The sequence below is a fragment of the Extensimonas soli genome, from assembly GCF_029211265.1.
Classification (GTDB): Bacteria; Pseudomonadota; Gammaproteobacteria; order Burkholderiales; family Burkholderiaceae_C; genus Extensimonas; species Extensimonas soli.
Genome location: NZ_JARGEL010000024.1, coordinates 1 through 56,013, shown reverse-complemented (window position 1 = coordinate 56,013; position 56,013 = coordinate 1). Strand labels below are relative to the sequence as shown.

The following is a 56,013-nucleotide window of genomic DNA, read 5'->3' as shown; positions in this document are numbered from 1 at the left end:
TTCGCTGGAACCAGAGGATATATTTTGAACGAAGGCGCGATCTATTTTTAGGTAATCGATGTCGAATTTTTGAAGGTACGCCAGCGAAGAATATCCAGTACCAAAGTCGTCCAGCGCGACCTGCATTCCCATGTCCCTGAGCAAAAGCAGTTGATTCAATATTTCATCTCTGCTTTCCATCAACAGGCCTTCGGTGATCTCCACCGCTACGGTTTTCCCCGGGAGTTTCAGGCGGGCCAGATGCTCTGCCCAATGTTGCCAGCCCTCGCGATTGAGGCGAAACTGGACGGGTGAAACATTTACGCTGACCTGAAAATCAGCATCATGAACGGCCCGCAATTGCGCCGCCAACATGATGGCCTGCTGAAATACCCAATCACCGATCTTGATGATCAAGGCGCTTGCTTCGGCAACCGGTATGAATTCGGCAGGACTGACAAACCCCAGGGTCGGATGTTGCCAGCGGACCAGGGCTTCGGCTTTTTGGATTTTGCCGGATGAAAGGTGCACGATGGGTTGGTAATGCACCGCCAATTGCTGGTTTTCCAGTGCGGAGCGCAGATCGGTGTCCAGTCGCATGCGGCGGGTGGCGCTCTCCTGCAGGGTGTGGCTGTAATAGTGGAAAGTATTGCCCCCGAGGCGTTTGGCTGCATTCAAGGCCAGATTTGTGCACTTGCGCATGGAGGACTCGTCGCGCCCGTCTTGTGGGTACAGTGCGATGCCGATGCTGGCAGAAAGATGGGCCGTCCCGCCCCCCAGCTGGTAGGGCTGTGCAAGTTCTGCCAGCAAGACATGGGCGGTGGCGTCAAGTTCGTCACGGGCGAGCCTCTGCGCAAGCAAAACGACAAATTCATCGCCGTCCAGATGGCTTACGGCTTCGGCCGTCGGCACGCTGGCAACGATGCGCCGTGCCGCCTCGCGCAGCAAGTCGTCACCATTCGCGGCTCCAAGGGTGTCGTTCACGCTCCTGAAGCGGTCGAGGTTGATCAGCAGCACCGCCAGCGGGCCGGCATCTTTCTGCGTTACCTGGTCGAGGAAGAGGGCAGAGAGTCTGTGGCGATTGGGCAGCCCCGTCAGCGCTTGGAGATTGGCTTGCTTCCAAATGACCTCCTGGGTCTCCTTTTGTTTTGTGATGTCGCTGAACAGCCCGACCCAGCCCTGGATTGCACCTTGCTGGTCGAAGATGGTGTTGATACTGAGTATGGCGACGAAAGGCTCGCCGTTTTTGCGCAGATTCCGGATTTCTCCGCGCCAGCCGCCCGTTTGCCCGACGCTGGCCCATAGCTGGTTGTAAAAGTCGTCGCCATGCAGTCCGGAATGGAAGATGCGCGGGGTCTGGCTGATCACCTCGGCCGGAGAGTAGCCGGTGATTGCGGTGAAGGCCGGGTTGACGCGGATGACGCGCCTGGCAGCGTCGGTGACCAGCATGGCTTCGCTGCTGACCTCGAAGACCATCGCCGCGACCTTCAATTCGTCGCGCGCCTGCATCAGGTCGTGCAGGGTCTGCGAAAGCACCAGACCGGTCAGCATACCAGTCACGATGGTGGTTTGCAGGTTGATCAGGTGGCTGTTCTGAATATCGCTGCCAAACTGACCGACGCCGAGCGCCGCGCCCAGCAGCCCCTGGATGACCAACATAAAGACCAGCAGCAGGGCGCCGTGGCGACCATAACGTAGCGCGGCCCAAAAAATGAAGAACATCATCCAGTAGGGACGGGCGATGTGACCAAATGTCTGCGAGAACCAGCCGAGGAAAATGATTTGCCCCGCCAGAAAGGCCAGGCCGAAGAGCGCCAGTGTCTCCAGGGCACGTTTGCGCGTGGAGAACCACCCCCGCGGCAGGGTGCGCCAGATGAGCAGCAGCGGCGTCAACAGCAGGATGCCGAGCAGGTTGGTAAAAACAAAGCGAAAAATGCCGGTCATGAGCCGGTCGGGCGGGATGGCGCCGACCAGTTCTAGCAGGCTGACCGTGACGGGAGCTACCAGCGACAGGGCGATGCAGAGCGCCAGGCCGAGTCGTGCGTAATCGCGCAGGTGCGTCGGCGCGAAGGTGCGGGGCGTGTTCGTGCCGGCTTGCAAGCGACCGAGTATCCAGAGAGTGAGTAGCGGTAGCAGCGTGTTCCCGAAAGTGAACACCAGGCTTGACGCCAGAGGCACGCCGGACAGCAAATTGCCGACCAGGGCGCCGACGGCGATTGCTGGCCAGAAACGCGCACCGCACGCCAGCAAGGCCGCCAGCCCCAGACCGCTGGGCAGCCAGACGGCGGAAATGATCAGGTCGGCCGTGCCAAATCGGAGCAGGGCGATTGCCAGCAGGCCATACGCCAGACCGATGATGAGCATGCGCGGAACATCGGCCCCTTGATAAATCAAGGGCTGCAGCAGCGCACGATCAGGGGATTGCATCATGTTTCGTGAATTTTGTGGCTGTCGTGACTATGCCGTAAATTTTTGACACATGTTAAGTTTTTGCGCTGCGGACTGGGCGTGCCTGTGCGGCGGGTCTGGTTTCGTGGCTTTGCATTCAGTTTTCGTGCCGCCTACACCGGCCACACCACCCCATGGTCGTTGAGGATCGCGTCGAGTGGCTGGTCGTGCGGCTCGGGCTCGAAGTCGTCGATGAAGCCCGGCGCAAAGCCCAGCCCCACGGTGGTGGGGCGCGGCTGCAGCGCGGCCAGCGTGCGGTCGTAAAAGCCGCCGCCGTAGCCCAGGCGGTAGCCGCCCGGCCCGTAGCCCACGGTGGGCACGAGCAGCAGCGTGGGCACTATCAGTTCGGTGTCCTTGGGTTTGGGGATGCCGTAGGCGTCTTCTTCGAGGGGGCAGCCGGGGTACCAGGCGTGAAAGGTCAGTGTTTTGTGCGTCTTGTCGATCACGGGCAGGCCGATGCGCCGGCGCACGGGCTGGCTTTGCAGCTCGCCGTCTTCCTTCCAGCGGTGCAGCGCGGGCAGCGGGTCGAACTCGCCCTTGATGGGCCAGTACGCGCCGATCACGGTGTCGGGGCGGCCGAGCAGCCAGATGCGCAGCACCTGCTGCAAGGCACGCACGCGCTCCGCGCGGTCGGGCAGGTTCAGGCGCTGCGCTACCAGGGCGCGCCGCAGGGCTGTTTTGTCCATCGGATAATCCTTTGCCATGCAATGGTCGAAGATTTTGACATCGCTCGCCGCCGTGCTGGCCGTGAGCGCACCACTGGCGTTTGCGCAGCCACAGATGCCCAACCCCGGCGACGACGCCATCCTCGAGATGCAGCAGGCCTTTCGCAAAGGCGACAAGCAAAAACTGCAGCAGCTTTTGCCCGCGGTGCGCGGCCACGCGCTCGAACCCTGGGCCGCGTATTGGGCGCTGCGCGCACGCCTCGACGAAGCCAGCGCGCAGGAGGTGCAGGATTTTTTACAGCGCTACGCCGGCACCTACCAGGAAGACCGCCTGCGCAACGACTGGCTGCTGCTTTTGGGGCAGCGGCGCGAATGGGCGCAGTTTGCGGCACTTCTGCCCGGCTACCGCATGGGCGACGACCATGAGGTGCGCTGCTATGCGCTGCTGATCGACGAGGTCGAGGGCCGCGCCGACGCGCGCGCCGCCGACGAGCTGCGCCGCCACTGGTACGCGCTGCGCGAGGCCGACGACGGCTGCACGCAGGCCGCGAGCCGTTTTTACGCCGACGGCAAGATCAGCGCGCTCGACGTCTGGCGCAAGGCGCGCCTGGCCGTGGAAGCGAACAAGCCGCGTGCGGCGCGCAATGCCGTGGAAATCGTCGCGCCCGAAGCCCTGCCCGAGGCGCGCAGCATGTTCGAGTCACCGAGCAAATACCTGCTTTCATTTGCCACCACGCGCGGCAGGCTGCGCCAGGAGCTCGTGACGCTCGCGCTGATCCGCCTTGCCGCCAGCGACGTGGATAACGCCGCGCGCCTGCTCGACGCGAAGTGGGCCGGCCAGCTCTCGCCCGAGGAGCGCAACTGGGCTTGGGGCGCGATAGGCAAGCAGGCGGCGCTGCGCCTGGCGCCCGAGGCGCTCGACTACTTTGCCAACGTCACGCGCGAGCGTGACCTGAGCGACGACATGCTGGCCTGGAAGGCGCGCGCCGCTTTGCGCGCCGGCCAGTGGAAATCCGTGCGCCAGGCCATAGATGCGATGAGCGAGGACGCGCGCCGCGACAGTACCTGGGTGTATTGGAGGGCGCGCGCCCTGCTTGCGGGGCGCCACGTGAGCGACGCCGAGCGCACCCAGGCGCGCCAGCTGTTCGAGAGCATCGCCGGGCCGCAGGGCTTTTACGAGCAGCTCGCGCTCGAGGAGCTGGGCCAGCGCGTCAGCGTGCCGCCTGCGCCAGCGCCGCTCACTGCGGAAGAAAAAGCCGCCGCGCGCGCCAATGCGGCCTTGCAGCGCAGCCTGTACGCGATCGCGCTTGGCCTGCGCGGCGAAGGCGTGCGCGAGTGGAATTACGCGACCAATTTGCACACGAGCGGCGGCATGGGCGAGCGCGAACTGCTCGCGGCGGCCGACTTTGCCTGCGAGCGCCACGTGTGGGACCGCTGCATCAACACCAGCGAGCGCACGCGCAGCGTGATGGATTACCGCCAGCGCTTTCCCATGCCGCTGCAGTCGCTCGTGGTGGCGCGCAGCCAGGCCATAGGGCTCGATCCGGCCTACGTCTATGGCTTGATTCGGCAGGAGAGCCGTTTCGTCCTCGATGCGCGTTCGGGCGTGGGCGCTGCGGGCTTGATGCAGATCATGCCCGCGACGGCGCGCTGGACGGCGCGCAAGATCGGCCTGACCGGCTTCACGCCCGACCAACTGGCCGACCGCGACACCAACGTCACGCTGGGCACGGCCTACCTCAAGCTCGCGCTCGACGGTTTCGAGGGCTCCATGCCGCTTGCCGCCGCCGCCTACAACGCCGGCCCGGGCCGCCCGCGCAACTGGCGCAACGGCCCGCTGCTCGAAGGCGCCATCTGGGCCGAAAACGTGCCGTTTACCGAAACGCGCGACTACGTGAAAAAGGTGCTTGCGAACACCACCAATTACGCGGCAGTGCTCACGGGTCAGCCGCAGTCGCTCAAGGCCCGCCTCGGCCAGGTGGGGCCGCGCAGCGATGCGCAAGCCCCGGCAAATACCGACCTGCCTTGAGGCGCAGGGTGGGTACGGGCATAGCGCTCCTTGCGCGCCTGCACCGGGGTTCAGGCGTTGAGCAGCACCGTTCCTTCGCGCCGCGCCGCGCCCGAGCGCACGAGCTCGTCGGCCAGGCTCTCGAGCCAGGCGTGGCGGCTTTGGTCGGCGAAGTAGCTCTCGTGCAGCATGCAAAAGTACGGCGTGCCCTCGCCCCAGGCGCAGACGTAGGCTAGCGTGGTCTGCTGCCATTCGAGCAGCTTGTATTTGAGCAAGACCTTGGCCGCATAGAGCGCGTGCTTGCGCGGGTCTTTCATGAAGCCCTCGAGGCGTCGGCGCGCCACGTCGAGCGCGCGTGCCACGTCGCTGAACATGGGCCCGTGGCCCGGCAGCACCAGGCGCGGCTGCAGTGATTCGATCACGTCGAAGGTGGCGCCGACCTCGGCAAACGCGCTTTCGCCCTCCAGCTCGGGGAACACCACGCCAAAGCCGTTTGCCCAGAGTGCGTCGGCCGAAATCAAAAGGCGCTCCTGCGGCTCGAACAGCAGCACGGCGTGCGGATCATGGCCCGGCGCGGCATGCACCTGCCAGAGCCGGTCGCCGAGCGGGATTTCGCTGCCCGGCTGCAATACGCCGTCGATCAGAAAGCGCGGGCATTCCTGCCCTGTGGGCGTGTAGCTCAGCGCATACGGGTCCCAGTCGCGCACGTGGGCCGCGAGGCCGGGCGGGATCGCCGTCTGCGCCTCGGGCCAGGCGCTTTGCAGGGCCGCGTTGCCGCCGCAGTGGTCGCTGTGCAAATGCGTGTTGAGGATGCGCTCGAGTGGCCGCCCGGCCAGCGCGGCGCGCACCAGCTCCACCGTCTGCGCGCCGTGGCTGTGGTAGCCGGTATCGACGATGGCGGTGCCGTGGCGGCCCTGGAAAACGATGCTGTTGGCCGAAAGCCAGCCGCGCTCGAACAAGGCCATGTCTGGCGGGAGTGTGGGCGGTGCAGATGCCATGGTGGTGAAATTTCGAGTGCAGTAGAAGGGCGGTGCAGGGGCGGTGCAGGGGCGGTGCAGGGGCGGGGTGAAGGCACGAGCTCTGCGCAGGTTCGCTGAGCGAACGATTGTTTGGTATGGTTGTCCAATTTTGCCAATTTTCCGCCGAGTGCGTGCAGCCTGCTTTGGAGGCAAAGACGTGAACGGCAATGACCCAAAGGAGTGGGCATGAATGCACGCTGGCAGCGCGCGGTGGTTTTCGGTTCCTGGCTCGCGCTCATCGCCTGGCTGGCCTGGCAGTGGCCGCGCTCGCCTGCCCATGCGCTTGCGGGCTGGGCCCTGGCCTGGGGGGTGTACGGGCTCGTGCAGGCATTGCCTTTCGTTTTCATGTGGCGCGTGAACCGGCGCGAATCCGTGCCGCGCCCACGCTGGGCGCAACTGCTGCACGCCTGGGCGGCGGAAGCGCTGCATGCCTGCGTGGTGTTCGGCTGGCGCCAGCCCTTTTGCGAACATGCCGAACCCGACTGGCTGCCCGAACCGCCACCGCAGGGACAGGCCGCGCGCCGCGGCGTGGTGCTGTTGCATGGTTTTTTGTGCAACCGCGGCTTCTGGCTGCCCTGGATGCGCGTGCTGCGTGCACGTGGCCATGCCTATGCGGCGCTGACGCTGGAGCCCGCGTTCGGTTCCATCGACGACTACGCGCCGGCCATAGACGCTGCGGTGCGCCGCGTGGCGGCGGCCACGGGCATGCCGCCCGTCATCATCGGCCACAGCATGGGCGGCCTTGCGGCGCGCGCGTGGCTGCGGGCCTATGGCAGCGACGGAGGTGAGCAAGCGGACGCTGCAAACGCAGAAACGGCAGAGCGCCGTGTGCACCGCATCATCACACTGGGCGCGCCGCACGGTGGCACCTGGAGTGCCCGCTTCACACGCGCACACAACGGGGCACAGATGCGCATCGGCAGTGATTGGCTTGCGGCATTGCGGCAGCATGAGCCCGCACGCCGCGCTGCGCTTTTTACCTGCTGGTATTCCAACTGCGACAGCGTCGTGTTTCCGGCCGGCTCGGCCACGCTGTCCGGCGCCGACAACCGCCTGGTGCCGGGTGTGGCGCATTTGCAGATGGCCTTTCATGCGCCGCTGGTGCAAGCCTGCCTTGAGGAACTCGAGGAGCCTGCCACGTGACGACAGGACGCGCAGGGGGCGGCTAAGGGCTATTACTTACCCCCAAGAGGAAGGGCATCTTCTACAGTTGGTGCAATACCACAAATTTGTTGCAGCGCAGCAAACGCGGACGGATAATGCCGGGCATTAGGGTAAACCCTAGGATTGGAACCATGATAGCTACCAAAGACTCGCACCAAACCACGGCGGGCGCCGGTGAAAACGGCGCGCATGCAGCCCAAAGCGCAGCGCCTCGGCAGGGCGCTCATCGCCTGCCCGTGATGGTGCCCATTCGCGCGCTAGGCCCTTCGCACCGCGAGCGTATCCGCATGCACCTGCTGCAACTCGAAGCGCGTGACCGTTACCTGCGCTTCGGCTACGCCGCGACCGACGAGCAGATCGGGCGCTACGTCGATTCGATCAACTTCGACCGCGACGAAGTGTTCGGCATCTTCAACCGGCGCCTGGAACTCATCGCCATGGCGCACCTGGCGTTCAGCGAGCACCCCGAATACAAGCACTGCGCCGAGTTTGGCGTGTCCGTGCTCAAGCAGGCGCGCGGCAAGGGCCTGGGGGCGCGCCTGTTCGAGCGCGCCGTGATGCACGCGCGCAACGAAGGCGTGAACATGATGTTCATTCACGCCCTCACCGAGAACGTGCCCATGCTCAAGATCGCGCGCAAGGCCGGGGCCGTGGTGCGCTACGAAGGCTCGGAATCCGAAGCCTTTTTGCAGATGCCGCCGGGCAGCTTCGACACGCGCATGGCTGAGCTGGTGGAGCAGCAGTACGCCGAGCTCGACTACCAGTTCAAGCGGCAGGCCAAGCATTTTTGGGACTTGCTCGGCGGTTTGCAGGAAATCCGCCAGGGCGTGCGTGAGGCGCGCCACAAGTCGGCGCAGTAGGGCGGAGCGCTCCTCGTCTTGGTAGGGTGCGCCGCAACGGGGGCGGGATGTGGCGCAGCGTCACGCTGATCCGCTATCCTCGGGGGTCGTACCACTACCGCATGTCCTGCACGCCCAGACAGTGTCCGACCCACACCCTACGCGCCCGCCCGAGAAGGAAGACAAGCGCAGCTTCCTGCAAAAAGTCGTCGAGTTCATCCACCCCGGCCCGGACTCGACGCAGGAGCTCATCGAAGTCCTGGCCGAAGCCGAGGACAACGATCTCATCAAGGCTGACGCGCGCGTGATGCTAGAGCGCATCATCGGCCTGACCGACATGACGGCGGGGGACGCCATGGTGGCGGCGCCGCGCATGGACGTGATCGATATCGACATGCCCTACGACGCACTGCTCGACCTGGTCATCCAGACCGGGCATTCGCGTTTTCCGGTGTACCAGGGCGAGCGTGAAAACATCATCGGCACGCTGATGGCCAAGGACTTGCTCAAGCTGCAGCGCACCCCGGGCCTGAGCATTCGCGCGCTGCTGCGGCCGGCGGTGTTCGTGCCCGAAAGCAAGGCGCTCGACGACCTGCTGCGCGAGTTTCGCGGCAACCGCAACCACATGGCCGTGGTGATCGACGAGTTCGGCCGCGTCGCGGGCCTCATCACCATCGAGGACGTGCTCGAGCAGATCGTTGGCGAGATCGAGGACGAGTTCGACATCCCTGAAGAAGAGGGCGACATCTTCGCCCTGGCCGATGGCACCTACCGCGTGAGCGGCGACACGCCCGTGGAGCGCATTTGTGAGGTGTTCGACGTGCCACTGCAAGGCGATGAGGCCGAAGAGCAGTTTGACACCATTGGCGGACTGGTCGTGCACGAGATGGGCCACGTGCCCAAGCGCGGCGAGGAGTTGCAGCTCGCGGGCCTGCACTTCACGGTGCTGCACACCAAGGGGGGCGCGGTGCGCTGGTTCAAGGTCGCGCGCAGCGCCGGCCCTGTTGGCTGATGGGCGCGGTTTTGTCTTGGCGCGGTGCGCTGGCGCCGCTGTTCACCGCCGCCTTGGCCGGCGTCGCGCAGGCCGGGGCGCTTGCCTGGCCCGGCAGCGGCGCGCCGCAATGGTGGCTGCAGATCGTGTCGCTGGCGGTGTTTGCGCGCCTGTTGTGCCAGCCTGTCTCGTGGCGGCGCGCCGCGCTATTGGGCTGGGTTTTTGCGACGGCCTGGCTCGCGGCGACTTCCTGGTGGCTGTTCATCTCCATGCACACCTATGCCGGCCTGGCGGCGCCGCTGGCCGTGGCGGCCGTGCTGGGGCTGGCGCTGTTTCTCGGTGGCTACTACGCCGCGGTTTCAGGGCTCTTTCGCGCGTTTGCGCCCGTCCATCAAGCGTGGGAAGCTCTCTTTTTTGCTGCATGTTGGCTGCTTGCGGAGCTCGCGCGCGGCACCTGGTGGACGGGTTTTCCGTGGGGCGCGGGCGGCTACGCGCATGTCGAGGGGCCGCTGGCCGCGCTCGCGCGCTGGGTCGGTGTCTATGGCATTGGCGCGGTGGCGGCGGCGCTCGCAATGGGGTTGGCGCAGCTGCGCGTGCAGGACTTGCGCCGCACGCGCACCTGGCTGATCGTGGCCGTGCTGGCGCTGCTGCTGGTCGTGGCGCATGGGCAGCGCGCCTGTGCTTTGGACGAGCTGGACGGCGTGCCCGGCTGTGCCCGATCGGTGGCGGGTAAGAGGGATGGGGCAGAGGCGGCCGGGCGCGTGAGCCTGGCCTTGCTGCAAGGCAATATCCCCCAAGACGAAAAATTCCAACCTGGCACGGGCGTGCCGCTGGCGCTGCGCTGGTATGGCGATGCCTTGCGCAGCGCGCAGGCGTCGCTGGTGGTGGCGCCCGAAACGGCGATCCCGCTGCTGCCGCAGCAGCTCATCCCCGGCTACCTCGAGGGCATTGCGGCGCATTTCACGCAAGGCGCGCAGGCGGGCCTGCTCGGCATCCCGCTGGGCGATGTCGACATCGGCTACACCAATTCGGCGCTGGGTTTCGCGCCGGGGCAGGCCGCGCCGTACCGCTACGACAAGCACCACCTCGTGCCTTTTGGCGAGTTCATCCCGCCGTTTTTTCGCTGGTTCACCGAGATGATGAACATCCCGCTGGGCGACTTCAGCCGCGGCGCTGTGCGCCAGCCATCGTTCGCCTGGGCCGGGCAGCGCTTTGCGCCCAACATCTGCTATGAGGATTTGTTCGGCGAGGAGCTCGCCGCGCGCTTTGCCGACGCGGCGCAGGCGCCCACGGTGTTCGTCAACCTCAGCAACATCGCGTGGTTTGGCGACACGCTGGCCATAGACCAGCACTTGCAGATCAGCCGCATGCGCGCGCTCGAGTTCGAGCGCCCCATGGTGCGCGCGACGAACACCGGCGCCACGGCCATCATCGACTACCGCGGCGTGGTCACGCAGCAGCTGCCGCGCCTCACGCGCGGCGTGCTGTACGGCACCGTGCAGGGCCGCGGCATGAACGCCGCGCAGGGTGGCGACCAGCGCACGCCCTACGCGCGCTGGGCCGCGCGCTGGGGGCTGGCGCCGCTGTGGCTCGTGGCTGCGGGGGTGGTTTTCTTGACCTGGTTGCGGTGGTGGCGGCAGCAGCAGCGTGCCTTGACCGGATAATCGCGGTTTTTATGCGCAGCCTGCGCGCTGTATGTACCGTCGGGGCGTCACTTTTTTGCCCCATCTTGGAGCACGTTTGACCATGGCAGATTCTTTTTCCTACGAGCAACTCATCGCCTCGGCAGAAGGCAGGTTGTTCGGTCCCGACAGCGGCCGCCTGCCGCTGCCGCCCATGCTGATGTTCGACCGCATCACGCACATCGACGACGCTGGCGGTGCGCATGGGCTGGGAAAAATCCGTGCCGAGCTCGACGTGCGCCCCGACCTGTGGTTTTTTGCCTGCCACTTCCAGGGTGATCCGGTGATGCCGGGCTGCCTGGGGCTGGACGCCATGTGGCAGCTGATCGGGTTTTACCTGACCTGGCTGCGTCTGCCGGGCCGCGGGCGCGCGCTCGGTGCGGGCGAGGTCAAGTTCACCGGCGAGGTAGGCCCCGGGGCCAAGCTCGTGAGTTACGCCATCGACATCAAGCGCGTGATCAAGCGCAAACTGGTCATGGCCATAGGCGACGCGCGCATGTGCGTCGATGGCCAGGAAATCTACGTCGCCAACGACCTGCGCGTGGGGCTGTTTCAGAAAGACAAGGGGCTCGGCGGCACGGCGCAGGGCAGTCCGACCTAAGGAGGAATCGCATGAGCAGCAAGCAACGCGTAGTCATCACCGGCACCGGCATCGTTTCCTGCATAGGCAACGACAGCGCCAGCGTCACGGCGGCGCTGCGCGCGGGGCGTTCGGGCATCCGCGCCATGCCCGAATTTGCCGAAATGGGCCTGCGCAGCCAGGTCGCGGGCGTGCCGCAGATCGACCTTGACGCGCATATCGATCGCAAGCAGCGGCGCTTCATGGGTGACGCCGCAGCCTATGCACATATCGCGCTGGCGCAGGCGATCGCGCAGGCGGGCCTCACGCCGGCCGAGGTGTCGCACCCGCGCACAGGGCTCATCATGGGCTCGGGCGGTGGCTCTCCGGCGCACCAGGTCGAGGCCGCCGACATCCTGCGCAGCAAGGGCATACGGCGCGTGGGGCCCTACCAGGTCACGCGCTGCATGAGTTCCACCGTGTCGGCGTGCCTGTCCACGAACTTCGGCATCAAGGGCGTCAACTACTCCATCACCTCGGCCTGCAGCACTTCGGCGCATTGCATAGGCGTGGCCGCGCAGCAGATCGCCTTCGGCCTGCAGGATGTGATGTTCGCGGGCGGCGGGGAGGAGCTCAGCTGGGGCATGGGCATGCTGTTCGATGCCATGGGTGCCATGTCCAGCGCCTTCAACGCCACGCCGGAAAAGGCCTCGCGCCCCTACGACCTGCACCGCGACGGCTTCGTTCTTGCGGGCGGCGGCGGTGCCGTGGTGCTCGAAAGCCTCGCACACGCGCAGGCGCGCGGCGCCACCATCCTCGGCGAGGTGGTGGGCTTTGGCGCCACCTCGGACGGGGTGGACATGGTCGCTCCCTCGGGCGACGGCGCCGTGGCCTGCATGCGCCAGGCGATCGCGGGTCTGGCCGAGCCGATCGACTACATCAACACCCATGGCACCTCCACGCCCGTGGGCGACGTGCCCGAACTGCGCGCGATCCGCACCGTGTTCGGCGACGCGATCCCGCCGTTTTCCTCGACCAAGTCGCTCACGGGCCACTCGCTGGGCGCGACCGGCGTGCAGGAGGCCATTTACTGCCTCTTGATGCTGCAGCAGGGCTTTATCGCGGGTTCGATCAACGTCGAGACGCCCGACCCCGCGGCCGAGGGCATGCCACTCGTGCGCGCGACGCGCGACGCGCCGATCCGCACCGCCTTGTCCAACAGCTTCGGCTTCGGCGGCACCAACGCCTGCCTGGTGCTGCGCCGTTGGGATGGCGCTTGAGGGCGCGCGGGGGTTCGCGCGCCGCCATCTCTTTTTCCAATCACTGCCGCGCGGCACCCAGGTCGCGCGCTCCACGCCATGCTCACCTTTCAGCAAATCATCCTCACACTGCAGCAATACTGGGCTGCCCAGGGCTGCGCGCTCTTGCAGCCTTACGACATGGAAGTCGGCGCTGGTACTTCGCATACAGCTACTTTTTTAAGAGCAATCGGCCCTGAACCCTGGAAGGCCGCCTACGTGCAGCCCAGCCGTCGCCCCAAGGACGGCCGCTATGGTGAAAACCCCAACCGCCTGCAGCACTACTACCAGTACCAGGTCGTGCTCAAGCCCGCGCCGAGCAACATCCTCGAGCTTTATCTGGGCTCGCTCGAGGCGCTGGGGTTCGAGCTGAAGAAAAACGATATCCGCTTCGTCGAGGACGATTGGGAAAACCCCACGCTGGGGGCCTGGGGCCTGGGCTGGGAGGTGTGGCTCAACGGCATGGAGGTGACGCAGTTCACCTACTTCCAGCAGGTCGGCGGCCTGGACTGCCGCCCGATCACGGGCGAAATCACCTACGGTCTGGAGCGCCTGGCGATGTACCTGCAAGGCGTGGACAACGTGTACGACCTGCAGTGGACCGAGGGGCTGAGCTATGGCGACGTGTACCTGCAAAACGAAAAAGAGCAGTCCGCCTACAACTTCGAGCACAGCGACGCGGCCTTTTTGTTCACGGCCTTCGACGCGCACGAAAAGCAGGCCAAATACCTGATGGAGCAGCAGCTTGCGCTGCCCGCCTACGAGCAGGTGCTCAAGGCTGCGCACACCTTCAACCTGCTGGACGCGCGCGGCGCGATCAGCGTGACCGAGCGCGCGGCCTACATAGGCCGCATCCGCAACCTCGCGCGCGCCGTGGCGCAAAGCTACTACGACAGCCGCGAGCGCCTGGGCTTTCCGATGGCGCCGCGCGAATGGGTGGCACAGCTCGCGCCCAAGGCGGCCTGAGCGGTGCGCGATGAGGTGCGCGATGGGGCGTTCGGCCTCTACAATGTAGATACGAGTATCTACGTTTGCGCCGTGAAAGGAGCCGACCATGGGAGCGAATGACCTGCCCACCGAGGGCCTGGACTTGACCGTGAGCCGCTGGGGCAACAGCCTCGCGGTGCGCCTGCCCGCGGCGCTCGCGCGCGAGCTCGGCGTGCGCGAGGGCGACACGCTGCACCTGCAGCCGCCTGAAGCCACGCCGGGCGGTGCCTGGCAGTTGTCGGCACGGCGCCAGCGCTCCAAGCTCAGCAAAGAGGAGTGGATTGCGCGCGCGCGGGCGCACCTGGCCAGCATGCCTTTGACCGAGTCGGTGATCGAGGAAGTGCGCGCCAATGAGCGCTATTGACAGCGCCTTGAGCACCTGCCGACGCAAGCCCCTCAATCCTCCATGCCCCTCACGACCCTACACCACCCGCAGCGCCGCTGGGACGCCACTTACATCGACACCAGCGTATGGTGCGCCTACTGCTTTCATGAAAGCGAAGGCGCAGCCGTGATCGATTGGATGGCGCAGGCCGACATGTCGCACCTGGGCACGGCATGGTGGGCCGAGACCGAATTTGCCAGCGCCCTGAGCATCCAGGTGCGCAAAAAGGCGCTCACGGGCCCGCGCCTGCAACTGGCACGCGAGCGCTTCGTCGAAGCCATGGACATGGTGCACCGCCTGAACGTGATCGAAGCCGATTTCCTGCAAGCCGCCGATTGGGTGGCCGATGCAGCGAGCGGCCTGCGCGGCGGTGACGCGCTGCACCTTGCGGTGGCGCAGCGCCACGGCTGCAAGGCCGTGGCCACACTGGACGCCGCGATGCGGGCGAGCGCGCAGCGGCTCGGGTTTCGAATCGATTTTTTGTCATAGGAATGGAATGAACTCCAACGCCAATCTGCTGGTGGAATTGTTCGTCGAAGAACTGCCGCCCAAAGCGCTGAAGAAACTGGGCGAGTCTTTTGCCGGCGTGCTTGCCGAGCAACTGCGCGCGCAAGGGCTGGCCGCGGCCGACGCCAAGGTCACGGCCTACGCCTCGCCGCGCCGCCTGGGCGCGCATATCACCGACGTGGCCGCCAAGGCCGCCGACCAGGCCGTGCGCCAAAAGCTCATGCCCGTGGCCGTGGGGCTGGACGCGCAAGGCCAGCCCACGCCGGCGCTGCGCAAAAAGCTGCAGGCGTTGGGGGTAGATGTGGGCAGCGATGCGGCGCTCGCGGCGGTGCTTGCGCGCTTGCAGCGCGCACCCGACGGCAAGGCCGAGGCGCTGTTTCTCGACAGCGTGGCGCCGGGCGTGCCGCTCGCCGCGGGCTTGCAAAAAGCCCTGCACGAAGCCATCGCCAGGCTGCCCATCCCCAAGGTGATGAGCTACCAGCTCGAAGCCGGTTGCGCCGATTGTGAGTTGCCCGGCTGGAGCACGGTGCACTTCGTGCGTCCCGCGCATGGCCTGGTGGCGCTGCACGGCGCGCAGGTGGTGCCGGTGCATGCGCTAGGCCTGCGCGCGGGGTGCCACACGCACGGCCACCGCTTCGAGGCGCAGGCCGAGCCGATCGAGCTGCCGCACGCCGACGCCTACGCCGAGGCGCTGCGCACGCAAGGCGCGGTGGTCGCGCACTTCGGCGAACGCCGCGCGCTCATCGAGTCACAGCTCAATCAGGCTGCAGCCAAGGCGGGGCCATCGCTTTCAGCTATCAAAGATGATGCGCTGCTGGACGAGGTCACGGCCCTGGTCGAGCGCCCGAACGTGCTCGTGTGCCAGTTCGAGCCTGAATTCCTCGAGGTGCCGCAGGAATGCCTGATCCTGACCATGCAGGCGAACCAGAAATACTTTCCGCTGCTCGACGCGGCCGGCAAGCTCACGAACCGCTTTCTCGTGGTCAGCAACATCAGCCCGCAGGATGCGAGCGCTGTGACGGGCGGCAACGAGCGCGTGGTGCGCCCGCGTCTCGCGGACGCCAAGTTTTTCTTCGACCAAGACCGCAAAAAGTCGCTCGCGAGCCGCGTGCCGCAGCTGGCCAAGGTGGTCTATCACAACAAGCTCGGCACGCAGCTCGAGCGCGTGCAGCGCGTGCGCGCGATCGCGCAGGCCATTGCGGCTCAACTGGGTGACAAGGTACTGGTCGAGCAGGCCGACCAGGCCGCCGAGCTCGCCAAGGCCGACCTGCTCACCGACATGGTGGGCGAATTCCCCGAGCTGCAAGGCACCATGGGGCGCTATTACGCGCTGCACGACGGCCTGCCCACAGCCGTGGCCGACGCCATCGAAGACCATTACAAACCGCGTTTTGCCGGCGACAGCCTGCCGCGCGGCCCGGTGGGCGTGGTGGTGGCGCTGGCCGACAAGCTCGAGACGCTCGTGGGCATGTTCGGCATCGGCAACCTGCCCACGGGCGAGCGCGACCCGTTCGCGCTGCGCCGCCACGCGCTCGGCGTGATCCGCATGCTGATCGACAAGGCGCTGCCGCTGGAGCTCGACGCGCTGCTCGCCGCAGCCGTGCCCGCGTTCGGCAGCCTGATCGAAGACCCGCGTGTGCCGCTTTCCGACTTCATCTACGAGCGCCTTGCGGGCCAGCTGCGCGAGCAGGGCTTTTCGGCGCGCGAGGTGGAGGCCGTGCTCGCGCTGCGCCCGCAGCGCCTGGCCGACGTGCCAAAGCGCCTGCAGGCCGTGCGCGCGTTTGCCACGCTGCCCGAGGCCGAGGCCCTGGCCGCGGCGAACAAGCGCATCGCCAACATCCTCAAAAAAGCCGGCGACGCCGAGCAGGTGGTCGATGCGCACGTGAGTGCGCTGCTGTTGCAGGAAGAGGCCGAACAAAACCTCTACGCCGCCATGCAAAGCATAGTCCCCCAGGCCGACGCGCAGTTCGACGCGGGGGACTACACCGCCTCGCTGCAAACCCTGGCGGGGCTGCGTGCGCCGGTCGATGCGTTCTTCGACGACGTGATGGTCAATGCCGAGCAACTCGACCTGCGCCTGAACCGCCTGGGGCTGCTCAAGAAGCTGCACCTCGCGATGAACCGCGTGGCCGATCTGTCGCGCCTGGCCGTGTGACGCCGGCGCGTGCGCCAGTGCAGGAGCCCATCGCATGAAGCTCGCCATCCTCGACCGCGACGGCACGCTGAATCTGCCGGGGGACGGTTACATCACCTCGCCCGACGAGTGGATCGCCCAGCCGGGCGCGCTCGAAGCCGTCGCGCGCCTCAACCACGCGGGCTGGCACGTGGTGCTGGCCTGCAACCAGCCTGGTCTGGGGCGCGGCCTGTTCGACGTGAAGGTGCTCAACGCCATCCACGCCAAGATGTACCGCCAGCTCGCCGCCGTGGGCGGGCGCATAGACGCGGTGTTTTTCTGCCCGCACGCGCCGCAGGAAACCTGCCGCTGCCGCCTGCCCCAGCCGGAGCTGCTGGCGCAGATCTGCGAGCGCTACGGCGTGGACGCCGCGCAGGTGCTGGTCGTGGGCAGCAGCATGGCATTGCTGCAGGCGGGGGCAGCGCTGGGGGTACGTCGGCTCCACCTGGTGCAGCAGTTGGCGCAGCAGGTGGGCGCCGCCAGCGCGGCAGCACAAGGCATGGGGGCGCTGGCAAACCCGGTCGATGGGGCGCCGGAGCCCCTGCCCGAGGTGCAAAAGCATGCCAGCCTGGGCGCCTTGGTCGAGCATTTGCTGCAGGCCGAAACTGCGGCTGAGGCGGTGCCGCTGCCCGCGCACCCCGCGCAGGCATAACCTACGGCGATATTCTTTTTATAGCTAAAAGCGCTTGCCCTTCAAGGGCTATACTGCAAAAACACTCTTACGAAACCGACCGCATGGCTCTGCTGCGTTCTCTCCTGCATCTGCTCTGGATGGGTGTCACCGTGGTGCCCTACACGCTGGCGATTTTGCTGTGCCGCGTGCTGGGTGCGCCCAAGACGGTGCTCTACCCCATCGCCCGCGCCTGGCTGGCGCTGTCCATCCGCGCCGCGCACTGGTTCATGGGCATACGCCCGCGCATCCAGGGCATGGAAAATCTGCCCACGGACCAGCGCCAGGGTGTCGTGCTGCTGTGCAAGCACCAGTCGGCGTACGAAACCTTTCTGATGCCGGCCATCATGCCCCGCCAGCTGGCCTACGTGTTCAAGAAAGAGCTGCTGCGCATCCCCTTCTTCGGCTGGTCCATCGGCAGCCTCGACATGATCCACATCGACCGCAACGATGGCATGCGCGCCTTTCAAAAGCTCGTGCAGCAAGGCCAGCGCCTGCTCGACCAGGGCACGTGGATCATCATGTTCCCCGAGGGTACGCGCATACCGCGCGGCCAAAAGGGCGACTACAAAAGCGGCGGCACGCGCCTGGCCATACGCACGGGCGTGCCCGTGGTGCCGATCGCCGTCACCTCGGCGCGCGTGTGGCCGCCCAAGGCCTTCGTCAAGCGCCCCGGCGTGGTCGATGTCTCCATCGGCAGGCCCATCCCGAGCCAGGGCCGGCGGCCCGACGAATTGATGCAAGAGGTCGAACACTGGATAGAGGCCGAAATGCGCCGCCTCGATCCTGACGCCTACCCGCCTCAGTCCCCCGAGCAGGCCGAGGCGGCGGCTGCCCATCCATGATTCCTCGGTTGCTGCAAGGTTTGCTGGCCGACTGGGGCGTGGTAGCGCCACCGAATGGGGCGCAAGATTCAGGGCAAAAGAAGCTGCTGGCGCAGCCGCAGCAAGCGCAAGATGCTCCTGAATACAGAGCGGAAACAGTGGTTTTCCGCCACCCGGCGGCGCAGCGCCAGCTCGTGCTTGGCGGCGTGTTGGTGGCGTACGCGCTGCAACGTGTGCGCCGGCGCAGCATAGGCTTCGTGGTCGATGCGGAGGGGCTCACGGTGCGCGCGCCCGCGGGCGTGGCGCTGGCGGAGATCGAGCACGCGCTGCATGGCAAGGCCGGCTGGATCGTGCGCAAGCTGCACGAGGTGCGCGTGCTGCAGCAGCGCCGCGAGGCCGGGCGCATCGCTTGGGTCCATGGCGCGCAACTGCCCTACCTGGGCGCGCCGTTGTTGTTGCGGCTCGGAGTTTCGCAGGGCGCGCGCGTGCGGCTGGTCGAGTGTGGCGACGAGCGCGCGCTGCAGCTTGCGCTGCCGCACGAGGCCGCGGCGCAGCAGGCGCGCGCGCAGGTGCAAGCCTGGTTCCAGCGCCAGGCGCGCAGCCACTTCACGGCGCGGCTCGAGCATTTTGCGCCGCAGCTCGAGGTGCGCTGGCAGCGGCTCAGCCTGTCGAGCGCACGCACACGCTGGGGCAGCGCCAGCGCCGACGGCTCCATTCGGCTGAACTGGCGCCTGTTGCACTACACGCCGGCGCTGATCGACTACGTGGTGGTGCACGAACTCGCCCACCTGCGCGAGATGAACCACAGCCCGCGTTTTTGGCGCATCGTCGAAGGCGTGTTGCCCGATTACGCCATGCGCCGTCAGCAATTGCGCGCGCAGCCTGCGCCGCTGTGGGACTGATCCGCACTTCGCCACACTGCGCCCTGATCGCTCGAATGACGCCATGACCGCCTCCGCCACTCCGATTCCAGCGACAAATACGCAACCTGCTGACCCTGGCAGTGCGCCTGTGCCACCATCGCTCGCCCATCTCCCCGTGGCCTTGTTCACCACCGTGATGGGCGTGGCAGGGCTCGCGCTCGCCTGGGCCAAGGCCAGCGCCCTTGCGGGCGCGCCCGCGCTGCCGGGTCTGTGCCTGCGCGGGGTGGCGACGGCGCTGTATGTTTTTCTTTTCGTGCTGTATGCCCTCAAGGCGCTGCGCTACCCCGCGCAGGTGGCGGCCGAGCGCGCGCATCCGGTGCAGGTCAACTTCTTTCCGGCGATCTCCACCGGCATGGTGCTGCTGTCCATCGCCTGGCTGCCCACGCTGCCGGGCCTGGCGCATGTGCTGTGGAGCGTGGGCGCCGCGGCGCACCTGGTACTGACCTTGCTGGCCGTGGGCAGCTGGATTTTTCACCCGCACTACAGCATCCAGCACGCGAGCCCGGCCTGGTTCATCCCGGCCGTGGGCAACATCCTCATGCCCATCGTTGGCATGCAGTGGGCGCCGCCCGACATCAGCTGGTTCTTTTTCAGCATCGGGCTGGTGTTCTGGCTGGTGCTCATGACCATCGTGTTTTACCGCCTGTTCTTCCATGAACCACTGCCGCCGCCCATGCGGCCCACGCTGGCGATCTTGCTCGCGCCGCCCTCGGCGGGGTTTGTCGCCTACATGGCCCTGACAGGGCAGGTCGATGGTTTGGCGCGCGTGCTGTATTCGATGGCGCTGTTCGTCTTTTTGCTGCTCGCAAGCCATGTGCGGCAGTTCGCGCGCCTGCCTTTTTCCACGGCGGCGTGGGGCTACTCGTTTCCGCTCGCGGCTTTCACCATGGCCAGCTTAGAGATGGCGCATCGCAGCGCCTCTGCCTGGTACGCCGTGCTGGCATGGGCTTTGCTGGCACTGCTCAGCGTGGTCGTGTCATGGCTGGCCTGGCTGACGCTGCGCGCCGCAGTGCGCGGGCAGTTTGCCCGACCTCAATGAGCCTGCGCTGGGAACTGTTACAAACTCGCGGGGGACGTCAGTGTTTCCCGCAGCGCGAACTGCAACATAAATTGGTTAGAGTGGCTGCTGAGCCAGCAACTACACACTCAGGAGAATGGAAATGAGTCAGAAAGTCGCATACGTCACCGGCGGCATGGGGGGCATTGGCACCGCCATTTGCCAGCGTTTGCACAGCGAAGGTTTCAAGGTCATCGCGGGCTGCGGCCCCACGCGCGACCATGCCAAATGGCTGGCCGAGCAGCAGGCGCTGGGCTTTACCTTTCATGCGTCCGTGGGCAATGTGAGCAATTGGGATTCCACGGTAGAGGCTTTCGCCCAGACGAAGGCCGAACACGGCAGCATAGACGTGCTCGTGAACAACGCCGGCATCACGCGCGACCGCATGTTCCTCAAGATGACGCGCGAGGACTGGGACGCGGTGATCGAAACCAACCTCAACAGCCTGTTCAACGTGACCAAGCAGGTCGTGGGCGACATGGTGGAAAAAGGCTGGGGCCGCATCATCAACATCAGCAGCGTGAACGGTGAAAAGGGTCAGGCCGGGCAGACCAACTATTCGGCGGCCAAGGCCGGCATGCACGGCTTCACGATGGCGCTGGCGCAGGAGCTGGCCGCCAAGGGCGTGACGGTGAACACCGTGAGCCCGGGCTACATAGGCACCGACATGGTCAAGGCCATCCGCCCCGAGGTGCTCGAAAAAATCGTCGCCACAGTGCCGCTCAAGCGCCTGGGCGAGCCGAGCGAGATTGCCTCCATCGTCGCCTGGCTCGCGTCCGAAGATGGCAGCTATTCGACCGGGGCGGATTTTTCTGTCAACGGCGGCTTGCACATGGGCTGAGAGGCTGAGAGTATTTCGTCCATGGCCGCCTTGCACACCAAAACACCCTCGCTCGTCGTTGCAAATGCTCGCCATAGCCCGAGCTATGGCTGCGCTTTGCGCCTCGATCGGAGGCGTTTTGATGTGCCTTTCGGCCGCGGCCGAAAAACGCTCAGCCTCTGAGCTCGCGCCGCCGTCCTGCCCAACAAAAAACCCCGCGAAAGCGGGGTTTTTTGTGGCCGAGTGAGAGAAAAAGCTGCGAAAACCGGCAGCAGGCAGGCGGTGGCTCAGCAGCCGAACGCCGGCGCACGCTTGCGATCGCGCTCGTCTTCGGGCCAGAGGGTCAGAGGTGCGGTGGTTTGCATGTCAGAAAACTCCTGTGATGTCCTGAAAAACGCCGCAGGTTTGCGTTGCGTTGACAGGGGCAGGAATTTTTTTCGGCCCGCGCCTGGGCCGTGGTCTTCCACGCCCGGCAGGCCTTCAGCCTGTAGCAGCCGTTTCGGCCGCGGCGGCCAGCGCCTCCAGCGCCGCGCCGAGTTCGAGCCAGCGGTCTTCGAGCGCGGCGACTTCATCGCTGCATTCCTTGAGGCGGCGGCCGCAGCTTGCGATGTCGGAGGGCGCGAGCGGCTGCGTGAGGCGTTCCTCGAGCGCGCTTTTCTCGGAGGCGAGTGCGGCCAGGCGCGCATCGATCTGCGCGATCTCGCGCTGGATCGGGCGGGTCTTTTCGGCCAGCTGCTGGCGTGCCTGGGCGCTTTGCCGGCGCGCTTCGCGCTGCGAGAGGGCGGGCGGCACATTCTCAGGAACAAAACCGCCATTTGTGCTTGATGTGCCTGCGTGAGCAGCTACGTTTTCAGTAGATTTTGCCGCGCCGGCTGGTGCGGCCTGCGTGCGCGCCAGCTCGCGCAGGCGGCGGCTTTCTTCAAGCAGGTAGCGCTGGTAGTCGTCGAGGTCGCCGTCGAACGGGCCGACCGCGCCGCGGCCCACGAGCCAGAACTCGTCGCACACGGAGCGCAGCAGCGCGCGGTCGTGGCTCACCAGCATCACCGTGCCGTCGAAGCCGTTGAGCGCGACCGACAGCGCCTCGCGCGTGACCAGGTCGAGGTGGTTGGTCGGCTCGTCGAGCAGCAGCAGGTTGGGGCGCTGCCAGACGATCATGGCCAGCACCAGGCGGGCTTTTTCGCCGCCGCTCATGCTGCCCACGGCCTGCTGCACCATGTCGCCCGAGAAGTTGAAGCTGCCCAGGTAGTTGCGCAGGTCCTGCTCGCGGCTGGGTGCGGGGTTCGTCGGGCCCATTTCGCGCGCCAGGCGCACCATGTGTTCGAGCGGGTTCTCGCCGGGGCGCAGCAGGTCGAGCTCCTGCTGCGCAAAGTAGCCTATGCGCAGGCCTTTGCCCTCGGTGACGCGCCCGGCCAGCGGCGGCATCTGGCGTGCGATGGTTTTCACCAGCGTCGATTTGCCCTGACCGTTCGCGCCCAGAATGCCTATGCGCTGGCCCGCAAGCACCGAGCGGTTCACGTGCTGCAAGATGGTGGTCACCTGCCCGTCTGCGCTGCGGTAGCCGAAGGCCGCATCGCTGAGCGTGAGCATGGGGTTGGGCAGGTTCGGCGGCTCTTTGAATTCGAAGTTGAACTCGGCCTCGGCGAGCACCGGGGCGATTTTTTCCATGCGCTCGAGCGCCTTGACGCGGCTTTGCGCCTGCCGCGCCTTGGTGGCCTTGGCCTTGAAGCGATCGATGAACTTTTGCAGGTGCGCGATTTTGTCCTGCTGGCGCGCATACGCGGACTGCTGCAGCGCGAGCTGCTGCGCGCGCAGTTCCTCGAAGCGGCTGTAGTTGCCGCCGTAGCGCGTGAGCCGGGCCTGCTCCAGGTGCAGCGTGACGGTGGTCACGGCGTCGAGAAACTCGCGGTCGTGGCTGATCACGATCAGCGTGCCGGCGTAGCGCTGCAGCCAGGCTTCGAGCCAGACCAGCGCGTCCAGGTCCAGGTGGTTGGTGGGCTCGTCGAGCAGCAGCAGGTCGCTCGGGCACATCAGTGCGCGCGCCAGCTGCAGGCGCATGCGCCAGCCGCCCGAAAAGCTGCGCACGGGGCGTTCGAGCTCGGCCAGCTGAAAGCCGAGTCCGAGAATCAGCGTCTGTGCACGCGCCACGGCGTCGTGCGCGCCGGCGTCGGCCAGGTCGCTGTGCGCCTGCGCGATGGCCATGCCGTTGCCGGCCTGTTCGGCCTGCTGCAGCGTCTGGTGCAGCTCGGCCAGGCGCGTGTCGCCCTGCAGCACGAATGCGGTGGCCGGTTCGTCGGTTTCGGGCATTTCCTGCGCGACCTGGGCGAGGCGCCAGCCAGGCGGGAAGAAGCATTCGCCGCTGTCTTCGTGCAAGTCGCCGCTGAGCAGCGCAAACAGCGAGGACTTGCCCGCGCCGTTGCGCCCTACGAGGCCCACGCGCTCGCCGGGATGGATGGTGGCGCTCGCGTGGTCGAGCACGAGCTTGCTGCCGCGGCGCAGGCAGATGTCTTTGAGAGTGATCATGCGATGACAGGGGGCGCGAGCAGCGCGTCGCGCGTGAGCAGCAGCACCTGGTCTGCGCCGGCGCTGGTGTCCAACCAGATCGGCTGCAGCTGCGGGAAGGCGGCCTCGAAGTGCGCGCGTTCGTTGCCGATTTCGAGCACGAGTACGCCGTGGCGGCGCAGGTGCGCGGGGGCATCGGCGAGCAGGCGGCGGATGAAATCCATGCCGTCGGTGCCGCCCGCGAGCGCGAGCGCGGGCTCGGCACGGTATTCGGGCGGCAGCTGCGCCATGCTCGCGGCGTTGACGTAGGGCGGGTTGCACAGGATCAAGTCCCACGGGCCGGGCAGTTCGGCGAGCCCGTCCGAGCGCTGGAGCCGGATGCGCTCCTGCAGGCCGTGCTTGGCGACGTTGATGCGCGCGACTTCGAGCGCCTCGGGCGAAATGTCGGCGGCGGTTACGGCGACATCGGGCCAGACCAGCGCCGCGAGCACGGCGAGGCTGCCGTTGCCCGTGCACAAGTCGAGCACCTGGCGCGTGTCGGCACTGAGGAACACATCGAGGCTGCCATCGACCAGCAGCTCGGCAATGAAGCTGCGCGGCACGATCGCGCGCTCGTCGACGTAAAAAGGCACGCCCATGAGCCAGGCCTCGTGCGTGAGGTAGGCGGCGGGCTTGCGCGTGCGTATGCGTGCATCGAAAAGCGTAGCTACTTGCGCAAGCTCGGCGGGCGTAATGGGGCGATTTTCCATGCCATTTTCGGTGCCATCTTCAGCCCCATCGCCGGTGATGGGCGTGTCCAGCGGCAGGCCCAGGCGCCAGAGGATCAGCCAGGCGGCTTCGTCGCGTGCGTTGGTCGTGCCGTGGCCAAAGGCCACGCCCGCGGCCTCGAGCAGGCGCGTGCCGGCGTCGAGCAAGGCGCCCAAGGTTTCGCCCTGCAAGGCGGGCAGGGCAGCGGGGGTGGGGTGGTCGTGCCCGGTGGCGCTCATGCCTGGACTGCCAGGGCCTGCGCGGCGGCCTGGGCTTCGAGCGCTTCGAGCGTGCGGCGGTAGATGTTCTTGAGCGGCTCGATGTCCGCGAGGCACACATGCTCGTCGATCTTGTGAATCGAGGCGTTGGGCGGGCCGAGTTCGATCACCTGCGGGCAGATTTGCGCGATGAAGCGCCCGTCGCTCGTGCCGCCGGTGGTCGAGAGCTCGGTCTCGATACCGGTTTCGGCGCGTATGGCCTGCTGCACGGCGCGCACGAGTTCGCCCACGGGTGTGAGGAAGGGCTGGCCGCCGAGTGTCCAGCGCAGGTCGTATTCGAGCCCGTGGCGGTCGAGCACGGCGTGCACGCGCCGCTGCAGCGCTTCGGCCGTGGACTCGGTGGAAAAGCGGAAGTTGAAATCGACCTCCAGGCGGCCCGGGATGACGTTGGTCGCGCCGGTGCCCGCGTGGATGTTGCTGATCTGCCAGCTCGTGGGCGGGAAAAAGGCGTTGCCCTCGTCCCAGGTGGTGGCGGCGAGCTCGGCGAGGGCGGGCAGCGCCTGGTGGATGGGGTTGCGTGCGAGCTGCGGGTAGGCCACGTGGCCCTGGATGCCGCGCACCGTGAGCTTGCCGCTGAGCGTGCCGCGGCGGCCGTTCTTGATCATGTCGCCGCTGCGCTGCACCGAGGTGGGCTCGCCGACGATGCACCCGTCGAGGCGCTCGCCGCGTGCGCGCAGGCGCTCGACCACGACCTTGGTGCCATCGGCCGAAGGGCCTTCCTCGTCGCTCGTGAGCAAAAAGGCGATGGCCAGGTGCGGCGCGGGCGTGGCGGCGAGGAACTCTTCGACCGCGACGACGAAGGCGGCGATCGAGGTTTTCATGTCGCTCGCGCCGCGCCCGTAGAGCTTGCCGCCGCGCTGCGTGGGCAGGAAGGGATTGCTGCTCCAGTGCTCGAGCGGGCCTGTGGGCACGACGTCGGTATGGCCTGCAAAAACTATGGTTTTGGAAGCTGCTAGCGCAGAGCCATCAAGCGCTACAGGCCTTTTTGCCCATAAATTGCTGACGCGGAACTCGGGCGGGCCGCTGTCCATGCGTTCGCAGACGAAGTCCAGCGGCGCGAGGCGCTGCGCGAGCAATTCGAGGCAGCCCGCGTCTTCGGGCGTGACGGAGGGCCGGGCGATGAGCTGCTCGGCCAGTTGCAGGGTGCGGGACATAAAAAAGAAGAAGCGGGTGCTCAGTCGGGGTGCACGTCGAGCACGATTTCGGTGAACGATGGGGTGTCGTCGGGGGTTTCCTGCACTTCCTTCTGCGCCTTGGCGGATTTTTCCGCGAGCGCGAAATCGTTTTGCAGGCGCCACATGAGGTTGGTGGGCGAGTCGGCGTTGGCCAAGCCTTCGTCGCGCGCGATGCGCCCTTCCTGGATGAGCCGCGCCAGGTCTTCCTCGAAGGTTTGCGAACCCTCGGCCATGGACGACTCCATGGCTTCGCGTATGCCCGAGAAGTTTCCCTGCTCGACCAGTTCGGCCACGAGTTTGGTGTTGAGCATGACCTCGGCCGCGGGCAGGCGCGTGCCTTGCACGGTACGTACCAGGCGCTGCGAGACGATGGCACGCAGTGCCGAGGAGAGGTCGCCGAGCATGGTCGGGCGCACTTCGACGGGGTAGAAGCTCAGGATGCGGTTGAGCGCGTGGTAGCTGTTGTTGCCGTGCAGCGTGGCCAGGCACAGGTGGCCCGACTGCGCGTAGGCAATGGCGGCGGACATGGTTTCACGGTCGCGGATTTCGCCGATCAGGATCACGTCGGGCGCCTGGCGCAGCGCGTTTCTGAGCGCGATTTGCAGCGACTGCGTGTCCGTGCCTACCTCGCGCTGGTTGACGATGGATTTTTTATTCTTGAACTGGTATTCGATCGGGTCTTCCACCGTGAGGATGTGGCCCGAGAGCTCGCTGTTGCGCTTGTCGAGCATGGCCGCGAGCGTGGTGCTCTTGCCTGACCCCGTGGCGCCGACCACCAGCACGAGGCCACGCTTTTGCAAGACCAGATCGCCCAGCACCGGGGGCAGGTGCAGCGCTGCGAGTTCGGGAATTTGCTGCGTGATGAAGCGAATCACAACCGCGCAGGTACCGCGCTGGTGCATCGCGCTGATGCGAAAGCGCCCCACACCGACCAGTGGCACGCCCATGTTGAGCTCGCCGGTTTCGTCGAGCTCTTCCATGCGCTCGGGCGGCACGATCTCGGCCAGCAGGTCGCGTGGTGCGTTGGGCGGCAACATCTGGTTGTTGATCGGCACGCACTCGCCATGGATGCGGATCAGTGCCGGCGCGCCGGCCGAAAGGTACACGTCCGAGGCCTGCTTTTCGCTCATCAGACGCAAAATTCGCTCCATCATGCCCATGGGAGGCTCCTTTCGTGGTGGTTCGCGCAAATCGCAGTGGCTGCAGTGTCGGCTTCAGGCGCGCAGCAGGTCGTTGAGGCTGGTCTTGGCGCGCGTCTGCGCATCGACGCGCTTGACGATGATGGCCGCGTAGAGGCTGTATTTGCCGCCATCCTTGGGCAGGCTGCCGCTGATCACGACCGAGCCTGCGGGCACGCGGCCGTAGCTCACTTCGCCCGTGGCGCGGTCGTAGATCGGCGTGCTCTGGCCGATATAGACGCCCATGGAGATGACGGAGTTTTCTTCGACGACCACGCCCTCGACGATCTCCGAGCGCGCGCCGATGAAGCAGTTGTCCTCGATGATGGTCGGGTTCGCCTGCAGCGGCTCGAGCACGCCGCCCAGGCCCACGCCGCCCGAAAGGTGCACGTTCTTGCCGACCTGCGCGCACGAGCCCACGGTGGCCCAGGTATCGACCATGGTGCCCTCATCGACGTAGGCGCCGATGTTTACGTAAGACGGCATCAGGATCGCGCCCTTGGCGATGAAGCTGCCGCGCCGCGCCACGGCGGGCGGCACCACGCGCACGCCCAGGGCCTGCAGTTCGGCGGCCGAAGCGCCGGCGAATTTGGTGGGCACCTTGTCGTAGAAAGCCAGGTCGCCCGCGCGCATGAGGGCGTTGTCCTTGAGGCGGAAGGACAGCAGCACCGCCTTTTTGATCCACTGGTGCACCGTCCACTGGCCCACGGCCGTGCGCGTGGCCACGCGCAGGCGGCCCGCGTCGAGCTCGGCGATCACGTGCTCGACCGCCTCTTGCACCTCATTGTGGGCACTCGTCGGCGAGAGATTGGCGCGGTTTTCCCACGCGGCGTCTATGGTGGCTTGCAGTTGTTGGGTCATGAAAATCAGGCGGAAGGCTCAGGTGGAATGGGATTGGATGAATTGCACGATGCGCTGGGCGGCCTCCAGGCATTCGCTGGTCTCGGCCACGAGGGCCATGCGCACGCGCTGCGCGCCGGGGTTGCTGCCGGCCACTTCGCGCGCCAGGTAGCTGCCGGGCAGCACCGTCACATTGTATTGAGCCAGCAGTTCACGCGCGAAGGCCGTGTCGCTGAGCCCGAGCGCCGCGGGCACGCCGGCCCACAGGTAAAAGCCCGCGTCGGGCAGGCGCACGTCCATCACCTGCGCGAGCAGCGGCGTCACCTCGGCAAACTTTTGCCGGTACAGCGCGCGGTTTTCTGCCACGTGCTGTTCGTCGCGCCAGGCGGCGATGCTCGCGGCCTGCACGGCCGGCCCCATGGCGCCGCCGTGGTAGGTGCGGTAGAGCAAAAAGGCGCGGATCAGCTCGGCGTCGCCTGCGACGAAACCGCTGCGCAGGCCCGGCACGTTGCTGCGCTTGGACAGGCTCGTGAAGGCCATGAGGTTTTTGAAGCTGCTGCGCCCCAGGCGCGCCGCGGCCTGCAGGCCGCCCAGCGGTGGTTCGCCCTGGAAGTAAATTTCGCTATAGCACTCGTCCGAGGCGATCACGAAGCCGTGGCGCTCGCTCAGGGCAAAGAGCTTTTCCCATTCCGCGAGCGGCATCACGGCGCCCGTGGGGTTGCCAGGCGAGCATACATAGACGAGTTGCGTGCGCCGCCATACGCTCTCGGGCACGCTGTCCCAATCGACGGCAAAGTTGCGCTCGGGCAGGCTGGGCGCGTAATGCGGCGTCGCACCCGCGAGCAGGGCTGCGCCTTCGTAGATTTGGTAAAACGGATTCGGGCAGACCACGATGGGCGCGTCTTCGGGCGCGCCTTTGCTCTTGGAGGCGTTTATCACCGTCTGCGCAAACGCAAACAGCGCCTCGCGCGAGCCGTTCACGGGCAGCACCTGCGTGGCCGGGTCGAGCTGCAGGCCGTAGCGGCGCGCGAGCCAGTCGGTGAACGCAGCGCGCAGGCGCGGCTCGCCGGCCGTGGCGGGGTAGCTCGCCAGGCCGTCCGTGTGTGCGCACAAGGCGTCTTTGATGAACTGCGGGGTGGCGTGGCGCGGCTCGCCTATGCCCAGGCTGATCGGGCGGTGGTTGGGCGCGGGCGTGACATCCGCAAAGAGTTGCTTGAGCCGCTCGAACGGGTAGGGCTGCAGGCGCGAGAGCAGGGGATTCATGGGCGCGGATTATCGCGCGCTGCATGCAGCCTGCTCACGCCGCTCTCTCTGTTCTTTCGCCAGCCCTTCAGGCAGCCGTGTGCGTGAGGATCGCCTGCTCGGCTGCGGCCAGCGCCTGTGCGCGGGCCTCGTCGCCCATGGCCACGCCTTCGGCGCGCACGATGCGGACGTCGGTGATGCCAAAAAAAACCAGCACGGTCTGCAGGTAGCTCTCCTGGTGGTCCATGGCGCGGCCCATGTCGCTGGTCGAATACACGCCGCCACGGCTCGAGGCGATGAGCACCGTTTTGCCTTTGGCCAGCCCTTCGGGGCCGTTGGCTGTGTAGTGGAAGGTGTAGCCCGGCTGCGCGAGGCGGTCTATCCAGGCCTTGAGCTGGCTGGGGATGCCGAAGTTGTACATGGGTGCGCCGAGCACGATGACGTCAGCCGCGAGAAACTGGCGCAGCAGGCGCTCGGTCAGGGCGTTCTCGCGCTTTTGCGCTTCGCTCAGGCCCTCGCTCTGGCCCATGCGCAGCGACATCGCGTCCATGGTGAAGTCGCCCGGCGCTTGCGCCACCAGGTCCAGGTATTCGACCTCGGTGCCAGGGTGACTGGCCTTCCGGGCCGCGACGATTTTTGCGCTGAGCTGGCGCGAGACCGAGGCGGCGCCGGTGACGGCGGAATCTACGTGAAGCAATCGCATGGTGTTCTCCTGAAGTGAAAAAGCAAAAATGGCTTGTGGATATTGTGGGATTCGCTCTAGAAATCGACAAGACGGCAAAAATGCACGGTATCGTTCCATTTTTGGAATGATGGACGCGATCCATGCGACAACTGCCAGACCTCAACGACATGCGCTACTTTGCCGAGGTGGTGGAGCGCGGCAGCTTTGCCGCGGCCGCGCGGGCGCTCGGCATGCCCACGTCCAGCCTGTCCCGCCGTGTGGCCGCGCTCGAGGCGCAACTGGGCCTGCGCCTGCTGCAGCGCAGCACGCGGCGGCTCGCACTCACCGAGGTGGGCGCGGCCTACCTGCGCCATTGCCAGGACTTGCGCGCCGCGGCGCAGGCGGCGGCGGACACCGTGGCCCAGGTGCAGACCACGCCGCGCGGCACCGTGCGTGTGAGCTGCCCGGTGACGCTCGCGCAGACCATGCTGGGCGAGCTCATGCCCGATTTTCTGGCGCGCTACCCCGAGGTGCGCGTGGAAATGCAGGTCAGCAACCGCGTGGTCAACCTGATTGAAGAGGGCTTCGACGTGGCGCTGCGTGTGCGCCCCACGCTCGACGACAGCGGCAGCATGGTGGTCAAGCGGCTCGACGACGCGCGCCAGATCCTCCTCGCGAGCCCGGCGCTGCTCGCGCGCCAGGGCACGCCCGAGACGCTCGAAGCGCTCGCGCAGCTCGACAGCATCGCCATGTCGGCCGTCGATGGGCGCTGCACGCTGCGCTTGATAGGCCCGGGCGGGCGCGAACACAGCCTGCACTATGCGCCGCGCTATGTGGTCGATGACCTGCTCACGCTCAAGCTCGCCGCGCTCGCGGGTGTGGGCATGTGCTGGCTGCCCGACTATCTGTGCGCCGACGAAGTGCGTGCCGGCCGTCTCGTGCGCCTGCTGCCAGACTGGGCGCCGCCGCCGGGCATCGTGCACGCCGTCTTTCCCTCACGCCGCGGCTTGCTGCCCGCGGTGCGCTGTTTTCTGGACTTCCTCGGCGAGACTTTGCCAGGGCGCAGTCGGCCGGCATGAGCGGTGGCGCAAGGTCGAGCCGTGCGGGCCACACAAAAAAAGCCCGGCACGGGGCCGGGCTGTAAAGGATCCCTGAAACGGGGTTTCGAGAGGATCCAAGGAGACAACTGTTGGAGCCTGCTTGAAATCGGGGCGGTGTGCGCGGATTCAAGAGGCTGAGTATCTATCGTAGTCCAGGCTTTGCTCAACGCTTGCGCGGAGCAGCCGATTTGGCGGCGTCGGCGGCTGTCTCAGCCACGGCGCTGATGTTGGCTTGGGCCATGTCAGTGGCTTGCTTGACGGCTTTTTGCATGGACTCGAAAGCGTTCGTGGCGGCAGAGACGGCGCTCTTCATCACGGCCACGGCGGTTTCGGAGCCGGCGGGGGCGTTCTTGGCGGTGCTGTCGATCAGGTTGGTGAAGGCCTTTTGCGCGTCGGCAGTCTGGGCTTCCAGCGCCTTGGTGAATTCCGCGCTCGTGGCAGAGGCGATTTCGTACATCTGGCGGTTGTAGCCGGCGATTTTTTCGGCCAACGGCTGGAGCAGGCTGGCTTGCAGCGTCAACAGTTCCTGCGGGTCCTTGGCGCTCAGCAGCGACTGCAGCTGCGTGCTGGCATCCGTAAGAGCGGCGCGCGAAGTGGACAGGTTGAGTTCCACCATTTTTTCCACACCGTCGAAGGCCTTGTTGGCCAGACCGAAGAGGGTTTCCACGTTGGCTTTGTGGGTGGCCATGACTTGCTCAGGGGTCAGCGACATCTCATATCTCCTAAAAATCCGGTCTTCACGACCAGGGGTTACAGACATCTGCCCTGGTCTGACCTCGCGTCATGTTGCAGTGCAGCATGGGGCGAATTTTAGGGGCTCGGATCGGGATTGCAAGAAGTTTTTGTTGCAGTGCAGCAATTTTTTCCGAATTAGAGAGGTTTTTCAAAAAACCCATCCAATGGGCCGCGGGGGCCTTTTTGGCAGAATCTTCGCCCATGACCGAGCCCGCCACGCCTTCTTCTGCCGCACGGACGACGCCCGAGCCGCGCAGTGCCTACCATGTATTTCGCGCCATTGGCACGCGCTGGATGGACAACGACGTTTACGGGCACGTGAACAACGTCGTCTATTACAGCTGGTTCGATACCGCCGTGAACGCATACCTGATCGAGCAGGGAGTGCTCGACATCGAGCGCGGTACGACCATAGGCCTGGTGGTCGAGACGCAATGCAACTATTTTGCGCCGCTGGCCTTTCCACAGACCGTCGAGGCCGGGTTGCGCGTGGCGCGGCTGGGTGGATCGAGCGTGCGCTACGAGGTCGGCCTGTTTGCCCAAGGCGCGTTGCAGACGGCGGCGGCCGGGCATTTTGTGCACGTCTATGTGGACCGCACGACGCGCCGCCCCGTGCCCTTGCCTGGGCCTTTGCGTGCGGCGCTGCAGCCCTTGCTGCGCGTGTGATTGCTATATAAAAGTAGCATTCAGCGCTTGCTGCATAAGCGCAAAGGCATTTTTTAATATGAATTGATGCTGCCCCGATGGCAGCGCCGCCGACCGTGAACGAGGAGACAAGATGAACCAACGCCGTGGGTGGAGGTGGCCGGCCCGTGCCGTCTATGGCGCCGTTCTGGGAGGCGTTTTGGGCGTCGCGCCGGCCCTCGCATGGGCGGGCGAGCTCCAGGGGGCGAGCCTCTCGCCGCTGTGGGGCCTGCCGTTTGCGGGGATGCTGCTGTCGATCGCATTGCTGCCTTTGCTGGCACCACTGTTTTGGCACCACCACTATGGCAAGGTGGCGGCGGGCTGGGCGCTTGCGTTCCTGCTGCCCTGCGCGGCGGTGTTCGGCCCGAGGGCAGCGACGGCGGCTTTTGCGCATGCGCTGCTGGCCGAATATCTGCCGTTCGTGCTCCTGCTCACGGCCTTGTTTACGGTGGCGGGCGGGATTTATCTGCGTGGCAACCTGCACGGCAGCCCGGCGTTGAACACGGCGCTGCTTGGCACGGGCGCGCTGCTCGCGAGCTGCATGGGTACGACGGGCGCGTCCATGCTGCTGATCCGCCCCTTGATCCGCGCCAATGACAACCGGCGCCACGTCGCGCACGTGGTGGTGTTCTTCATCTTCATCGTCTCGAACGCGGGCGGTGCGCTCACGCCGCTTGGCGATCCGCCGCTGTTTCTGGGTTTTCTGCAGGGCGTGGATTTTTTCTGGACGCTGCGCCACATCTGGGACAAGGCGCTGTTTCTGGTCGGCGCGCTGCTGCTGATTTTTTATGCGCTCGACAGCTGGTTCTACCACCGCCGCGAGGAGCTGCAAGCCACGGACCCCACGCCCGACACGCATGCCTTGGCGCTGGAGGGCAAGGTCAACCTGGTGCTGCTTGCGGCCATCGTGGGGCTGGTGCTGCTTTCGGGCGTCTGGAAGTCGCCCGTGGTGTTCGAGCTCGCTGGCGTACCGCTCGGTCTGCCGGGCCTGGTGCGTGACGGGGGGCTGGTGCTGGTCACGCTGCTGTCGCTGCACACCACGCCCGCGCAGGTGCATGCGGACAACCAGTTCGGCTGGGCGCCCATGCAGGAGGTGGCCAAGCTGTTTGCGGGCATTTTCCTGACCATCGTGCCGGTGATTGCCATGCTCAAGGCGGGCACGCAGGGGCCGTTCGCGGCCATCGTAGGCGCCGTCACGCGCGCCGACGGCACGCCCGATCCGGCCATGTATTTCTGGGCCAGCGGGGCGCTGAGCTCGTTTCTCGACAACGCGCCGACCTACCTGGTGTTTTTCCACACCGCAGGCGGCGACGCGGCCACGCTCATGGGGCCGCTTGCGCCCACGCTCGCGGCGATTTCGGCCGGTGCGGTGTTCATGGGTGCCAATTCGTACATAGGCAACGCACCGAACCTGATGGTCAAGGCCATCGCCGAAGACCGTGGCGTGCGCATGCCGGGGTTTTTCGGCTACATGCTCTGGTCGGGCGGCGTCTTGCTGCCTTTGTTTTTGCTGATGACCTGGATCTGGTTCCTATGACTGCAATGCCAAAACCGCGCATCCTCGTGGCGCGCGCACTCTTTCCCGCAGTGCTCGAGCGCCTTGCGCAGCACTTCGAGGTCGAGGCGAACGTCCATGACGACATCTGGTCGCCCGCCGAATTCGCGGCGCACCTGCGCGACAAGGACGGCGTCCTCACCACGGGCAGCGAGCGCATCGACGCCGCGCTGCTCGCGGCCTGCCCGCGCCTGCGCATCGTCGCAAACATGGCCGTGGGCTACAACAACTTCGACCTCTCGGCCATGGATGCGGCGGGCGTGCAGGGCACGAACGCGCCCGGCGTGCTCACCGAGACCACGGCCGATTTCGGCTTTGCACTGTTGCTGGCGACAGCGCGGCGCGTGACCGAGGGCGAGCGCTACCTGCGCGCGGGACAGTGGCGGCGCTGGTCTTACGACCTGCTCGCGGGCGCCGAGGTGCACGGCAGCACGCTGGGCATCATCGGCATGGGGCGCATAGGCCAGGCCATTGCCCGGCGCGGCGCGCACGGCTTTGGCATGCGCGTGATTTACCACAACCGCTCGCATCTCGCGCCCGAGGTCGAGGCCGCATGCAAGGCGAATTACGTGGGCAAGGAGGAGCTTTTGCGCACGGCCGACCACGTGGTGCTGGTGCTGCCCTACTCGCCCGAGTCGCACCACACCATAGGCGCGCCCGAACTCGCGCTGATGAAGCCCACGGCGACGCTCGTGAACATCGCGCGCGGCGGCATCGTCGATGACGCGGCGCTCGCCGAGGCGCTGCGCACGCGGCGCATCGCTGCCGCAGGGCTGGACGTGTTCGAGGGCGAGCCGCAGGTGCACCCCGGCTTGCTCGAGGTGCCCAACGTGGTGCTGACGCCGCACATCGCCAGCGCCACGCTGCCCACGCGCCTGGCGATGGCGCAGCTCGCGGCGGACAATCTGATTGCGTTCTTTGCCGGGCGCGGGCCGCTCACGCCGGTGAACCAGCCGCGCCCGCGCAACGGTACCATTTTTTCAGTATGAAAAATGTCGCAAGCGCAGATGGAAACTGCGTAAGCAGCTACTCTTTCGGGAGCTCGTAAAAGTCGCGCACGAGTTCCCAGGCCTGCTGGGGATCGTCGCTGTAGTGAAAGAGCGCGAGGTCTTGGGCTGTCACCATGCCTTCTTCGACCAGCACGTCGAAGTCGATCAGGCGCTTCCAGTAGTCGCTGCCGAACAGGATGATGGGCAGGGGCTTGGCCTTTTTGGTTTGCACCAGGGTCAGCACTTCGAAGAGTTCGTCGAGCGTGCCAAAGCCGCCGGGGAAGGCGAGCAGGGCCTTGGCGCGCATCATGAAGTGCATTTTGCGCAGCGCGAAGTAGTGAAACTTGAAGCTCAGCGAGGGCGTGATGAATGGGTTTGGGTGCTGCTCGTGCGGCAGCGCAATGTTGAGCCCTACATTGAGCGCGCCGGTCTCGTGCGCGCCTCGGTTCGCGGCTTCCATGATGCCGGGGCCGCCGCCGGTGCAGATGTAGATGCGCTCAGACGGGCGCTGGCGCTCGCTGTATTGCGCCACGAGCGCGGCGAAGCGGCGCGCTGCGTCGTAGTAACGCGCGTTGTGCATGGCCCGCTGGGCGCGCGCGATGTGCGTCGCCTCACCGCCGGATTGCGCCTCGGCCAATTGCTGCGCCGCATCTTCAGGGCTGGGAAGGCGCGCGCTGCCGAAAACGACGATGGTGTTTTCTATGCCCTGCTCGCTTTGGCCGAGGTCGGGCTTGAGCAGCTCGAGCTGGAAGCGGATGCCGCGGGTCTCTCGGCGAAAGAGGAATTCGGGGTCGGCAAAAGCCAGACGGTTGGCGTCTGCGTGCAGCGGGTTGCCGTTGCGTGCCTGGGTATGCAATTCGGCCCAGGCATCGGCCAGGCGCCGTTCATTGAGTTGGGTGGTGGCGTCCATCGGAAGGGGGAAATCAGCGTCTTGTGGTTTTGACTTTGTGCGGCTGGGCGGCAGCGGCGGGCCTGCTGCTGCGTTTGGTGGTGGCAGCCTGTTTGCGCACGGGGCCGGAACTGCGCGTTGCACTGTGGCGAGCCGCGCTTTGCGCACGGGCGCCCGTCATGCGCACGGGCACGAACAGCACCACTTGCTGGCCGGCTCTGAAGGCGGCGTTCACCTTGGTGTCGTTCCACTGCGCCACCTGGGCGGCGCTCAGGCGGTAGCGCTGCGCCAGGCGCGCCACGGTGTCGCCCTTGCGTGCGCCCACGACGGTGCGGCGTGTAACGACCTCGGGGGCCAGCAGCAGCTGGCCGTTGTCGGCGATCTGTCCGGGCACGTCCTCGCGCCGCGTGGCGCTGCGTGGCACGAGCAGTGCCGCGCCCGCGCGGATGAGCATGCGCGGCGGGATGTTGTTGACGCTGCGCAGGTCGCTTTCGCTCATGCCCATGCGCTGGGCCGCCTCGGCCACGCTCATGGTCGCAGGCGCGGTCCAGACTGTCCAGCTTGCGTATTCGCCCTGGTCGTAGGCTTCGAGGTTGCGCTCGAACACGCGCGCGTTGTCCCAGGGCAGCAGGATGCGCGGCGTGCCGGCGGCGAAGATCGTGGGGCGGTGGAATGACGGATTGAGCGCGCGGAAGTCCTCCTCGCGGATGCCGGCGAGCTTGGCGACGAGCGCCACGTCGATGTCGTGCTTGATCTCCACGGTCTGGAAATAAGGGTGGTTTTCGATGGGCGCGAGCTCGGCGCGGAAGCTGTCGGGGCTGGCCACGATGTTTTTCACCGCGAGCAGCTTGGGCACGTACATGCGCGTTTCGGCGGGCAGGTTCAGGTCGGTGTATTTGATGCCCAGCCCCGCTTTCTGGTTGCGCGCGATGGCGCGGGCCACGTTGCCTTCGCCCCAGTTGTATGCGGCCAGCGCCAGGTGCCAGTCGCCGAACATGCCGTAGAGCTTTTGCAGGTAGTCGAGCGCGGCGCGCGTGGAGGCAAGCACGTCGCGCCGGTCGTCTCGGAAAGCGTTTTGCTTGAGGTCGAAGGTCGTGCCCGTGGCGGGCATGAACTGCCACATGCCGGCGGCCTTGGCGCGCGAGACGGCCTGCGGGTTGAAGGCGCTCTCCACGTAGGGCAGCAGCGCGAGTTCGGTGGGCATGCCGCGGCGTTCGAGCTCTTCGACGATGTAAAACAGGTACTTGCTCGAACGCAGCGTCATGCGCTGCAGGTAGTCGGGGCGGGCGCTGTACCACTGGATGCGGTCCTGCACCAGGTCGTCCTGCAGATCGGGCATGGCAAAGCCGCGGCGGATGCGATCCCACAGGTCGACGGGCGCCGTGAGTGAGGCCACGCCGCCACGTGCGGCCTCGGCGGAGGTGATGGGGCGCAGCGAGCCGCTCGGGAATTGCGCGGCGCTGCTGGACGCTGCAGTCGGGGTTGCGGCCGTGCCATCCCTGCCGGCTGCAGGATCGCCCGGGGTATTCGTCGTCGCACACCCTGCCAGCCACAGCAGGCTGGCGAGCAAGGCCCAGCGCAACCAGCTCATTGAAAGCCGTTTTTCCATGCGCGCAATGCGGCCAGCACGGCTACGGGGTCGGCAGGGTTCACGGCGGGGTCGTGGCGTTGCGCGGCGGCCGCCACGGCGGCTTCGCGGGTGCGCAAGAATGGGTTGATGGCGCGCTCGAGCGCGACGGTCGAGGGCAAGGTGGGCAGGCCCTGGGCGCGCAGGCCTTCACAGTGCTGCTGGTAGTCGCGCAGGGCCTGGTTGTCGGGCTCCACGGCGCGGGCGAATTTCAGGTTCGAGAGCGTGTATTCATGGGCGCAGCACACGCGCGTGGCGCCGGGCAGCGCTGCAAACTGGTCGAGCGAGGCGAGCATTTGCGCAGGCGTGCCCTCGAACAGCCGCCCGCAGCCGCCGGAAAACAAGGTGTCGCCGCAAAACAGCAGCGGCCCGCCCTCGACTTCGGGGGCGAAAAATGCAATATGCCCCGCCGTGTGGCCGGGTACGTCGAGCACCGCCAAGCGCAGGCCCAGCACCTCGACGGTGCCGCCTTGCTGTAGGCGCACGAGCGGCTCGGGGACGGTTTCGCGCGCGGGGCCATAGACCTGCGCCCCGGTGGCGTCGCGCAAGGCAGCCACACCGCCGACATGGTCGGGGTGGTGGTGCGTGACTAAAATCGCCCGCAATTGCAAGCCCAGGCGCTGCAGCGCATCGAAAACGGGCGTCGCGTCGCCCGGGTCCACGACCAGGGCATGGCCCGCAGCGTCGTGGAGCAGCCACAGATAGTTGTCGCTAAAAGCGGGTAGAGGAATCAGCTTCATGGTCCTGAGGATTATAAAAACCGCGGCGGTGCGAGTGCCCGGTGTGCGGCAAGGGGTTTTTCGGGCGGCACCCGCATGAATGCACCAGATTCCAGCGGCCTTGACTGGTTCGACAGCGCCGCCGGCCGCTACCTGCTGGCCTGGGAGCAGCAGCGCTTCGATGCTGCCGTGGCCGACGTGTTTGGCTACCACAGCTTGCAGCTGGGGCTGCCGCAGCTCGACGGGTTGCGCTGCAACCGCATGCCGCACCGCTGGCTGGCTCTGGGGCAGGAGGGCGTGGCTGCATTGGCTGCGCGGCCTCTGTCTGGCACGCCGCCGGCTTTGCTCGCCGATCCCACGGCCCTGCCTTTCTCGGCGCAAAGCCTGGACCTCGTGCTGCTGCCGCATACGCTGGAGCGCAGCGTGGACCCGCATGCGGCGCTGCGCGAGGTCGAGCGCGTGCTCGTGCCCGAGGGCCGCGTGATCATCAGCGGCCTGCACACGCTGAGCCTGTGGGGGCTGCGCCAGATGCGCTCGTGCTGGTGGGAGCGCATGGGCTGGGGCGGGCGCTTCGTGCCCGGCGTGGCGGAATTCATCGCCTACCGGCGCCTGCGCGACTGGCTGCGGCTGCTGAGTTTCGAGGTCGAATCGGCGCAATTCGGCTGCTACCGGCCGGCCGTGCGCGGCAGCCAGTGGCTCGAGCGCTTCGCCTGGATGGATGCACTTGGCGCGCGCGCCTGGCCCGTCTTGGGGGCCGTGTATTTCGTCGTGGCCGTGAAGCGGGTGCATGGCCTGCGCTTGCTCGAACCCACGTGGCGCGCCGCGCGCCAGCGGGCCGCGGCGTCCATGCCGGTGGCGCGGTTGCGCGGGGCGGACGCGGGGCCTGGTGGCGGCGAGGGAGCGCATGGGCCCCATGCCGCTCGTTTGGACAAGGAAAAGCATTGAACCACGTAGAGATTTATACCGATGGTGCCTGCAAGGGCAACCCGGGGCCGGGTGGCTGGGGCGTGTGGCTGCGTTCGGGCAGCCACGAAAAGGAGCTGTTCGGCGGAGAGCCCAATACCACCAACAACCGCATGGAACTGCGCGCCGTGATCGAGGCGCTGGCGGCGCTCAAGCGCCCGTGCGCCGTGACGCTGCACCTGGACAGCCAGTATGTGCGCAAGGGCATCACCGAATGGCTCGCCGGCTGGAAGGCCAAAGGCTGGCGCACCGCTGCAGGGCAGCCGGTGAAAAATGTGGACTTGTGGCAACAGCTCGACGCGCTCGTGCGCGAGCGCGGGCACCGCATCGAGTGGCGCTGGGTGCGCGGGCACTCGGGCCACCCGGGCAACGAGCGCGCCGATGCGCTCGCCAACCAGGGCGTGGCGCAGGTCCTGGAACGCCGCAGCGCCTGAAAGTGTCTTGGGACTATGGTGGGCGGTGGATGGCGCGGGGTTGCAGCATGCTCAGGCCCCCCAAGCCACCCCGGCGGCGGCGAGGACGGGTGTCGCCAGGCTGAGGAACACATTCCAGCGCATGGCAGGCAGCAGTGCGGCGGTGTCGTTGGCATGGCAGGCGGCATGGTGCATGGTTTTTGCCGCCAGGGGCAAAGTGAGCAGCCCCAGCAAGGCCGCAGGCGGCACATCGCGGGCCGCCACGGTGGCCAGCAAAGCACCGTAAGCCAGCAGATATTGCGCCGCCAGCACGGGCCAGGCCTGCTCCTTGCCCAGCACAATGGGCAGGGTGCGCCGGCCAGCGCGGCGGTCGGCCTCGACGTCGGGAAACTGGTTGAGCAGCAGCAAGGCGTTCGCCAGGCCGAAGGGCAGCAATGACGCAAGGCCCATGGTGGCGGCAGTCTGCGCCGTGAGGCCGCCGAGCAGCACGGCCGCTGTGCCCAGCGCCATCAAAGGGCCGAAACCCAGCCCCGGTGCGATCAGGCACAGCCAGGGGTGGCGCGTGATCCAGGGGGTGTAGGCGGCGGCCAGCACCAGCCCGGCCAGCCCCAGCGGCAGCAAAACGGGCAGGGCGGCGGCATGCCGCCAAAGAAAATACACCCCCGTGGCCGCGCTCAGTGCCAGAGCGGCCACGCCCATGCCCAGCGCCACGCTGGCCAGTGCAGGGCGCGCGGGTAGCACACCGCTGCCGCCGCTGAAGGGCGTGCGCTGCGTCTGTGCGTCCAGGCCCGAGCGGAAGTCTGCATATTCGTTGAGCGCATTCGTGCCCAGGTGCGCTGCCAGCGCGCCCAGGGTGGCGAGTGCCGCGTCGGCCCAGTTCAGCACCTGCCCATGCTGGTGCGCCAGCCAGCCGCTGCAGGCTACGGCCCAGGCCATGCAGGCGAAAGTGAGCAGTAAAAAAGGCGGGCGCGCTGGGCCCCACCAAGGAAGGTGGCTTGCGGCGCGCGCGGCTTGCGGCCCGGGCGGGCCTGGAGCGTGAAAAATGGGCATGCGTGCATTGTTCCATCCCCCCGTCTTGTGTCCGCTTGGCTTCTTTTTTGCTTTCGATAGCGCTTGCAAGAGCGGGCGCTGGCCGTTAGAATCCAAGGCTCACGACCGATCGGGCGGGTGCCATCCGCCCGTTTTTTTTGGTCGATCGCCAAGTCGGTCATTTGAGGCGGTACATCTCGAACGGTCGTTTTTGTGGAGCTCGAAGCCTCAGGGGCCCGCTTGCAAAGCAGGGTTTCAGGGGTTGTCGGGTTTTTTTGTTTTTCGGCACAGAGAACGGATTTTCGTGGCATTGCAGCAAGTCGTCGAACAAGTGGTGCGCGGGCTGGGTTACGACCTGGTGGAGGTCGAACGCTCCGCGGGGGGCTTGCTGCGCGTCACCATCGATATGCCCTGGCTGCCGCCGGATGCGGATGCGGATGCGGATGCGGATGCGGTGCAGCCGGCAGGGCACGCCGAAGCCGCCGGGCCGGTGGAGCGCTTCGTGACGGTGGAGGATTGCGAGAAGGTTACGCGCCAGTTGCAGTTCGCCCTCGAGGTCGAAGGGGTCGATTACAAGCGCCTCGAAGTGTCTTCGCCGGGCATAGACCGGCCGCTGCGCCACGAGCAGGATTTCATGCGCTTCACGGGGGCGGTGATAGACATCACCCTCAAGGCGCCCATAGGCGGTGCGGCTGCAGGGCAGGTGCACGCGCTGCGCAAGAAGTTTCGCGGCACGCTGGAGCGCGCGGCGTCGGGCGGCTGGCAAATTGTCTGGAGCGATGCGCCCGCGCCCAAGCCTGGGCAAAGGGTGAGCAAGAAGCGTGCGCCGGCACCCGTGCAGGTGCTGGGCTTCGCGCTCGACGAGTTGCGCGAGGCGCGGCTTGCGCCCATCGTGGACTTCAAGGGGCGCGCTGGCTGAGCGCTCGCAGGGTCCGCGCGGAGCGCGGGCACAAGGATTGGATTACAGGAGAGTTGTCGCATGAATCGCGAATTGTTGATGTTGATCGATGCCATTTCGCGCGAGAAAAACGTGGAGCGCGACGTGGTGCTGGCTGCCGTCGAGGCGGCGCTCGCGCAGGCCACGAAAAAGCTCTACAAGGGCGAGGTGGACATTCGCGTGGCGGTCGATCGTGACACCGGCGACTACGAGACTTTCCGCCGCTGGCTGGTCGTGCCCGACGAGGCCGGCTTGCAAAACCCCGACGCCGAAGAGCTGCTCATGGACGCGCGCGAGCGTGTGCCCGGCATCGAGGTGGGCGAATACATCGAAGAGTCCGTCGAATCGGTGCCGATCGGGCGCATAGGCGCGATGGCGGCCAAACAGGTGATCCTGCAGAAAATCCGCGATGCCGAGCGCGAGACGCTGCTCAGCGACTTCATGAGCCGCGGCGAAAAAATCTTCAGCGGCACCGTCAAGCGCCTGGACAAGGGCGACCTGATCATTGAAAGCGGCCGCGTGGAGGGGCGCCTCAAGCGCAGCGAGATGATCCCCAAGGAGAATCTGCGCATAGGCGACCGGGTGCGCGCGATCATTCTCGAAGTCGATCCGACGCTGCGCGGCGCGCCCATCATCCTCTCGCGCGCCGCACCCGAATTCATGATCGAGCTCTTTCGCCAGGAAGTGCCCGAAATCGAGCAGGGCCTGCTCGAAATCAAGAGCTGCGCGCGTGACGCCGGCAGCCGCGCGAAGATCGCCGTGCTGAGCCATGACAAGCGCATCGACCCGATAGGCACCTGCGTGGGCGTACGTGGCTCGCGCGTCACTGCGGTGACCAACGAACTCGCGGGCGAGCGCGTGGACATCGTGCTGTGGTCGGAAGACCCGGCGCAGTTCGTCATTGGCGCGCTCGCGCCGGCGAACGTGCAGTCCATCGTGGTCGATGAGGAAAAGCACGCGATGGACGTGGTGGTCGATGAGGAAAACCTCGCCATCGCGATTGGTCGCGGCGGCCAGAACGTGCGCCTGGCCTCCGAGCTCACGGGCTGGAAGATCAACATCATGGACGCTGCCGAATCGGCGCAAAAGCAGGCCGAAGAAACCGCCACGCTGCGCAAGCTGTTCATCGAAAAGCTCGACGTCGATGAGGAAATCGCCGACATCCTGGTGGCCGAGGGCTTTTCCAGTCTGGAAGAAGTGGCCTACGTGCCGCTGCAGGAAATGCTGGCGATCGAGTCCCTGGACGAAGACACGGTCAATGAGTTGCGCGCGCGTGCCAAGGACGCGCTGCTGACGATGGAGATCGCGCGCGAAGAAGGCGTGGAGGAGTCGTCGCAGGACTTGCGCGACCTCGACGGCCTCACGCCCGAGCTGATCGCCAAGCTGGCAGAGCACGGTGTGCACACGCGCGACGACCTGGGCGACCTGGCCGTCGATGAACTCACGGCCATCACCGGCCAGTCCGAGGATGAGGCCAAGGCCTTGATTATGAAAGCACGCGAACATTGGTTTGCGGGCCAGCAATGAGGGTCAGGGAGGCACGAAGCATTTATGTCCAGTAACACCGTTGCAGAGTTCGCGAACGAACTCAAAAAATCCCCAGCCATCCTGCTCGACCAGTTGCGTGCCGCAGGCGTGGCCAAGACCAGTGCATCCGACCAGCTCACCGAGGCGGACAAGCAAAAGCTGCTCGCCCACCTGCAGGCCAGCCACGGCACCGCCTCGGGTGACCGCAAAAAGATCACCCTGGTGAAAAAATCCACCACCGAGATCAAGCAGGCTGACGCGAGCGGCAAGGCGCGCACCATCCAGGTCGAAGTGCGCAAGAAGCGCACCTTCATCAAGCGCGAGGACATGGCCGAAGCGACGGCCGACATGGGCGCGCCGGCGCTGGTGGGCGAGCATGCCCACGCCGACACGGAGCCGGAATCGGCCGTGGCTTCAGCGCAGGAGCGCGAGTGGACGCGCCGCGAGGAAGAGGCGCGCCAGCAGGCGGAGCTGATCCGGCGCCAGGAGGAAGAGCTCGCGCAGCAGCGCCACGAGCGCGAAGCGCGCGAGCAGCGCGAGCGTGAAGAGCGTGAACGCCGTGAGCGCGAAGCCGATGAACGCGCCGCCGCCTACGCTGCCCAAGAGGCCGAAAAGAAAGCCAAGGCCACGGCGGCCCAGCAGGAGGCTGCGCGCACCCAGGCCGATGAGGCCGCGGCGCGTGCGGCGCAGCAGCAGGCCGAACGCGAAAAGGCCGAAGTCGAGTCCAAAGCGCGCGCCGCAGAAGAGGCCGCGCGTGCCGCCGACCTCGAGGCGCGCCGCCGCAAGGCCGAGGCCGAGGCGGCAGCCATCCGTTCCATGCTGGCCACACCTCGAAAAACCGTGATGGTGGCCAAGAAGGAAGAAAAGAAAGAAGAGCCCAAACCCGCGGCCAAGCCTGCGGGCGACGCCAAAAAAGGCACGTTGCACAAGCCGGCTGCGCAGGCTGGCGCTGGTGCCGGCGGTGGCGGTGCGCGCCCGGCAGCGCCCGCAGCGCCTGGCGGTAGCAAGGAAGTCAAGTCGGCCAAGCTGTCCTCGAGCTGGGCCGGCGATACGGCCAAGAAAAAAGAAATCAAGACGCGCGGCGATACGAGCGGTGGCGCGGGCCGCGGTGCCTGGCGTGCCGGACCCAGGGGCCGTCGCGGCAACGACAGGGACCATCGCGAGCAGCGTGAAGACGCGCATGCCGCACCGGCCGAGGCGCGCGTGCTTGAAGTGCACGTGCCCGAGACCATCACGGTGGCCGAGCTTGCGCACAAGATGTCGGTCAAGGCCTCGGAAGTGATCAAGGTGCTCATGAAGATGGGGCAGATGGTCACCATCAACCAGCCTCTGGACCAGGACACGGCCATGATCACGGTCGAGGAACTCGGCCACAAGGCCGTGGTGGCCGCGCTCGACGACCCCGAGGCATTCCCCGAAGAAGAAGCCGCGCACGCCAACGCGCCGCTGCTGCCGCGCCCACCCGTGGTGACCGTGATGGGCCACGTGGACCACGGCAAGACCTCGCTGCTCGACTACATCCGCCGCGCCAAGGTCGCTGCGGGCGAGGCCGGCGGCATCACGCAGCACATCGGCGCCTACCACGTGGAGACGCCGCGCGGCACCATCACCTTCCTCGACACGCCGGGCCACGAGGCGTTCACGGCGATGCGCGCACGCGGCGCGCAGGCGACCGACATCGTGATCCTGGTCGTGGCCGCCGACGACGGCGTGATGCCGCAGACCAAGGAGGCGGTCAAGCACGCCAAGGCCGCAGGAGTGCCCATCGTGGTTGCGGTGAACAAGATCGACAAGCCCGACGCCAATCCCGATCGCGTCAAGCAGGAGCTCATCGTCGAGGAGGTCGTGCCCGAGGAGTACGGCGGCGATTCGCCCTTCGTGGCGGTGTCGGCCAAGACCGGCCAGGGCATCGACGAGCTGCTCGAGCAGGTGCTGCTGCAGGCCGAGGTGCTCGAGCTCGAGGCGCCGGTCGAAGCGTCGGCCAAGGGCCTGGTGATCGAAGCCAAGCTCGACAAGGGCCGCGGCCCCGTGGCCACAGTGCTCGTGCAGTCGGGGACGCTCAAAGTGGGCGACGTGGTGCTCGCAGGCCAGACCTACGGCCGTGTGCGCGCCATGCTCGACGAAAACGGCCGCTCGACGAAGTCCGCCGGGCCGTCCATCCCCGTGGAAATCCAGGGCCTGACCGAGGTGCCGCAGGCTGGCGACGAGTTCATGGTGCTCAGCGACGAGCGCCGTGCGCGCGAGATCGCCACCTACCGCGCGGGCAAGTTCCGCAACACCAAGCTCGCCAAGCAGCAGGCCGCGAAGCTCGAAAACATGTTCGCCGAAATGACGGCGGGCGAGGTCAAGACCCTGCCCATCATCCTCAAGGCCGACGTGCAGGGCTCGCAGGAGGCGCTGGCGCAGTCGCTGCTCAAGCTCTCGACCGACGAGGTCAAGGTGCAGCTCGTGTATGCGGGCGTGGGCGGCATCAGCGAATCCGACATCAACCTCGCGATCGCGTCCAAGGCCGTGGTGATCGGCTTCAATGTGCGCGCCGACGCGAATGCCCGCAAGCTCGCCGAGGGCAACGACGTGGACATCCGCTACTACGACATCATCTACGACGCCGTGGATGACCTGAAGGCGGCCATGTCGGGCATGCTCGCGCCCGAGCAGAAGGAGGAAGTCACAGGCACGGCGGAGATCCGCACGGTGTTCGTGGCCTCCAAGATCGGCACGGTGGCGGGCTGCTACGTCACGCATGGCCTGGTGCGGCGCGACGCGCATTTCCGCCTGCTGCGCGACAACGTCGTCATCTACACGGGCGAGATCGAATCGCTCAAGCGCATGAAGGACGACGTGCGCGAGGTCAAGGAAGGCTTCGAGTGCGGTATCAAGCTCAAGAACTACAACGACATCAAAGAGGGTGACCAGCTCGAATTCTTTGAAATCAAGGAAATCGCCCGCACTTTGTGATGAAAATGGCTGCCAGTGCTTGTTCATCAAGCACTGGCAGCTATGGTTTTTGATTCAAGGTTTACCCGTTCCACCGCCCCATGCCACGCAAGAGTTCCGTCCCCAACCGCGGCTACCGCATCGCCGACCAGATCCAGCGCGACTTGTCGGAGCTGATCGCGCGCGAGCTCAAGGACCCGCGCGTGGGCATGGTGACGCTGCAAAGCGTCGAAATCTCGCCCGACTATGCGCACGCGAAAGTGTTTTTCAGCGTGCTCACGGGTGACCCGCTGGTGGCGCAAGAGGCGCTCAACCACGCCGCAGGGCATTTGCGCAATCACTTGTTCAAGCGCCTGCATATCCACACCGTGCCCACGCTGCACTTCGTCTATGACCGCACGACCGAGCGTGCGGCGGACATGAACGCCTTGATCGCCAAGGCGGTTTCTTCTCGCGCCAAAGACGAATAAATGGTAGCTGCGCCACGCACCAGGGTGCAGCGGCGCCCTGTGCATGGGGTGTTGCTGCTCGACAAACCGCTAGCCCTCTCGAGCAACCAGGCTTTGCAAAAGGCCAAATGGCTGCTGCGCGCCGAAAAGGCCGGGCACACGGGCACGCTGGACCCGCTTGCCACGGGCGTGCTGCCGCTGTGCTTTGGCGCCGCGACCAAGTTCAGCGCGCTACACCTGGACGCCGACAAAAGCTACGAAGCCACGCTGCTGCTCGGCGTGAGCACCACGACGGGTGACGCCGAAGGCGAGGTGAGCGCACGCTGCGCTGTGCCGCCGATCACGCCCGCGCAGCTCGAAGCCGTGCGCCAGCGCTTCGTGGGCCGCATACGCCAGGTGCCGCCCATGCACAGCGCGCTCAAGAAAGACGGCAAGGCGCTGTACGAATACGCACGCGCCGGCATTGAAGTCGAGCGCGCGCCGCGCGAGCTCACGATTCATGAACTGAACTTGGCCTTGACACAGACAGAGCAAGCACAAGCAGCTATCGAAATCAAAGTAAGGTGCAGCAAAGGCACCTACATCCGCACGCTGGGCGAGGACATAGGCCTTGCCTTGGGCTGCGGCGGGCACCTGACGCGGCTGCGGCGCACGGCCACGGGGCCGTTTGCCGTGGCGCAATGCCTCACGCTCGCGCAGCTCGAAGCCATGGACGAGGCACAGCGCCTGCGCGCCTTGCTGCCGCCCGAGGTGCTGCTGCCCGGACACGTGCCTGTCACGCTCGCGGATGAGCATGCCGGGCGCTTTTTGTGCGGCGCGCGCCTGCGCGGGCGCTGGCACGATGCGGCGCAGGTCGCCGTGTTTGCCGAGCGTCCGCGCGTGCTGCTGGGCAGTGCGCATGTCCAGGCGGGCGAGCTCGTGCCCGACCGCCTCCTGAGCCCCATCGAAGTCCAACAAATCCTGCAAAACCTGCCGCCAGCTGAGGCCGGCGGCCCATCGGAAACACCATGAGCCAACAAATTCGCAACATCGCCATCATCGCCCACGTGGACCACGGCAAGACGACCATGGTCGATCAGCTGCTGCGCCAGTCGGGCACCTTTGCCGCGCACGAAAAAGTGGTCGATACCGTGATGGACAACAACGCCATCGAGCGCGAGCGCGGCATCACCATCCTGGCCAAGAACTGCGCCGTGAGCTGGGGCGGCACGCACATCAACATCGTCGACACCCCGGGCCACGCGGACTTCGGCGGTGAGGTCGAGCGCGCGCTCTCCATGGTCGATGGCGTGCTGCTGCTGATCGACGCGCAAGAGGGCCCTATGCCGCAGACGCGCTTCGTCACCAAAAAGGCGCTCGCGCTGGGCTTGAAGCCCATCGTCGTGGTCAACAAGGTGGACAAGCCCGGCGCCAACCCCGACAAGGTCATCAACGCCGCGTTCGACCTGTTCGACAAACTCGGCGCGACCGACGAGCAGCTCGACTTTCCCGTGGTCTATGCCTCGGGCATCAACGGCTGGGCCTCGCTGCAAGAGGGCGCGCCCGGCGAGCAGTGGGGGCCGGACATGTCGGCACTGTTCGAGACCGTCCTCCAGCACGTGCCCGCGCACCAGGGCGACCCGAGCGCGCCGCTGCAGCTGCAGATTTCGGCACTCGACTACAACAGCTTCGTCGGCCGCATCGGCGTGGGCCGCATCAACGCGGGCACGCTGCGCCCGGGGCAGGACGTGCTCGTGATGGAAGGGGCCGAGGGCAATTCGTTCAAGGGCCGGGTGAACCAGGTGCTGACCTTCGAGGGGCTGGACCGCGTGCAGGTCACCGAGGCCGGGCCGGGCGACATCGTGCTCATCAACGGCATCGAGGACCTAGGCATAGGCGTCACCGTGACCGACCCGGCGAACCCGCGCCCGCTGCCCATGCTGCAGGTCGATGAGCCCACGCTGACCATGAACTTCTGCGTCAACACCAGCCCGCTCGCGGGGCGTGAGGGCAAGTTCGTCACGAGCCGCCAGATCTGGGACCGGCTGGAAAAAGAGCTGCAGAGCAACGTCGCGCTGCGTGTGAAGGAAACCGACGAGGACGGCGTGTTCGAAGTCTCTGGCCGCGGCGAGCTGCACCTGACCATCCTGCTCGAAAACATGCGCCGCGAGGGCTACGAGCTCGCCGTGGGCAAGCCGCGCGTGGTGTTCAAGGAGATCAACGGCGAGCGCTGCGAGCCCATCGAACTCGTGACTGCCGACATCGAAGAAGGCCACCAGGGCGGCGTGATGCAGGCGCTGGGCGAGCGCAAGGGCGAGCTCGTGAACATGGAGCCCGACGGGCGCGGCCGCGTGCGGCTCGAATACCGCATCCCGGCGCGCGGGCTGATCGGCTTTTCGAACGAGTTTTTGAACCTCACGCGCGGCTCGGGGCTGATCAGCAACATCTTCGACGGCTACGAGCCGTACAAGGGCGAGATCGGCGGGCGCAAGAACGGCGTGCTGATTTCGATGGACGACGGCGAAATCTTCACCTACGCGCTGGGCAAGCTCGACGACCGCGGGCGCATGTTCGTGAAGGCGGGCGACCCGGTGTATGAGGGCATGATCGTGGGCATCCATAGCCGCGACAACGACCTCGTGGTGAACGCCACGCGCACCAAGCAGTTGACCAACTTCCGCGTGAGCGGCAAGGAAGACGCGATCAAGATCACGCCGCCGATCGAGCTCTCGCTCGAGTACGCGGTGGAATTCATCGAGGACGACGAACTCGTCGAGATCACGCCCAAAAGCATCCGCCTGCGCAAGCGCTTTTTGAAGGAGCACGAGCGCAAGCGCGCAAGCCGCGAAAATGCCTGATGTGTGCCACGACGAGACGAAAGGAGCAAAGATGACGACGCAGCCTACCGAACAGAACGTCGAAGTCCAGAGTGAAGTGCGCGGCGGCGTGGGCCTGATCACGCTGAACCGCCCGCGTGCGCTCAATGCGCTGTCGCTGTCCATGGTGCGCGCGCTCATGCAGGTGCTGCGCGCATGGCAGCACGACGTGCGCGTGCAGGCCGTGGCGATCCGCGGCAGCAACAAGGACGGCCCGTTCGGCGCGTTCTGCGCGGGCGGCGACATCCGCTTTTTGCACGAAGCCGGCAGCAAAGGTGACCCGAAGATCGAGGACTTCTTCACCGAGGAGTACGTGCTCAACCACTTCACGCACAACTATCCCAAGCCCTACATCGCGTTCATGGACGGCATCGTCATGGGCGGCGGCATGGGCATCAGCCAGGGCGGCAGCCTGCGCATCGTGACCGAGCGCACCAAAATGGCCATGCCCGAGACGGGCATAGGCCTGTTCCCCGACGTGGGCGGCGGCTACTTCCTCTCGCGCTGCCCCGGCCACGTGGGCGAGTGGCTCGCGCTCACGGGCGAGACCATCAGCGCGGGCGACGCGATCGCCTTCGGCCTCGCCGACGGCTGCCTGCCCGCTGCACAGCAGGCCGAGGTGTGGGAGGCGATCGCGACGCAGGGCTTTGCCGACGGCGCCGCGATCGAGGCCTTCATCAAAACAAAATTCGTAGCTGCCAGCGCAGACCACGCAAGCCTCAGAGCCCAAATCGACCAATATTTTTCGCTGCCCACGGTGCGCGACATCGTGCAGGCACTCGAAGCCGCCGACAGCGACTGGGCGCGCGCCACCGCGGCCACGCTGCGCCGCCGCTCGCCGCTCATGCTGCACGTGGTGCTCGAGCAGATCCGCCGCGCGCGCCACCTGGGCCTGGCCGACGATTTGCGCATGGAGCGCGACATCGTGCGCCACTGCTTCTTCCTGCGCCCCGGTCAGAGCGAGACCATCGAGGGCATACGCGCGCTCGCCATCGACAAAGACCAGCAGCCGCGCTGGAACCCGCCGCGCATCGAAGACGTCACGCCCGAGATGTGGCAGCCCTTCTTCGAAAGCCCCTGGCCGGCGTGGGCGCACCCGCTCGCGGCGCTATCCTGACAGGAGCTGCTTGCGCTTGATGTGTATGGATTTCAGATGCAGAAGTGTCTGCGAGAAAGAGTAAGCAGGCGCTGGCAGCTTCTTTGTTGATAGCAGGCGGCTTTTTGAGCGACGGGGCTTGTGAGGCGCTCCAGCCCCTCAGCGCTGACGGCTCTTGAGCGCGCGCTCGACTTCGCGCTTGCCCTCGCGCTCCTTGATGGTGTCGCGCTTGTCGTGCTCGGCCTTGCCCTTGGCGAGTGCGATCTCGCACTTCACGCGGCCGTTCTTCCAGTGCAGGTTCAGCGGCACCAGCGTGTAGCCTTTTTGCTCGACCTTGCCGATCAGGCGCTTGATTTCGTCCTTGTGCAGCAGCAGCTTTTTGGTGCGCGCGGCGTCGGGACGCACGTGCGTGGAGGCGGTCCTGAGCGGGTTGATCTGACAGCCGATCAAAAACAGCTCGCCGCCTTTGATCAGCACGTAGCCGTCGGTGAGCTGCACCTTGCCCTCGCGCAGCGCCTTGACCTCCCAGCCGTGCAGCACCATGCCGGCTTCGTAGCGCTCTTCGAAAAAGTAGTTGTAGGCCGCTTTTTTGTTTTCGGCAATGCGGGATGGGAGTTCGGATTTTTTCGCCATGGGCTCGTAGATGCGGTGCGCGGCGGGGGAATAAAAGGCCTGCCTACAATCCCGTGCGCGTGCATCAGCATGGCGCGGGCCCGCGATTGTAAGAGTCCGCCCCGACCCCTTTTAGTGTCTGCATGAAAAACGTCCACAAGTCCGTCCTCATCTGGTATAGCCCGCAGGAAATGTTCGACCTCGTCACGCAGGTCGAGCACTACCCCGAATTTCTGCCCTGGTGCGACCACGCCGCCGTGCTCGAGCGCACGCCCACGGGCATGCTCGCCGAGGTGGGCATCGCGCTGGGCGGCATCCGCCACACCTTCGTCACGCGCAACACGCACGCGCCGGGGCGACATGTGCAGGTGCAGCTCGTCAAAGGGCCGTTCTCGAAGCTCGAGGGCGACTGGCAGTTCCACCCTGTGGGCGACGGCGCGCAGCGCGCGTGCCGCGTCGAGCTGCGGCTGCACTACGGCTTTTCCAGCAAGGCGCTCGCGGCGCTGGTGGGGCCGGTGTTCGACCGCATCGCCAGCAGCCTGGTCGATGCCTTCGTGCAGCGCGCCGAGAAAGTCTATGGCTGACGCGATCGATGCTCCTGCTCTTATCCCGGTGACCGTGGTGGTGTGCCTCGCACCGCGCAGGGTGCGCGAGCTGGAGCTGCAGCTGCCTGCGGGCGCCACGGTTGCCGATGCGCTGCGCGCGAGCGGTGTCGATGTCGCGCAGCCGACGGGCGCAGCGGCCGCCGACGACACCCCAGAGGGGTTTTGCTGCGGAATCTGGGGGCGCAAAGTGGTGCTCACGCAGCGCCTTGCGCCGTTCGATCGGGTAGAGGTTTATCGGCCGTTGCAAATCGACCCGAAACACGCACGGCGCGAGCGCTTCGAGCGTCAGGGCAAGCGCGGCAGCGGTTTGTTTGCCAAGCGCACGGCCAGGACGGCCGGGGACTGATTGTCAAGGGTATAAGCACGCGGCGCATGCCCGGCGCAGACCCGCAGCGAAGGCGCCGGCCTTTACTTCAGGGCGCGCACTCGGTCGCGATGATGCCTTCGAGGCGCTTGGTCTCGGCCGCGCGGCCGGCTTCGTCGAGGAACACGCGCTCGCCTTGCGCGTTCGTGGTCGCGATGAGGCGGCCGGAGTCGTAGGCCGCCTTGGCCTGGCGCGCGCGCGCGCAGTTGTCGGCCTTGATTTTGGCGATTTTTTCGGCTTCGGCCTTCTTTTTCGCGGCTTCTGCGGCCTCGGCCTGGGCCTTCTTCTCTTCGAGTTCTTTGTCTTTACCTGCCCCCGCGGTGCTGGCTGCCGCGGCAGGGGCAGAGGCGGCGTCGGCCGCGGGCACCGGGTGGTAGCTGCGTTGGCTGCCGGTGTTGCCGGGCTGCTTCAGGATGTTTTTGTCCGGAATGTCCACGGGCGGCGGCCGGTCGCTGAAGACCTTGCGGCCGTCCCTGTCTATCCATTGCCATTGGGCCGCAGCGCCGAGCGAAAAGGCGCAGGCCAGGGCGAGCAAAAGCAGTTTGGGCGTTTTCATGAGGGCCGAGTGTAGGGCAGATTCCGCGCCAGGGGTTCATGCAGAGTGCCATGGATACAATTCGTTTTTTGGAGCTTTCACATGCGCCTACTCGGAAAAGCGCTCACCTTCGACGACGTGTTGCTGGTGCCAGCCTACTCCCAGGTCCTGCCCAAGGACACATCCCTCGCGACCCAGCTTTCACGCAACATCCGGCTGAATCTGCCGCTCGTGTCCGCCGCCATGGACACCGTGACCGAAGCGCGTCTGGCGATTGCCATCGCGCAGGAGGGTGGCATGGGCATCGTGCACAAAAACCTCACGCCGCAAGAGCAGGCGGCGCAGGTGGCCAAGGTCAAGCGCTATGAATCGGGCGTGCTGCGCGACCCGGTGGTCATCACACCCGAGCACACCGTGCTGCAGGTGCTGCAGCTGTCGCAGGAACTCGGTGTGTCGGGCTTTCCGGTGTGCGACGGCGGCAAGGTGGTGGGCATCGTCACGGGACGTGATTTGCGCTTCGAGACGCGCTACGACGTGCGGGTGCGCGAGATCATGACGCCGCGCGAAAAGCTCATCACCGTGAATGAAAAAGACGGCACCACGCCCGAGCAGGCCAAGGCCCTGCTGCACCAGCACAAGCTCGAACGCCTGCTGGTGGTCAACGATGCCTTCGAGCTCAAGGGGCTGATCACGGTCAAGGACATCACCAAGCAGACGAGCTTTCCGAACGCCGCGCGCGACGAGTCCGGGCGCCTGCGCGTGGGCGCGGCCGTGGGCGTGGGCGAGGGCACCGAAGAGCGCGTCGAGGCGCTGGTGCGCGCAGGCGTCGATGCCGTCGTGGTCGATACCGCGCACGGCCACAGCAGGGGCGTGATCGAGCGCGTGCGCTGGGTCAAGCAGCACTACCCGCAGGTCGAGGTGATCGGCGGCAACATCGCCACCGGCGCCGCGGCCCTTGCGCTGGTCGAGGCCGGCGCGGACGCCGTCAAGGTGGGCATAGGCCCGGGCTCGATCTGTACCACGCGCATCGTGGCCGGTGTCGGCGTGCCGCAGATCATGGCCATAGACAGCGTGGCCACGGCGCTCAAGGGCACGGGCGTGCCGCTGATCGCCGACGGCGGCATTCGCTTCAGCGGTGACGTGGCCAAGGCCCTGGCCGCGGGCGCGGGCACGGTGATGATGGGCGGCGTGTTCGCCGGCACCGAGGAAGCGCCCGGCGAGGTCATCCTCTACCAGGGCCGCAGCTACAAGAGCTACCGCGGCATGGGCAGCCTGGGCGCGATGCAGCAAGGCAGCGCCGACCGCTATTTTCAAGAGAGCAGCACCGGCAATCCCAATGCGGACAAACTCGTTCCAGAAGGCATAGAAGGGCGGGTGCCGTACAAGGGTTCGGTGGTGTCCATCATCTTCCAGATGGCGGGCGGCGTGCGTGCGGCGATGGGCTACTGCGGCTGCGCGACCATCCAGGAAATGAACGAAAAAGCCGAATTCGTCGAGATCACCACGGCGGGCATACGCGAGAGCCACGTACACGACGTGCAGATCACCAAAGAGGCGCCCAACTACCGCGCCGACTGATAGCTTGCGTTCTTGCGGGCCCGAACCCTCCCTGCGCGGCGTTCGGGCTTTTGCATTTTTTCATCGCCCACCCGCCATGCAACACGACAAAATCCTCATCCTCGACTTCGGCTCCCAGGTTACGCAGCTCATCGCCCGGCGCGTGCGCGAGGCGCATGTGTATTGCGAGGTGCACCCTTGCGACGTGAGCGACGACTGGGTGCGCCAGTATGCAGCCGACGGCCACCTCAAAGGCATCATTCTCTCGGGCAGCCACGCCAGCGTCTATGAGGTCGATGACCGCGCGCCCGACGCCGTGTTCGCGCTCGGCGTGCCTGTGCTGGGCATCTGTTACGGCATGCAGACCATGGCGCAGCAGCTCGGCGGCAAGGTTGAGGGCGGCACCACGCGCGAGTTCGGCTACGCCGAGGTGCGCGCGCACGGCCACACCGCACTGCTCAACGGCATTGCCGACTTCACCACGCCCGAGGGCCACGGCATGCTCAAGGTGTGGATGAGCCACGGCGACAAGGTCACCGCGCTGCCGCCGGGCTTCAAGGTCATGGCCAGCACGCCGAGCTGCCCGATCGCCGGCATGGCCGACGAGGCGCGGCGCTTTTATGGCGTGCAGTTCCATCCCGAGGTCACGCACACGGTGCAGGGCCGCGCGCTGCTCGAGCGCTTCGTGCTCGAAATCTGCGGCGCCCAGCCCGACTGGATCATGCAGAACCACATCGAAGAAGCGGTGCAAAACATCCGCGCGCAGGTGGGTGACGAGGAGGTGATCCTGGGCCTGTCGGGCGGCGTCGATTCGAGCGTGGCCGCGGCGCTGATCCACCGCGCCATCGGCGAGCAGCTGACCTGCGTGTTCGTCGATCACGGCCTGCTGCGCCTGCACGAGGGCGACATGGTCATGGAGATGTTCGCCGGCAAGCTGCACGCCAAGGTGGTGCGCGTGGATGCGAGCGAACTGTTTTTGCGCGAGCTCGCGGGGGTCAGCGACCCCGAGCAAAAGCGCAAGATCATCGGCCGCCTGTTCGTCGATGTGTTCAAGGCCGAGGCCGAAAAGCTCAAGGCCGCGCGCCCGGGCAGCAAAGGCGCGCAGTGGCTCGCGCAGGGCACGATCTACCCCGACGTGATCGAATCGGGCGGTGCCAAGAGCAAAAAAGCCGTCACCATCAAAAGCCACCACAACGTCGGCGGCCTGCCCGAGCAGCTGGGCCTCAAGCTCCTGGAGCCGCTGCGCGACCTGTTCAAGGACGAGGTGCGCGAGCTCGGCGTGGCGCTGGGCCTGCCGCACGACATGGTGTACCGCCACCCCTTTCCCGGCCCGGGCCTGGGCGTGCGCATTCTGGGCGAGGTCAAGAAGGAATACGCCGAGCTGCTGCGCCGCGCCGACGCGATCTTCATCGAAGAACTGCGCTCGACCCTGGACCACAACAGCGGCAAGAGCTGGTACGACTTAACCAGCCAGGCGTTCACCGTGTTCCTGCCCGTCAAGAGCGTGGGCGTGATGGGCGACGGCCGCACCTACGACTACGTGGTGGCCCTGCGCGCCGTGCAGACCAGCGACTTCATGACCGCCGACTGGGCCGAACTGCCTTATGCGCTGCTCAAAAAAGTGAGCAGCCGCATCATCAACGAAGTGCGCGGCATCAACCGCGTGACCTACGACGTGAGCTCCAAACCGCCGGCGACGATAGAGTGGGAGTGATTCGGCGTCTGGCACCGGCTGGCATCAAGTAGCACTAGAACACAGCTAACCCCGCGTCAATGCGGGATTTTTTGTGATTTCATCCGGCACTGGCTGGCATTCTTTGGTATCGCCAAGCACCGGTTTTTCATGGCATGATGAATGGCATTGAGTGCTTCGATGCCATGAGATGCCATCAATACCATGCAGCCATCTTTCCGGTGCTCATGGTATTGATCTGACGTAGTGCAATGATTTCATTGTATTTTTACGCCAGATTGGGTTGATTCCAAATCATGGTATTTGAGTCGAATCAGGGCGAGAACCATGCTGACCGATACCAAGCTGCGCAACCTCAAGCCGAGGGACAAGCTCTACAAGGAAAACGACCGCGACGGCCTCTATGTGGCCGTCACGCTGTTGATTCCAGAAACAAAGTGAGCCGGCTTCCGAACCAAAATTGAGCCACTGAATTGACGGTCAAATGGCTGTCTGGATTGTGGATAAGTCTACATCTTCGGC

At 66.2% G+C, this 56,013-nt stretch carries 51 protein-coding genes (1 of these 51 only partly in view); 33 read left to right on the top strand and 18 right to left on the bottom strand.

All coding sequences use genetic code 11. The annotated features are described in order from the left end of the window. Positions 1 to 2,409, bottom strand: the 5' portion of a protein-coding gene (locus PYV55_RS11090; protein WP_275851107.1) for a bifunctional diguanylate cyclase/phosphodiesterase. It extends 189 nt beyond the left edge of the window; only the first 2,409 of its 2,598 coding nucleotides appear in the window; its start codon is at positions 2,407 to 2,409; its stop codon lies beyond the left edge, outside the window. 131 nt (positions 2,410 to 2,540) lie between these two features. Continuing rightward, positions 2,541 to 3,113 carry a 5-formyltetrahydrofolate cyclo-ligase gene (locus tag PYV55_RS11085; protein ID WP_275851105.1) on the bottom strand — a complete coding sequence of 191 codons (573 nt, stop codon included), beginning with the start codon at positions 3,111 to 3,113 and terminating at the stop codon, positions 2,541 to 2,543. Positions 3,114 to 3,129: 16 nt separating this feature from the next. Between PYV55_RS11085 and PYV55_RS11080 the strand changes: the two genes are divergently transcribed. After that, positions 3,130 to 5,121 carry a lytic transglycosylase domain-containing protein gene (locus PYV55_RS11080; RefSeq protein WP_275851102.1) on the top strand — a complete coding sequence of 664 codons (1,992 nt, stop codon included), beginning with the start codon at positions 3,130 to 3,132 and terminating at the stop codon, positions 5,119 to 5,121. 50 nt (positions 5,122 to 5,171) lie between these two features. Here PYV55_RS11080 and PYV55_RS11075 read toward each other — a convergent pair whose 3' ends face one another. Then, complete coding sequence (locus tag PYV55_RS11075) at positions 5,172 to 6,098, bottom strand: MBL fold metallo-hydrolase (protein ID WP_275851100.1); 927 nt, start codon at positions 6,096 to 6,098, stop codon at positions 5,172 to 5,174. 207 nt (positions 6,099 to 6,305) lie between these two features. Here PYV55_RS11075 and PYV55_RS11070 point away from each other — a divergent pair, with 207 nt between their 5' ends. The 15 genes from PYV55_RS11070 to phbB all read left to right on the top strand — a co-directional run bounded on the left by PYV55_RS11070 (position 6,306) and on the right by phbB (position 21,019). Continuing rightward, a complete protein-coding gene (locus tag PYV55_RS11070) occupies positions 6,306 to 7,262 on the top strand; it encodes an esterase/lipase family protein (protein ID WP_275851098.1) in 957 nt (318 codons plus the stop codon). Positions 7,263 to 7,414: 152 nt separating this feature from the next. Next, positions 7,415 to 8,143: a GNAT family N-acetyltransferase gene (locus tag PYV55_RS11065; protein WP_275851096.1), complete on the top strand. Its 729-nt coding sequence runs from the start codon at positions 7,415 to 7,417 to the stop codon at positions 8,141 to 8,143. A gap of 121 nt (positions 8,144 to 8,264) precedes the next feature. Continuing rightward, positions 8,265 to 9,134: an HlyC/CorC family transporter gene (locus PYV55_RS11060; protein ID WP_275851094.1), complete on the top strand. Its 870-nt coding sequence runs from the start codon at positions 8,265 to 8,267 to the stop codon at positions 9,132 to 9,134. Beyond that, a complete protein-coding gene (gene lnt / locus PYV55_RS11055) occupies positions 9,134 to 10,777 on the top strand; it encodes an apolipoprotein N-acyltransferase (RefSeq protein ID WP_407066794.1) in 1,644 nt (547 codons plus the stop codon). The genes PYV55_RS11060 and lnt overlap by 1 nt, the downstream gene beginning before the upstream one ends. An 82-nt stretch (positions 10,778 to 10,859) precedes the next feature. Next, entirely contained in the window at positions 10,860 to 11,396 is a 537-nt protein-coding gene (gene fabA, locus PYV55_RS11050; protein WP_275851089.1) for a 3-hydroxyacyl-[acyl-carrier-protein] dehydratase FabA, read from the top strand. A gap of 11 nt (positions 11,397 to 11,407) precedes the next feature. Further along, positions 11,408 to 12,634, top strand: a complete 1,227-nt coding sequence (fabB, locus tag PYV55_RS11045) for a beta-ketoacyl-ACP synthase I (protein ID WP_275851086.1) — start codon at positions 11,408 to 11,410, stop codon at positions 12,632 to 12,634. Between the two features lie 78 nt (positions 12,635 to 12,712). Further along, on the top strand, positions 12,713 to 13,618 hold the full coding sequence (gene glyQ, locus PYV55_RS11040) for a glycine--tRNA ligase subunit alpha (RefSeq protein WP_275851083.1): 906 nt from the start codon (positions 12,713 to 12,715) through the stop codon (positions 13,616 to 13,618). 88 nt (positions 13,619 to 13,706) lie between these two features. Beyond that, positions 13,707 to 14,003 carry an AbrB/MazE/SpoVT family DNA-binding domain-containing protein gene (locus PYV55_RS11035; protein ID WP_275851080.1) on the top strand — a complete coding sequence of 99 codons (297 nt, stop codon included), beginning with the start codon at positions 13,707 to 13,709 and terminating at the stop codon, positions 14,001 to 14,003. Between the two features lie 42 nt (positions 14,004 to 14,045). Further along, positions 14,046 to 14,513: a type II toxin-antitoxin system VapC family toxin gene (locus PYV55_RS11030; RefSeq protein ID WP_275851077.1), complete on the top strand. Its 468-nt coding sequence runs from the start codon at positions 14,046 to 14,048 to the stop codon at positions 14,511 to 14,513. Positions 14,514 to 14,520: 7 nt separating this feature from the next. Beyond that, positions 14,521 to 16,686: a glycine--tRNA ligase subunit beta gene (gene glyS / locus PYV55_RS11025; protein WP_275851075.1), complete on the top strand. Its 2,166-nt coding sequence runs from the start codon at positions 14,521 to 14,523 to the stop codon at positions 16,684 to 16,686. A 34-nt stretch (positions 16,687 to 16,720) separates the two neighbouring features. Next, complete coding sequence (locus PYV55_RS11020; protein WP_275851073.1) at positions 16,721 to 17,356, top strand: HAD-IIIA family hydrolase; 636 nt, start codon at positions 16,721 to 16,723, stop codon at positions 17,354 to 17,356. A gap of 83 nt (positions 17,357 to 17,439) precedes the next feature. Then, on the top strand, positions 17,440 to 18,219 hold the full coding sequence (locus PYV55_RS11015) for a lysophospholipid acyltransferase family protein (protein WP_275851070.1): 780 nt from the start codon (positions 17,440 to 17,442) through the stop codon (positions 18,217 to 18,219). After that, positions 18,216 to 19,100, top strand: coding sequence for a M48 family metallopeptidase (locus PYV55_RS11010; RefSeq protein WP_275851067.1), 885 nt, complete (start codon positions 18,216 to 18,218; stop codon positions 19,098 to 19,100). The genes PYV55_RS11015 and PYV55_RS11010 overlap by 4 nt, the downstream gene beginning before the upstream one ends. A 136-nt stretch (positions 19,101 to 19,236) precedes the next feature. Next, positions 19,237 to 20,160, top strand: coding sequence for an SLAC1 anion channel family protein (locus PYV55_RS11005; RefSeq protein ID WP_275851064.1), 924 nt, complete (start codon positions 19,237 to 19,239; stop codon positions 20,158 to 20,160). Positions 20,161 to 20,281: 121 nt separating this feature from the next. Continuing rightward, a complete protein-coding gene (gene phbB, locus PYV55_RS11000) occupies positions 20,282 to 21,019 on the top strand; it encodes an acetoacetyl-CoA reductase (protein WP_275851061.1) in 738 nt (245 codons plus the stop codon). Positions 21,020 to 21,478: 459 nt separating this feature from the next. Here phbB and PYV55_RS10995 read toward each other — a convergent pair whose 3' ends face one another. From PYV55_RS10995 to PYV55_RS10965, 7 genes are all read right to left on the bottom strand, one after another. After that, the gene (locus PYV55_RS10995) at positions 21,479 to 23,518 is read right to left on the bottom strand and encodes an ABC-F family ATP-binding cassette domain-containing protein (RefSeq protein WP_275851058.1); all 2,040 of its coding nucleotides are present in this window, start codon (positions 23,516 to 23,518) and stop codon (positions 21,479 to 21,481) included. Then, on the bottom strand, positions 23,515 to 24,483 hold the full coding sequence (gene prmB, locus PYV55_RS10990) for a 50S ribosomal protein L3 N(5)-glutamine methyltransferase (RefSeq protein WP_275851054.1): 969 nt from the start codon (positions 24,481 to 24,483) through the stop codon (positions 23,515 to 23,517). The genes PYV55_RS10995 and prmB overlap by 4 nt, the downstream gene beginning before the upstream one ends. Next, the gene (gene dapE, locus PYV55_RS10985; protein ID WP_275851051.1) at positions 24,480 to 25,676 is read right to left on the bottom strand and encodes a succinyl-diaminopimelate desuccinylase; all 1,197 of its coding nucleotides are present in this window, start codon (positions 25,674 to 25,676) and stop codon (positions 24,480 to 24,482) included. The genes prmB and dapE overlap by 4 nt, the downstream gene beginning before the upstream one ends. Before the next feature lie 20 nt (positions 25,677 to 25,696). Continuing rightward, the gene (locus PYV55_RS10980) at positions 25,697 to 26,857 is read right to left on the bottom strand and encodes a PilT/PilU family type 4a pilus ATPase (RefSeq protein WP_275851048.1); all 1,161 of its coding nucleotides are present in this window, start codon (positions 26,855 to 26,857) and stop codon (positions 25,697 to 25,699) included. Between the two features lie 54 nt (positions 26,858 to 26,911). Further along, positions 26,912 to 27,736, bottom strand: a complete 825-nt coding sequence (gene dapD / locus PYV55_RS10975; RefSeq protein WP_275851046.1) for a 2,3,4,5-tetrahydropyridine-2,6-dicarboxylate N-succinyltransferase — start codon at positions 27,734 to 27,736, stop codon at positions 26,912 to 26,914. 18 nt (positions 27,737 to 27,754) lie between these two features. After that, a complete protein-coding gene (gene dapC, locus PYV55_RS10970) occupies positions 27,755 to 28,978 on the bottom strand; it encodes a succinyldiaminopimelate transaminase (protein ID WP_275851043.1) in 1,224 nt (407 codons plus the stop codon). 67 nt (positions 28,979 to 29,045) lie between these two features. Beyond that, a complete protein-coding gene (locus tag PYV55_RS10965) occupies positions 29,046 to 29,660 on the bottom strand; it encodes an FMN-dependent NADH-azoreductase (protein ID WP_275851040.1) in 615 nt (204 codons plus the stop codon). A gap of 131 nt (positions 29,661 to 29,791) precedes the next feature. On the opposite strand from PYV55_RS10965, the gene PYV55_RS10960 reads away from it, so the two are divergent. Beyond that, on the top strand, positions 29,792 to 30,700 hold the full coding sequence (locus PYV55_RS10960; RefSeq protein WP_275851553.1) for a LysR family transcriptional regulator: 909 nt from the start codon (positions 29,792 to 29,794) through the stop codon (positions 30,698 to 30,700). A 184-nt stretch (positions 30,701 to 30,884) separates the two neighbouring features. Here PYV55_RS10960 and PYV55_RS10955 read toward each other — a convergent pair whose 3' ends face one another. Both PYV55_RS10955 and PYV55_RS10950 read right to left on the bottom strand, forming a co-directional pair. Then, positions 30,885 to 31,433, bottom strand: a complete 549-nt coding sequence (locus PYV55_RS10955) for a phasin family protein (RefSeq protein WP_275851037.1) — start codon at positions 31,431 to 31,433, stop codon at positions 30,885 to 30,887. Positions 31,434 to 31,458: 25 nt separating this feature from the next. Further along, on the bottom strand, positions 31,459 to 31,659 hold the full coding sequence (locus PYV55_RS10950; RefSeq protein ID WP_275851035.1) for a hypothetical protein: 201 nt from the start codon (positions 31,657 to 31,659) through the stop codon (positions 31,459 to 31,461). Between PYV55_RS10950 and PYV55_RS10945 the strand changes: the two genes are divergently transcribed. The 3 genes from PYV55_RS10945 (at position 31,658) to PYV55_RS10935 (ending at position 34,684) form a co-directional block, all read left to right on the top strand. After that, on the top strand, positions 31,658 to 32,122 hold the full coding sequence (locus tag PYV55_RS10945) for an acyl-CoA thioesterase (protein WP_275851032.1): 465 nt from the start codon (positions 31,658 to 31,660) through the stop codon (positions 32,120 to 32,122). The genes PYV55_RS10950 and PYV55_RS10945 overlap by 2 nt on opposite strands. 112 nt (positions 32,123 to 32,234) lie before the next feature. Next, a complete protein-coding gene (locus PYV55_RS10940) occupies positions 32,235 to 33,677 on the top strand; it encodes a sodium:proton antiporter (RefSeq protein WP_275851029.1) in 1,443 nt (480 codons plus the stop codon). A gap of 5 nt (positions 33,678 to 33,682) precedes the next feature. Beyond that, the gene (locus PYV55_RS10935) at positions 33,683 to 34,684 is read left to right on the top strand and encodes a 2-hydroxyacid dehydrogenase (RefSeq protein ID WP_275851551.1); all 1,002 of its coding nucleotides are present in this window, start codon (positions 33,683 to 33,685) and stop codon (positions 34,682 to 34,684) included. Positions 34,685 to 34,721: 37 nt separating this feature from the next. On the opposite strand, the gene PYV55_RS10930 is transcribed toward PYV55_RS10935, so the two are convergent. The 3 genes from PYV55_RS10930 to gloB are packed head-to-tail and all read right to left on the bottom strand — an operon-like array spanning position 34,722 to position 37,940. After that, positions 34,722 to 35,594 carry an LOG family protein gene (locus tag PYV55_RS10930; RefSeq protein WP_275851027.1) on the bottom strand — a complete coding sequence of 291 codons (873 nt, stop codon included), beginning with the start codon at positions 35,592 to 35,594 and terminating at the stop codon, positions 34,722 to 34,724. Positions 35,595 to 35,607: 13 nt separating this feature from the next. Continuing rightward, complete coding sequence (locus PYV55_RS10925; RefSeq protein ID WP_275851024.1) at positions 35,608 to 37,164, bottom strand: transglycosylase SLT domain-containing protein; 1,557 nt, start codon at positions 37,162 to 37,164, stop codon at positions 35,608 to 35,610. Further along, positions 37,161 to 37,940, bottom strand: a complete 780-nt coding sequence (gene gloB, locus PYV55_RS10920) for a hydroxyacylglutathione hydrolase (protein ID WP_275851022.1) — start codon at positions 37,938 to 37,940, stop codon at positions 37,161 to 37,163. The genes PYV55_RS10925 and gloB overlap by 4 nt, the downstream gene beginning before the upstream one ends. A 75-nt stretch (positions 37,941 to 38,015) precedes the next feature. Between gloB and PYV55_RS10915 the strand changes: the two genes are divergently transcribed. Further along, the gene (locus PYV55_RS10915) at positions 38,016 to 38,864 is read left to right on the top strand and encodes a class I SAM-dependent methyltransferase (protein ID WP_275851020.1); all 849 of its coding nucleotides are present in this window, start codon (positions 38,016 to 38,018) and stop codon (positions 38,862 to 38,864) included. Further along, a complete protein-coding gene (rnhA, locus tag PYV55_RS10910) occupies positions 38,861 to 39,316 on the top strand; it encodes a ribonuclease HI (RefSeq protein WP_275851017.1) in 456 nt (151 codons plus the stop codon). Before PYV55_RS10915 ends, rnhA begins: the two co-directional genes overlap by 4 nt. Before the next feature lie 51 nt (positions 39,317 to 39,367). On the opposite strand, the gene PYV55_RS10905 is transcribed toward rnhA, so the two are convergent. Beyond that, a complete protein-coding gene (locus PYV55_RS10905; protein ID WP_275851015.1) occupies positions 39,368 to 40,231 on the bottom strand; it encodes a prenyltransferase in 864 nt (287 codons plus the stop codon). Between the two features lie 397 nt (positions 40,232 to 40,628). Between PYV55_RS10905 and rimP the strand changes: the two genes are divergently transcribed. The 7 genes from rimP (at position 40,629) to PYV55_RS10870 (ending at position 50,146) form a co-directional block, all read left to right on the top strand. Then, a complete protein-coding gene (gene rimP, locus PYV55_RS10900; protein ID WP_275851012.1) occupies positions 40,629 to 41,243 on the top strand; it encodes a ribosome maturation factor RimP in 615 nt (204 codons plus the stop codon). A gap of 60 nt (positions 41,244 to 41,303) precedes the next feature. Then, the gene (gene nusA / locus PYV55_RS10895) at positions 41,304 to 42,788 is read left to right on the top strand and encodes a transcription termination factor NusA (protein WP_275851009.1); all 1,485 of its coding nucleotides are present in this window, start codon (positions 41,304 to 41,306) and stop codon (positions 42,786 to 42,788) included. Positions 42,789 to 42,812: 24 nt separating this feature from the next. Then, on the top strand, positions 42,813 to 45,746 hold the full coding sequence (gene infB, locus PYV55_RS10890; protein ID WP_275851007.1) for a translation initiation factor IF-2: 2,934 nt from the start codon (positions 42,813 to 42,815) through the stop codon (positions 45,744 to 45,746). Positions 45,747 to 45,826: 80 nt separating this feature from the next. Continuing rightward, entirely contained in the window at positions 45,827 to 46,195 is a 369-nt protein-coding gene (rbfA, locus tag PYV55_RS10885) for a 30S ribosome-binding factor RbfA (RefSeq protein WP_275851006.1), read from the top strand. Then, positions 46,196 to 47,185: a tRNA pseudouridine(55) synthase TruB gene (truB, locus tag PYV55_RS10880; protein WP_275851005.1), complete on the top strand. Its 990-nt coding sequence runs from the start codon at positions 46,196 to 46,198 to the stop codon at positions 47,183 to 47,185. Beyond that, complete coding sequence (typA, locus tag PYV55_RS10875; RefSeq protein ID WP_275851003.1) at positions 47,182 to 49,011, top strand: translational GTPase TypA; 1,830 nt, start codon at positions 47,182 to 47,184, stop codon at positions 49,009 to 49,011. Before truB ends, typA begins: the two co-directional genes overlap by 4 nt. A gap of 31 nt (positions 49,012 to 49,042) precedes the next feature. After that, the gene (locus PYV55_RS10870; RefSeq protein WP_275851000.1) at positions 49,043 to 50,146 is read left to right on the top strand and encodes an enoyl-CoA hydratase/isomerase family protein; all 1,104 of its coding nucleotides are present in this window, start codon (positions 49,043 to 49,045) and stop codon (positions 50,144 to 50,146) included. 138 nt (positions 50,147 to 50,284) lie between these two features. Here PYV55_RS10870 and smpB read toward each other — a convergent pair whose 3' ends face one another. Next, entirely contained in the window at positions 50,285 to 50,758 is a 474-nt protein-coding gene (gene smpB, locus PYV55_RS10865) for an SsrA-binding protein SmpB (protein ID WP_275850998.1), read from the bottom strand. A 122-nt stretch (positions 50,759 to 50,880) separates the two neighbouring features. On the opposite strand from smpB, the gene PYV55_RS10860 reads away from it, so the two are divergent. After that, complete coding sequence (locus tag PYV55_RS10860; RefSeq protein WP_275850996.1) at positions 50,881 to 51,321, top strand: type II toxin-antitoxin system RatA family toxin; 441 nt, start codon at positions 50,881 to 50,883, stop codon at positions 51,319 to 51,321. Continuing rightward, positions 51,314 to 51,688 carry an RnfH family protein gene (locus PYV55_RS10855; RefSeq protein ID WP_275850994.1) on the top strand — a complete coding sequence of 125 codons (375 nt, stop codon included), beginning with the start codon at positions 51,314 to 51,316 and terminating at the stop codon, positions 51,686 to 51,688. The genes PYV55_RS10860 and PYV55_RS10855 overlap by 8 nt, the downstream gene beginning before the upstream one ends. A 67-nt stretch (positions 51,689 to 51,755) precedes the next feature. Here PYV55_RS10855 and PYV55_RS10850 read toward each other — a convergent pair whose 3' ends face one another. Further along, complete coding sequence (locus PYV55_RS10850) at positions 51,756 to 52,262, bottom strand: DUF4124 domain-containing protein (protein WP_275850993.1); 507 nt, start codon at positions 52,260 to 52,262, stop codon at positions 51,756 to 51,758. Positions 52,263 to 52,343: 81 nt separating this feature from the next. On the opposite strand from PYV55_RS10850, the gene guaB reads away from it, so the two are divergent. Then, positions 52,344 to 53,819 carry an IMP dehydrogenase gene (gene guaB, locus PYV55_RS10845; protein ID WP_275850991.1) on the top strand — a complete coding sequence of 492 codons (1,476 nt, stop codon included), beginning with the start codon at positions 52,344 to 52,346 and terminating at the stop codon, positions 53,817 to 53,819. Between the two features lie 76 nt (positions 53,820 to 53,895). Next, complete coding sequence (gene guaA / locus PYV55_RS10840; protein ID WP_275850989.1) at positions 53,896 to 55,512, top strand: glutamine-hydrolyzing GMP synthase; 1,617 nt, start codon at positions 53,896 to 53,898, stop codon at positions 55,510 to 55,512. Positions 55,513 to 56,013 lie beyond the last annotated feature (501 nt).

Coding starts and splice junctions, on each gene's coding strand:
- PYV55_RS11085 (WP_275851105.1), bottom strand. CDS start 3,113: ATGGACAAAACAGCCCTGCGGCGCGCCCTGGTAGCGCAGCGCCTGAAC.
- PYV55_RS11080 (WP_275851102.1), top strand. CDS start 3,130: ATGCAATGGTCGAAGATTTTGACATCGCTCGCCGCCGTGCTGGCCGTG.
- PYV55_RS11075 (WP_275851100.1), bottom strand. CDS start 6,098: ATGGCATCTGCACCGCCCACACTCCCGCCAGACATGGCCTTGTTCGAG.
- PYV55_RS11070 (WP_275851098.1), top strand. CDS start 6,306: ATGAATGCACGCTGGCAGCGCGCGGTGGTTTTCGGTTCCTGGCTCGCG.
- PYV55_RS11065 (WP_275851096.1), top strand. CDS start 7,415: ATGATAGCTACCAAAGACTCGCACCAAACCACGGCGGGCGCCGGTGAA.
- lnt (WP_407066794.1), top strand. CDS start 9,134: ATGGGCGCGGTTTTGTCTTGGCGCGGTGCGCTGGCGCCGCTGTTCACC.
- fabA (WP_275851089.1), top strand. CDS start 10,860: ATGGCAGATTCTTTTTCCTACGAGCAACTCATCGCCTCGGCAGAAGGC.
- fabB (WP_275851086.1), top strand. CDS start 11,408: ATGAGCAGCAAGCAACGCGTAGTCATCACCGGCACCGGCATCGTTTCC.
- glyQ (WP_275851083.1), top strand. CDS start 12,713: ATGCTCACCTTTCAGCAAATCATCCTCACACTGCAGCAATACTGGGCT.
- PYV55_RS11035 (WP_275851080.1), top strand. CDS start 13,707: ATGGGAGCGAATGACCTGCCCACCGAGGGCCTGGACTTGACCGTGAGC.
- PYV55_RS11030 (WP_275851077.1), top strand. CDS start 14,046: ATGCCCCTCACGACCCTACACCACCCGCAGCGCCGCTGGGACGCCACT.
- glyS (WP_275851075.1), top strand. CDS start 14,521: ATGAACTCCAACGCCAATCTGCTGGTGGAATTGTTCGTCGAAGAACTG.
- PYV55_RS11020 (WP_275851073.1), top strand. CDS start 16,721: ATGAAGCTCGCCATCCTCGACCGCGACGGCACGCTGAATCTGCCGGGG.
- PYV55_RS11015 (WP_275851070.1), top strand. CDS start 17,440: ATGGCTCTGCTGCGTTCTCTCCTGCATCTGCTCTGGATGGGTGTCACC.
- PYV55_RS11010 (WP_275851067.1), top strand. CDS start 18,216: ATGATTCCTCGGTTGCTGCAAGGTTTGCTGGCCGACTGGGGCGTGGTA.
- phbB (WP_275851061.1), top strand. CDS start 20,282: ATGAGTCAGAAAGTCGCATACGTCACCGGCGGCATGGGGGGCATTGGC.
- PYV55_RS10995 (WP_275851058.1), bottom strand. CDS start 23,518: ATGATCACTCTCAAAGACATCTGCCTGCGCCGCGGCAGCAAGCTCGTG.
- prmB (WP_275851054.1), bottom strand. CDS start 24,483: ATGAGCGCCACCGGGCACGACCACCCCACCCCCGCTGCCCTGCCCGCC.
- dapE (WP_275851051.1), bottom strand. CDS start 25,676: ATGTCCCGCACCCTGCAACTGGCCGAGCAGCTCATCGCCCGGCCCTCC.
- PYV55_RS10980 (WP_275851048.1), bottom strand. CDS start 26,857: ATGGGCATGATGGAGCGAATTTTGCGTCTGATGAGCGAAAAGCAGGCC.
- dapD (WP_275851046.1), bottom strand. CDS start 27,736: ATGACCCAACAACTGCAAGCCACCATAGACGCCGCGTGGGAAAACCGC.
- dapC (WP_275851043.1), bottom strand. CDS start 28,978: ATGAATCCCCTGCTCTCGCGCCTGCAGCCCTACCCGTTCGAGCGGCTC.
- PYV55_RS10965 (WP_275851040.1), bottom strand. CDS start 29,660: ATGCGATTGCTTCACGTAGATTCCGCCGTCACCGGCGCCGCCTCGGTC.
- PYV55_RS10955 (WP_275851037.1), bottom strand. CDS start 31,433: ATGTCGCTGACCCCTGAGCAAGTCATGGCCACCCACAAAGCCAACGTG.
- PYV55_RS10945 (WP_275851032.1), top strand. CDS start 31,658: ATGACCGAGCCCGCCACGCCTTCTTCTGCCGCACGGACGACGCCCGAG.
- PYV55_RS10950 (WP_275851035.1), bottom strand. CDS start 31,659: ATGGGCGAAGATTCTGCCAAAAAGGCCCCCGCGGCCCATTGGATGGGT.
- PYV55_RS10940 (WP_275851029.1), top strand. CDS start 32,235: ATGAACCAACGCCGTGGGTGGAGGTGGCCGGCCCGTGCCGTCTATGGC.
- PYV55_RS10935 (WP_275851551.1), top strand. CDS start 33,683: ATGCCAAAACCGCGCATCCTCGTGGCGCGCGCACTCTTTCCCGCAGTG.
- PYV55_RS10930 (WP_275851027.1), bottom strand. CDS start 35,594: ATGGACGCCACCACCCAACTCAATGAACGGCGCCTGGCCGATGCCTGG.
- PYV55_RS10925 (WP_275851024.1), bottom strand. CDS start 37,164: ATGAGCTGGTTGCGCTGGGCCTTGCTCGCCAGCCTGCTGTGGCTGGCA.
- gloB (WP_275851022.1), bottom strand. CDS start 37,940: ATGAAGCTGATTCCTCTACCCGCTTTTAGCGACAACTATCTGTGGCTG.
- PYV55_RS10915 (WP_275851020.1), top strand. CDS start 38,016: ATGAATGCACCAGATTCCAGCGGCCTTGACTGGTTCGACAGCGCCGCC.
- PYV55_RS10905 (WP_275851015.1), bottom strand. CDS start 40,231: ATGGCCTGGGCCGTAGCCTGCAGCGGCTGGCTGGCGCACCAGCATGGG.
- nusA (WP_275851009.1), top strand. CDS start 41,304: ATGAATCGCGAATTGTTGATGTTGATCGATGCCATTTCGCGCGAGAAA.
- infB (WP_275851007.1), top strand. CDS start 42,813: ATGTCCAGTAACACCGTTGCAGAGTTCGCGAACGAACTCAAAAAATCC.
- rbfA (WP_275851006.1), top strand. CDS start 45,827: ATGCCACGCAAGAGTTCCGTCCCCAACCGCGGCTACCGCATCGCCGAC.
- truB (WP_275851005.1), top strand. CDS start 46,196: ATGGTAGCTGCGCCACGCACCAGGGTGCAGCGGCGCCCTGTGCATGGG.
- typA (WP_275851003.1), top strand. CDS start 47,182: ATGAGCCAACAAATTCGCAACATCGCCATCATCGCCCACGTGGACCAC.
- PYV55_RS10870 (WP_275851000.1), top strand. CDS start 49,043: ATGACGACGCAGCCTACCGAACAGAACGTCGAAGTCCAGAGTGAAGTG.
- smpB (WP_275850998.1), bottom strand. CDS start 50,758: ATGGCGAAAAAATCCGAACTCCCATCCCGCATTGCCGAAAACAAAAAA.
- PYV55_RS10860 (WP_275850996.1), top strand. CDS start 50,881: ATGAAAAACGTCCACAAGTCCGTCCTCATCTGGTATAGCCCGCAGGAA.
- PYV55_RS10855 (WP_275850994.1), top strand. CDS start 51,314: ATGGCTGACGCGATCGATGCTCCTGCTCTTATCCCGGTGACCGTGGTG.
- PYV55_RS10850 (WP_275850993.1), bottom strand. CDS start 52,262: ATGAAAACGCCCAAACTGCTTTTGCTCGCCCTGGCCTGCGCCTTTTCG.
- guaB (WP_275850991.1), top strand. CDS start 52,344: ATGCGCCTACTCGGAAAAGCGCTCACCTTCGACGACGTGTTGCTGGTG.
- guaA (WP_275850989.1), top strand. CDS start 53,896: ATGCAACACGACAAAATCCTCATCCTCGACTTCGGCTCCCAGGTTACG.